General features: G+C 69.4%; 46 protein-coding genes (2 of these 46 only partly in view). 11 read left to right on the forward strand and 35 right to left on the reverse strand.

The genetic code is table 11. The features are described from left to right. From ACFVDI_RS06910 to ACFVDI_RS06925, 4 genes are all read right to left on the reverse strand, one after another. A protein-coding gene (locus ACFVDI_RS06910; RefSeq protein ID WP_378902005.1) for a PQQ-dependent sugar dehydrogenase crosses the window boundary here: on the reverse strand, positions 1-2 show a 2-nt sliver of it. Its footprint begins 2,128 nt before the window's first position; just 2 of its 2,130 coding nucleotides fall inside the window; its start codon straddles the left edge of the window (only 2 of its three bases are visible, at positions 1-2); the stop codon falls past the left edge of the window. Positions 3-159: 157 nt separating this feature from the next. Continuing rightward, entirely contained in the window at positions 160-1,365 is a 1,206-nt protein-coding gene (locus ACFVDI_RS06915; protein WP_378902008.1) for an ROK family transcriptional regulator, read from the reverse strand. Between the two features lie 30 nt (positions 1,366-1,395). Next, entirely contained in the window at positions 1,396-2,541 is a 1,146-nt protein-coding gene (ftsY, locus tag ACFVDI_RS06920) for a signal recognition particle-docking protein FtsY (protein WP_378902011.1), read from the reverse strand. A gap of 17 nt (positions 2,542-2,558) precedes the next feature. Next, positions 2,559-2,858: a hypothetical protein gene (locus tag ACFVDI_RS06925; protein ID WP_378902014.1), complete on the reverse strand. Its 300-nt coding sequence runs from the start codon at positions 2,856-2,858 to the stop codon at positions 2,559-2,561. Between the two features lie 127 nt (positions 2,859-2,985). On the opposite strand from ACFVDI_RS06925, the gene ACFVDI_RS06930 reads away from it, so the two are divergent. Both ACFVDI_RS06930 and ACFVDI_RS06935 read left to right on the forward strand, forming a co-directional pair. Next, on the forward strand, positions 2,986-3,978 hold the full coding sequence (locus ACFVDI_RS06930; RefSeq protein ID WP_378902017.1) for a glycosyltransferase family 2 protein: 993 nt from the start codon (positions 2,986-2,988) through the stop codon (positions 3,976-3,978). A gap of 23 nt (positions 3,979-4,001) precedes the next feature. Further along, complete coding sequence (locus ACFVDI_RS06935; RefSeq protein WP_378902020.1) at positions 4,002-5,048, forward strand: methyltransferase domain-containing protein; 1,047 nt, start codon at positions 4,002-4,004, stop codon at positions 5,046-5,048. A gap of 80 nt (positions 5,049-5,128) precedes the next feature. Here the strand turns inward: ACFVDI_RS06935 and ACFVDI_RS06940 are convergent, their stop codons facing one another. The 23 genes from ACFVDI_RS06940 to ACFVDI_RS07050 form a co-directional block, all read right to left on the reverse strand. Further along, positions 5,129-6,175, reverse strand: a complete 1,047-nt coding sequence (locus tag ACFVDI_RS06940) for an FUSC family protein (protein WP_378902023.1) — start codon at positions 6,173-6,175, stop codon at positions 5,129-5,131. A gap of 107 nt (positions 6,176-6,282) precedes the next feature. Continuing rightward, positions 6,283-6,903: a maleylpyruvate isomerase family mycothiol-dependent enzyme gene (locus ACFVDI_RS06945; protein ID WP_378902026.1), complete on the reverse strand. Its 621-nt coding sequence runs from the start codon at positions 6,901-6,903 to the stop codon at positions 6,283-6,285. A 48-nt stretch (positions 6,904-6,951) separates the two neighbouring features. Further along, positions 6,952-10,098 carry a glycosyltransferase gene (locus ACFVDI_RS06950; RefSeq protein ID WP_378902029.1) on the reverse strand — a complete coding sequence of 1,049 codons (3,147 nt, stop codon included), beginning with the start codon at positions 10,096-10,098 and terminating at the stop codon, positions 6,952-6,954. Positions 10,099-10,216: 118 nt separating this feature from the next. After that, the gene (locus ACFVDI_RS06955) at positions 10,217-10,669 is read right to left on the reverse strand and encodes a thioesterase family protein (protein ID WP_008358262.1); all 453 of its coding nucleotides are present in this window, start codon (positions 10,667-10,669) and stop codon (positions 10,217-10,219) included. An 18-nt stretch (positions 10,670-10,687) separates the two neighbouring features. Beyond that, positions 10,688-12,757, reverse strand: a complete 2,070-nt coding sequence (locus ACFVDI_RS06960; protein WP_378902033.1) for an acyltransferase family protein — start codon at positions 12,755-12,757, stop codon at positions 10,688-10,690. Further along, positions 12,754-14,502 (reverse strand): glycosyltransferase family 2 protein, encoded by a 1,749-nt coding sequence (locus ACFVDI_RS06965; protein ID WP_378902036.1) that lies wholly within the window; start codon positions 14,500-14,502, stop codon positions 12,754-12,756. The genes ACFVDI_RS06960 and ACFVDI_RS06965 overlap by 4 nt, the downstream gene beginning before the upstream one ends. Further along, positions 14,499-15,590, reverse strand: a complete 1,092-nt coding sequence (locus tag ACFVDI_RS06970) for a glycosyltransferase (RefSeq protein ID WP_378902039.1) — start codon at positions 15,588-15,590, stop codon at positions 14,499-14,501. The genes ACFVDI_RS06965 and ACFVDI_RS06970 overlap by 4 nt, the downstream gene beginning before the upstream one ends. Positions 15,591-15,802: 212 nt before the next feature. Next, the gene (locus ACFVDI_RS06975) at positions 15,803-16,924 is read right to left on the reverse strand and encodes an acyltransferase family protein (RefSeq protein ID WP_378902042.1); all 1,122 of its coding nucleotides are present in this window, start codon (positions 16,922-16,924) and stop codon (positions 15,803-15,805) included. Positions 16,925-17,045: 121 nt separating this feature from the next. After that, positions 17,046-20,585: a chromosome segregation protein SMC gene (gene smc, locus ACFVDI_RS06980; RefSeq protein ID WP_378902045.1), complete on the reverse strand. Its 3,540-nt coding sequence runs from the start codon at positions 20,583-20,585 to the stop codon at positions 17,046-17,048. Positions 20,586-20,747: 162 nt separating this feature from the next. Then, complete coding sequence (locus ACFVDI_RS06985; RefSeq protein ID WP_378902048.1) at positions 20,748-21,863, reverse strand: polysaccharide pyruvyl transferase family protein; 1,116 nt, start codon at positions 21,861-21,863, stop codon at positions 20,748-20,750. A 242-nt stretch (positions 21,864-22,105) separates the two neighbouring features. After that, a complete protein-coding gene (locus ACFVDI_RS06990) occupies positions 22,106-22,303 on the reverse strand; it encodes a hypothetical protein (RefSeq protein ID WP_045548398.1) in 198 nt (65 codons plus the stop codon). Positions 22,304-22,485: 182 nt separating this feature from the next. After that, positions 22,486-23,283: a DUF6576 domain-containing protein gene (locus ACFVDI_RS06995; RefSeq protein ID WP_378902051.1), complete on the reverse strand. Its 798-nt coding sequence runs from the start codon at positions 23,281-23,283 to the stop codon at positions 22,486-22,488. Between the two features lie 85 nt (positions 23,284-23,368). Further along, a complete protein-coding gene (locus tag ACFVDI_RS07000; RefSeq protein WP_378902054.1) occupies positions 23,369-24,568 on the reverse strand; it encodes a glycosyltransferase family 2 protein in 1,200 nt (399 codons plus the stop codon). After that, positions 24,565-25,359: an FkbM family methyltransferase gene (locus ACFVDI_RS07005; RefSeq protein WP_378902057.1), complete on the reverse strand. Its 795-nt coding sequence runs from the start codon at positions 25,357-25,359 to the stop codon at positions 24,565-24,567. Before ACFVDI_RS07005 ends, ACFVDI_RS07000 begins: the two co-directional genes overlap by 4 nt. 83 nt (positions 25,360-25,442) lie before the next feature. Continuing rightward, the gene (locus ACFVDI_RS07010) at positions 25,443-27,563 is read right to left on the reverse strand and encodes an acyltransferase family protein (RefSeq protein WP_378902060.1); all 2,121 of its coding nucleotides are present in this window, start codon (positions 27,561-27,563) and stop codon (positions 25,443-25,445) included. A gap of 28 nt (positions 27,564-27,591) precedes the next feature. Next, positions 27,592-31,737: a glycosyltransferase gene (locus ACFVDI_RS07015; RefSeq protein WP_378902063.1), complete on the reverse strand. Its 4,146-nt coding sequence runs from the start codon at positions 31,735-31,737 to the stop codon at positions 27,592-27,594. A 91-nt stretch (positions 31,738-31,828) separates the two neighbouring features. Further along, a complete protein-coding gene (locus ACFVDI_RS07020) occupies positions 31,829-33,025 on the reverse strand; it encodes a glycosyltransferase family 8 protein (RefSeq protein WP_378902066.1) in 1,197 nt (398 codons plus the stop codon). A 316-nt stretch (positions 33,026-33,341) separates the two neighbouring features. After that, a complete protein-coding gene (gene mutM, locus ACFVDI_RS07025; RefSeq protein WP_378902069.1) occupies positions 33,342-34,211 on the reverse strand; it encodes a bifunctional DNA-formamidopyrimidine glycosylase/DNA-(apurinic or apyrimidinic site) lyase in 870 nt (289 codons plus the stop codon). Beyond that, entirely contained in the window at positions 34,212-34,910 is a 699-nt protein-coding gene (gene rnc, locus ACFVDI_RS07030) for a ribonuclease III (RefSeq protein WP_045548395.1), read from the reverse strand. A gap of 20 nt (positions 34,911-34,930) precedes the next feature. Continuing rightward, positions 34,931-35,116, reverse strand: coding sequence for a 50S ribosomal protein L32 (gene rpmF, locus ACFVDI_RS07035; protein WP_008358292.1), 186 nt, complete (start codon positions 35,114-35,116; stop codon positions 34,931-34,933). 68 nt (positions 35,117-35,184) lie between these two features. Beyond that, a complete protein-coding gene (locus ACFVDI_RS07040; RefSeq protein ID WP_378902072.1) occupies positions 35,185-35,739 on the reverse strand; it encodes a YceD family protein in 555 nt (184 codons plus the stop codon). Positions 35,740-35,779: 40 nt separating this feature from the next. Beyond that, positions 35,780-37,150, reverse strand: a complete 1,371-nt coding sequence (locus ACFVDI_RS07045) for a hypothetical protein (RefSeq protein WP_378902075.1) — start codon at positions 37,148-37,150, stop codon at positions 35,780-35,782. Beyond that, a complete protein-coding gene (locus ACFVDI_RS07050) occupies positions 37,114-38,109 on the reverse strand; it encodes a lysylphosphatidylglycerol synthase domain-containing protein (RefSeq protein WP_378902078.1) in 996 nt (331 codons plus the stop codon). Before ACFVDI_RS07050 ends, ACFVDI_RS07045 begins: the two co-directional genes overlap by 37 nt. Before the next feature lie 95 nt (positions 38,110-38,204). Here ACFVDI_RS07050 and ACFVDI_RS07055 point away from each other — a divergent pair, with 95 nt between their 5' ends. The 5 genes from ACFVDI_RS07055 (at position 38,205) to ACFVDI_RS07075 (ending at position 45,099) form a co-directional block, all read left to right on the forward strand. Beyond that, positions 38,205-39,311, forward strand: a complete 1,107-nt coding sequence (locus tag ACFVDI_RS07055) for a glycosyltransferase (protein WP_378902081.1) — start codon at positions 38,205-38,207, stop codon at positions 39,309-39,311. Between the two features lie 23 nt (positions 39,312-39,334). Beyond that, entirely contained in the window at positions 39,335-40,090 is a 756-nt protein-coding gene (locus tag ACFVDI_RS07060) for a class I SAM-dependent methyltransferase (RefSeq protein ID WP_378902084.1), read from the forward strand. Positions 40,091-40,171: 81 nt separating this feature from the next. Beyond that, positions 40,172-42,934: a YfhO family protein gene (locus ACFVDI_RS07065; RefSeq protein WP_378902087.1), complete on the forward strand. Its 2,763-nt coding sequence runs from the start codon at positions 40,172-40,174 to the stop codon at positions 42,932-42,934. Between the two features lie 147 nt (positions 42,935-43,081). Continuing rightward, complete coding sequence (locus ACFVDI_RS07070) at positions 43,082-44,131, forward strand: glycosyltransferase family 2 protein (protein ID WP_378902090.1); 1,050 nt, start codon at positions 43,082-43,084, stop codon at positions 44,129-44,131. Next, the gene (locus tag ACFVDI_RS07075) at positions 44,128-45,099 is read left to right on the forward strand and encodes a lysylphosphatidylglycerol synthase domain-containing protein (protein WP_378902093.1); all 972 of its coding nucleotides are present in this window, start codon (positions 44,128-44,130) and stop codon (positions 45,097-45,099) included. The genes ACFVDI_RS07070 and ACFVDI_RS07075 overlap by 4 nt, the downstream gene beginning before the upstream one ends. Here the strand turns inward: ACFVDI_RS07075 and ACFVDI_RS07080 are convergent. From ACFVDI_RS07080 to ACFVDI_RS07110, 7 genes are all read right to left on the reverse strand, one after another. After that, positions 45,041-46,558, reverse strand: a complete 1,518-nt coding sequence (locus ACFVDI_RS07080; protein WP_378902097.1) for a phospholipid carrier-dependent glycosyltransferase — start codon at positions 46,556-46,558, stop codon at positions 45,041-45,043. The genes ACFVDI_RS07075 and ACFVDI_RS07080 overlap by 59 nt on opposite strands. Before the next feature lie 406 nt (positions 46,559-46,964). Next, positions 46,965-48,683: a hypothetical protein gene (locus ACFVDI_RS07085; protein ID WP_378902100.1), complete on the reverse strand. Its 1,719-nt coding sequence runs from the start codon at positions 48,681-48,683 to the stop codon at positions 46,965-46,967. A gap of 15 nt (positions 48,684-48,698) precedes the next feature. Continuing rightward, complete coding sequence (locus ACFVDI_RS07090) at positions 48,699-49,397, reverse strand: class I SAM-dependent methyltransferase (RefSeq protein WP_378902103.1); 699 nt, start codon at positions 49,395-49,397, stop codon at positions 48,699-48,701. Positions 49,398-49,487: 90 nt separating this feature from the next. Then, on the reverse strand, positions 49,488-49,979 hold the full coding sequence (gene coaD, locus ACFVDI_RS07095) for a pantetheine-phosphate adenylyltransferase (protein ID WP_378902106.1): 492 nt from the start codon (positions 49,977-49,979) through the stop codon (positions 49,488-49,490). A gap of 19 nt (positions 49,980-49,998) precedes the next feature. Then, positions 49,999-50,562, reverse strand: coding sequence for a 16S rRNA (guanine(966)-N(2))-methyltransferase RsmD (gene rsmD, locus ACFVDI_RS07100; protein ID WP_378902109.1), 564 nt, complete (start codon positions 50,560-50,562; stop codon positions 49,999-50,001). A gap of 9 nt (positions 50,563-50,571) precedes the next feature. Further along, positions 50,572-52,833: an ATP-dependent DNA helicase RecG gene (locus ACFVDI_RS07105; RefSeq protein ID WP_378902112.1), complete on the reverse strand. Its 2,262-nt coding sequence runs from the start codon at positions 52,831-52,833 to the stop codon at positions 50,572-50,574. 13 nt (positions 52,834-52,846) lie between these two features. Further along, the gene (locus ACFVDI_RS07110; protein WP_378902115.1) at positions 52,847-54,487 is read right to left on the reverse strand and encodes a DAK2 domain-containing protein; all 1,641 of its coding nucleotides are present in this window, start codon (positions 54,485-54,487) and stop codon (positions 52,847-52,849) included. 236 nt (positions 54,488-54,723) lie between these two features. Here ACFVDI_RS07110 and ACFVDI_RS07115 point away from each other — a divergent pair, with 236 nt between their 5' ends. Then, positions 54,724-55,752: a class I SAM-dependent methyltransferase gene (locus ACFVDI_RS07115; RefSeq protein ID WP_378902118.1), complete on the forward strand. Its 1,029-nt coding sequence runs from the start codon at positions 54,724-54,726 to the stop codon at positions 55,750-55,752. A 125-nt stretch (positions 55,753-55,877) separates the two neighbouring features. Continuing rightward, positions 55,878-56,063 (forward strand): 50S ribosomal protein L28, encoded by a 186-nt coding sequence (rpmB, locus tag ACFVDI_RS07120; RefSeq protein ID WP_183546560.1) that lies wholly within the window; start codon positions 55,878-55,880, stop codon positions 56,061-56,063. 168 nt (positions 56,064-56,231) lie between these two features. Here the strand turns inward: rpmB and ACFVDI_RS07125 are convergent, their stop codons facing one another. Beyond that, a complete protein-coding gene (locus tag ACFVDI_RS07125; RefSeq protein WP_378902121.1) occupies positions 56,232-57,188 on the reverse strand; it encodes a thiamine-phosphate kinase in 957 nt (318 codons plus the stop codon). A gap of 154 nt (positions 57,189-57,342) precedes the next feature. Between ACFVDI_RS07125 and ACFVDI_RS07130 the strand changes: the two genes are divergently transcribed. After that, positions 57,343-57,579: an Lrp/AsnC family transcriptional regulator gene (locus tag ACFVDI_RS07130; RefSeq protein WP_008358330.1), complete on the forward strand. Its 237-nt coding sequence runs from the start codon at positions 57,343-57,345 to the stop codon at positions 57,577-57,579. A 58-nt stretch (positions 57,580-57,637) separates the two neighbouring features. Continuing rightward, a protein-coding gene (locus ACFVDI_RS07135) for a D-alanine--D-alanine ligase (protein ID WP_378902124.1) crosses the window boundary here: on the forward strand, positions 57,638-57,671 show its 5' end (the start). It continues 923 nt past the right edge of the window; 34 of the gene's 957 nt are visible here — the first part of the coding sequence; it begins with the start codon at positions 57,638-57,640; its stop codon lies off the right edge, out of view.

Consider the following 57,671-nt stretch of genomic DNA (forward strand, 5'->3'; position numbering starts at 1 on the left):
ACGGTCCATCTCCTTCTCTCGCTGTCGTGGGAGGGGAAGCGAGATCGTCCGTGAACGTAGCGATGTGACGCCAGTCACGTCAAGCGACTTGCGTTCTTTCGCAAGAAGATTTCGAAAGATGGGACGAAAGAAGGCCCTTGGAGCGGTCTGGCGTCGGGTTTACGCCTCTCCGCTGCTGGGGGCGTACACCGAGGCGCTGATCAGGTGGGCGGCACCGATGACACCGCCCTCGTCTCCGAGCTCGCTGAGCACGATCGGGAGGTTGCCGGTCGCCAGCGGCAGCGAGCGGCGGTAGGTCACGCTGCGGATCTCGGCGAGCAGCCCGTGGCCCAGCTTGCTGACCCGCCCGCCGATCACGATGAGGCCGGGGTTGAAGAACGAGACCAGGCTGGCGAGCACCTGGCCGATGCGGTGACCGCTCTCCCGGATGAGCTGGACCGCCTGGGCGTCGCCGCGTGCCACCGCGATGGCGATGTCCTCGGCGCTCAGCTCACCCTTCTCCGCGAGCAGCTCGGCCAGCACCGGGGAGCGCCCGGACCGGGCCGCGGCCAGCGCCTCGCGAGCGAGCGCCGCGCCTCCGGAGAACGCCTCCAGGCAGCCCGTGTTGCCGCAGGCGCAGGTGGGACCGAAGTCCTCGACCCGAATGTGGCCGATGTCGCCGGCACAGCCGTCGACGCCGCGGTAGAGCTCCCCGTCGACGACGATCCCACATCCGATGCCGGTGCCGATCTTGACGTAGAGGAAGTCACGGGCGGTCCGGGCGACACCGGCGTGCTGCTCCCCCGCCGCGAGCACGTTCACGTCGTTGTCCAGCACGACCGGACAGCCCAGCTCCCGGGCGACCGCGTCCCGCACGGGGTAACCGTCCCAGCCGGGCATGATCGGCGGCGACACGGACACGCCACGGTGGAAGTCGACCGGTCCGGGCACGCCGACGCCGGCACCCATCGGCTCGGAGACACCGTGCTCGTCCAGGAGCGCGCGGACCTCGTCGAGCGCGGTCGCCAGCACCTTCTCCGGGCCGCTGCGGATGTCGCATGCCCGGGTGCGGGTGCCGATCACCGAGAGCCGTCCGTCGGTGAGACCGACCGACATGCTGGTCGCGCCGATGGAGATGCCGACGAACCGGATGTCCGGCGCGAGGTCGACCAGGGTCGAGCGGCGACCGCCGCGAGAGGCCGCCGGCCCCACCTCGTGGGCCATGCCCAGCTCGGTGAGCCGGCCGACCTCGGCCGCGATCGTGGTGCGGGAGACGTTCAGCCGGTCGGCGAGCTGCACTCGCGACAGTGGGCCCTCGTCACGGAGCTGGGCAAGCAGCCGGGCCTGCATGGAGGTCTCGGCCCTGCCGGCGAGTGAATGACGCATACCGGCGATCCTGCCATGCGGGACCCGGTGTCACCCCAGAAGCGCGTCGACGAAGGCCTCGGGGGTGAACGGAGTCAGGTCGTCGGGGCCCTCGCCGAGGCCGACGAGCTTGACCGGAACGCCCAGCTCGCGCTGGACGGCGACGACGATGCCGCCCTTGGCGGAGCCGTCGAGCTTGGTCAGGACGATGCCGGTGACGGCGACCGCCTCACTGAAGACGCGAGCCTGGATGAGGCCGTTCTGCCCGGTGGTGGCGTCGAGGACGAGCAGGACCTCGGTGACCGGGGTCTGCTTCTCGATGACGCGCTTGACCTTGCCGAGCTCGTCCATCAGGCCGGCCTTGTTCTGCAGCCGGCCGGCAGTGTCGACGATGACGGTGTCGACACCGGTGTCGAGGCCCTCCTTGACCGAGTCGAAGGCGACGCTGGCAGGGTCGGTGCCCTCCGGTCCGCGGACGACCTCGACGCCGACGCGCTCGCCCCAGGTGGTGAGCTGCTCGGCGGCCGCGGCACGGAAGGTGTCGGCGGCACCGAGGACGACCTTGCGGTCCTCGGAGACCAGGATCCGGGCGAGCTTGCCGGTCGTGGTGGTCTTGCCGGTGCCGTTGACCCCGACCATCAGGACCACACCGGGAGCGCCATCGGCGCCACTGACCTGGAGCCGGCGGTCCATGCCGGGGTCGACCAGCTTGATCAGCTCGTCACGCAGCGCCGCCTTCGGGTCGGCCTTGCCGCCCTCGACCCGCAGCCGGGTGCGCAGGCCCTCGACCAGCTCCTGGGTCGGCGCGACGCCGATGTCGGCGGTGAGCAGGAGGTCCTCGATGGACTCCCAGGTGTCCTCGTCGAGCTGGTCGGTCGAGAGCAGGTTGAGCAGGCCGCGGCCCAGCGCGTTGGAGCCGGCCAGCCGCTGGCGCAGCCGCACCAGGCGCGAGGCCGTGCTCTCCGGCTTCTCGATGACCGGCGCGGCGGGCTCCGCCGTCGCGGGCTCGGTCTCGGGCTCCTCGACCGTGGGCTCGGCCGTGGGCTCGGCCGGGCGGGTGATGACGTCGGTCCCCGCCTCGGGCGACAGCGAACGGTCCTTGCGGCGCCGGGTGCTGGCGACCAGACCGAGGATGCCGCCGCCGATGATCGCGACAGCGGCGACCGCGATGATGACGATGAGGGTGACCATTTCCATGGCCTCATCCAATCAAATCACGCGTTGTTTTCCGTAGTTCCTGGCTTACGCTCACCGAACAGCTCGGCGAGATGGTCCTCACGGCGGGTCTGCAGGCGCGTGGCCGGGCTGAGCGTGGGGGCCGTGTCGACGGCCCGCTCCATCGCCTCACCGAGCCTGGTGGCGTACGGCATCTTCTGTCCGCGGTGGGGGAAGACCGTGTAGACGATCACGAGTCCGGCCAGCGTGACGATGAGAAGCATCGCCACGAAGATGACGAGGATGGTCAACACTGGCTCGGCCAGCCCCCTTCTGAAATGCGCATGGACGGCGTCCACCCTTGCACACCCGGCACCCGGACCCCACAACGCCACGCGCGCGGGCGCCTGCACGGCCGCCGGGGCGCGTCCCGCCGTACGGCGCGGGATCTCGACAACGTCCACCGGGCCGGTAGTGTTTCACGGCATGAGGATCATCGGGACAATGATGGTCCGGGACGAGGTCGACATCGTCGCCGCGATGATCGAGCACCACCTGGACCAGGGTGTCGACACGTTGATCGTCACGGACAACGCATCGGTCGACGGCACCACCGAGGTCCTCGAGCGCTACGCCGCGACGGGACGGGTCGAGCTCCACCACGACCCCGTCCACGAGAAGCAGCAGGGCAAGGTCGTCACCGCGATGGCCCGGCGGGCGCGCACCCACTTCCGCGCCGACTGGGTGCTCAATCTCGACGCCGACGAGTTCCTGGTGCCCAAGGACAAGGGCCTGACCGTACGCCAGGCGCTCGAGGCCACCCCGCTGTCGCTGAACGCGTTCACCGTCGAGGTGGAGAACCTCATCGGCCCGCCCGCCCTGAAAGGCGGGGGCATCACCCGGCTCCAGTGGCGCGACCGCCGCGCCGACGAGCGTCTCGAGGCGGTCGGGCTGCACGCCCACCCGACGCCCAACGCGATCCATCGCGGCGAGTCCGACATCAAGGTCGTCCAGGGGAACCACTTCGTATCGCTGAGGAGCAACGGCCAACCGGCCGACGAGGTCGCGATGGAGGTCCTCCACCTCCCGTGGCGCTCCTGGTCCCAGCTGGAGCGCAAGGTGATCAACGCCGGCAAGGGCTACGAGGCGAGCCCCGACCTCCGGCCGAGCCCACGCCACCACGGGATGCGTGACTACCAGCGCTACCTCGCCGGGACGCTGCAGGACGCCTATCTCGCGCGCACGCCCACCCGGGCCGAGCTCGCCGCCGGGGCCTTCTCCGGCGACTACTCGTTCGACGACTGGCTCACCAACCACCTGCACATCGTGCTCGGCCGCTCGCTCGTCCCCGACCTGCTCCGAGACGTGCTCGACCCCGACAACGACAAGGCCGTGCCCGACGACGAGCACGCGCTCGGTGCCGAGCGCGGCCGCGCCGCCCTCGCCGCCGAGCCCTACATCCCACCCCGCAACCGCTGAAACTCTTTCCAGGAGGACCTGTCTTGCCCACCTTCAGGGGCGCCGTACGCCGCGGCCTCGCTGCCGCGGGTCTGCAGACCGTCCGTGCCGCCGACGCCGAGGCCGCGCGCCTGCACGACCGGATCGACGAGCTCAAGCAGCGCAACCAGAAGCTGCGTACAAAGGTGGAGGGGTTGCAGGGGGACCGCAACCGCACCACCGCGGTGCCGGCGATCCCGGGCATGGACCGGCTGGAGCTGCGCCGCGAGCAGGTGCTCGCCGGGGTCAAGCCCGACGCCCTGATCCTGGAGATCGGCCCCGCGCACAACGCGATCCTGCCCAAGCGGGACGGCTACGACGTACGCATCGTCGACTATCTCGACCGCGCCGGCCTGGTGCAGCGGTACTCGGGTTTCTCGCAGTACGACCCCGATGACATCGAGGAGGTCGACTACGTCTTCCGGCCGGGAACTCCCTGGTCAGAGGTGATTCCGGAGCGCTTCGACCTGGTCGTCGCCTCGCACGTCATCGAGCACACGACGTCGATGATCGACTTCATCAACGAGTGCGAGAAGCTGCTGCGCCCTGACGGAGTGCTGGCGCTGGTCATCCCCGACCACCGCTACTGCTTCGACCGGTTCCGCGAGCGCGCCTCGCTGTCGCGGGTCATCGACGCCTCGCTCTACCCGGCGTCGGTGCACACCATGGGTGCGGTCATCGAGGAGCGGCTCAACGCGGCCAAGCACGGCGGCATCACCGCCTGGGGACCGCGCCACAAGGGCGACTACTCCTTCGCCAACGGGCTGGACGTGGTGAAGGCCAGCGGCGACGAGGCCCGCCGCGGGGAGCGCTACATCGACACCCACAACTGGGTCTGCACCCCCCACCACCTCCGCCTGCTGCTCCAGGACCTCGCCGACCTCGACTTCATCTCGATGCGCGAGACCTCGTTCCACGACACCGTCAAGCACGAGTTCTTCATCAACCTCTCCCCCTCCGGTGAGGGCACCGGCCTCGCCCGCGAGGATCTCCTCGTCCTCGCCGACGACGAGCGGCGAGTGCTCGACCAGGCGGTCTTCGAGAAGATGTAGCCGAGTCGGCGCAACTGCGCGCCTTGGAGCGAAGCGAAGCGAGCGAGGCGCGCGGTTGCGCCGACTCGGCGCGTGATCCTCTACATCTGCCGACGCCGAACCTCGCGGAGCGCGAGGGCCGCGGCGAGACCCACGGCGACACCGAGAAGCGTCTCCGCGAACCGCGACCACAGCAGAGCATCGACGGGCTGAGGGTGGCCGAGCTGCACCATCAGCAGCGAGAGCGGGGTGATGACGACGAGGGCGAGACCGTAGTGGCACCCGACCAGCAGCTCGGTGACCGCCTGCAGAGCGGCGACGACCACCGCGACGACGAGGGCCGGCAGGGAGACCGAGAGCAGCACGGCCGCCACGACCAGCCCGACCATGGTGCCGACCACCCGCTGCAGTCCGCGGGTCGTCTGTGCCATCAGCCCGGTGACGCCGAACGGCACCGCAGCGGCCACCATCGCCCAGTAGGTGTGGCTGAGCCCGAGCGCGGTCGAGACGGTGCCGGCCACCACGACGGCAACGACGACCGCCGTCATGTGATCGATGCGGACCTCGCCACGGCTCACCTCGACCGCAGCATCGTTGCCGACCAGCCGCTCCTCGAGCAGGCCGAGGACCACCGCGATCAGGGCCGTGGCCGCAGCCACCCCGACCGCGACCGAGACCCCGGGCAGGGACACCGGAAGCGCCGCGCACGTCGCCACCGCGAAGACCGGGAACATCGGCCCGGGCGGTCGCAGCACGAACCGGTCCGAGAGCATCGAGCCGGCTGCGGCCCACGCCGCGGCGACAGGGATGACGAGCCAGGCACGGTGCGAGGAGGTCGCGACGAGCGCGCCGCACAGAACGGCGAGACACATCAGTCCTCCGGCCGCGGCCTGGGTACGCCACCGCCCCCGCAGCGGCTGGCGGCCGCCGTAGATCGAGGCGAAGGTGCCGAAACAGGCGTACGCTGCCAGCTCGATGCGTCCGGCCGCGGCCAGCACCACCAGCCCGATGAGCAGGGTCACGCTCGCGCGCCAGGCGGGCGAATGGCTCCCGGGCGCCGGGGAGATGCGTACGGACTCCTGCATCAACCGTTCGAGCCTGCTCCGGTCGCTGCCCGATCCGTCTCGTCCCTGTTGTGCCGCCGTCATCGCACTCGACACCTTACGGGCACCCGGAACCACCGGGTAGTCCAGGGAGTTTCCGTCCGTTACCGACCGGTAGAGCGACGGAAACTCCCTGGACTACCCGGACGGGTTCAGCTCAGCCGCCCGTGAAGCTCAGCGACACCGTCCCCGTCCAGGTCGGCCATCACCTCACGCCGGCCGGCCATCGCCATGACCAGGTCGAGCAGGCGGCCGCTGACCTCGGGCCCGTCGCCTGCCGTGAAATCCGTGTCCACCGCCCGGAGCCGAAGCCCTGCGACCAGGGACTTGCTGTTGACCGCGAAGTCCTTGGTCGCGAAGAATTTCGCCACGGCCGAGAGCCCCTCGGGATCGGGGTCGTGCTTGATCCCGAGCGGCCGCCGGATGTCCTCGCCATGGACGATCATCTCGCCCAGCCCGCCGACGCTCTCCGTACGCGGCAGCCTGATCGGTCCGATCACGGCGAACCGGGCCAGCGTCTCCTCGGGCGTGGCCCCGCGGAACTCCTCGAGCCGCCGCCGGTTGTGTACGTCCGGATCGAACCGTGCCCCGATCATGCTGCGCAGCCAGCCCGGGAACGAGAGCCGCGAGGCCGCGCCGAGGTGCGCCACGACCTCCTCGGTGTCCCACTCCCCGCAGAGAGTGGCCGACCTCCATTGGTCGGGCGAGAGCGACCTCAGGTCGCCGGCCAGCGCGTCCCGCTCGCGCAGCTGGATCGTCGAGAGCTTCGTCATGCGCACACTCTGGCAGGTTCGGGCACCGCGAAGGGTGACGCCTTCGTCCTAGGCGCGGTCCCGCTTGGCCCGCTCCTCGAGGGCGATGTCGAGGAGGGAGCGGGCACGGGCGTCGAAACCGTGGTCGCGGTGGATGCGGGCGGCCTCGGCGCGGATGTGCTCGTCGGTGCCGAAGACGACCGACGGGTCGGGCATCGAGGACCACTTCACCAGGTCGTCGGGGGTCTCGTAGACCTGCACGGTGTCGCCGAAGACGTCGCGGAGGCCGACGACATCGTCGGAGATGACTCGGGCGCCTGAGGCGACCGCGTCGAAGAGCCGGTTGGAGATGAAGCCGTAGTCGCGCATGTCGGCCCAGTGGTCGTTGAGCACGACCCCGGCGGCCCGGTATTCGGCGCCGAGGCGGGTGTTGGACATGTGCTGGGCCTTGACGTAGTGGCGCGGGATGTAGGGCTCCCAGCCGTGGCCGTAGACCGACAGCGGCAGCCCGGCGGCGACGGCGTCGTGGATGATCGGACGCTCGACGTCGCGCGAGGTGCCGACGAAGAGCACCGCGTGACCGGAGTCGGGAAGCGCCCGGTCCGGATTGAACAGCTCGGGGTCGGTCGCCTGCAGGAGCGGGTCGATGCGGATCCCCCAGCGTGCCGACATCTGCTCGGCCCACCGCGGCCCGGCCGCCAGCAGCCGGTCGAAGCCGGCCGCCTCGGCACGGGTGACCGCGTCGGGATGGGAGATCACCCAGCCGATGTTGATCCGGCCGTCGGGCGCGGGGAAGTAGCGCGAGAGCCCGCGCAGGGTGACCACGACGTCGTCGTCGAGCGAGCTCGGCCGCTCCCACTCGTAGTGGTGGTCGACGACCGCCGACTGACCCAGCTTGCGCAGCGAACGCGCCAGCGCACGGGCGAAGTGCGTGTCACCCCACCGCTCCCCCTCCGGCGCCCCGGGCGCGGAGATCTTGATCGACCAGCGCAGCTGCGGGACACCCTCCACCACCGACACCCGGGGCAGCGGAGCGAGGACCGGGCGGGTGGCGGCGTACGTCTTGGCCGGACCGGTCGGCTCGCCGGCCATCGCCCGGCCGACGACCTGGTAGCCGCAGGCCGCCCAGGCGGCCTCGTCGTCGCGGGGCTCGGTGCGCCCGACCCAGCGGTCGAGGTAGATCAGCCGGTTGCGCGGGGCGCGGGCGAAGCGGCCCTTCGACTTCGACTCGTGGTGGACGACCTCGGAGGAGGTCACCACCCGGAACGACCCGGGTCGCAGCGAAGCGAGCCGATGGCACAGGTCGACGTCTTCCATGCCGTTGGTGAAGATCGGGTCGAATCCCTCACATGCGACGACGTCGCGGTAGCGCAGCACCAGCGCCGCACCGGTCAGCGCCGAGAACCGGTGGCCCTCGAGGCCGGCGGCGTCCTCGGGCGGATACTCGGCGAGCATGTTGTAGGGCAGCCCGCCGTAGGGCGGGAAGACGACCCCGGCCGACTGCACCGAGCCGCTCGGGTAGAGCAGCAGCGGCTGCACCGCGAGCACCTCGGGGTCGGCGAGGGCCGCCACCAGCGGCTCCAGCCAGCCGGCCAGCGCCGTGGTGTCGTTGTTGAGGAAGACCACGGTCTCCCCGGTGACGTACGGGATGGCGAGGTTGTTGCCGAGAGCGAAGTTGTGGTTGACGGTGCTGTGCACCACCTTCACCTCGGGGAACCGCAGCGGCAGCGAGTCGAGCACCGCCGAGACGCCGGCGGAGGAGCCGTTGTCCCAGACCACGATCTCGAGCCGCTTCTCCCCCGCACCGTGCTCCATCACGGCCTCGACGGCGGCCACGGTCAGCAGCGAGTCGTCGTAGGTCGGGATGACCACCGAGACCACGTCCGGGTCAGGGGTGCGCGCAGCGAGCGCGGTCCAGTCGACGAAGGTGCGGTTGCGTACGACGTCCTCCCACGACTCCAGGTCGAAGGGGTCGAGCGGGAGCCGGTCCTGGCGGGGACGGCGCGGGTTGATGCCCTGCCGCCGCTCGACGCCGACCTCCGGCACGACCTGGACCTCCGCCTTCGAGGTCAGTCGCAGCGCGAGGTCGTAGGCCCAGCCGACGCCGATGTCGTCGCGCGGCCCGCCGACCTCTCGCAGCAGTGGCGTGGCGATCAGCAGCCGCGAGAGCAGCGCCCGCATCAACGGACCCGGGACATCGGGTCCCGGCGAAGCAGGAGGTACGTCGACGGCGAACCGCTGCTCCGGCAGCCACGACCGCTCCAGCACGTCGGCGACCAGCGGCCGCCCGGCCGCCTCGGCCACCGAGACCAGCCGCGCGAGACGACCGGGCTTCCAGATCTCTCCCCCGGCGACGTACGCGACGAAGTCGCTGCTCACCTGCGCGAACGCGGCAGCGACGCCGGGCTCACCACGGTCCGGGTCGCCAGGCACGATGCGTGCGCCCGGGACGACGTCGTCGGCCGACTCGGCGACCGACGGGGTCAGGCCACGGTCGATGAGGATGACGTCGGTCTCCACCCCGTGCTGCGCGGCGACGCTGTCCAGGGTCGCCCGGGCGAGCTCGTCGGAGGCACCGAGATCGACGATGACGCTGACGGTGCCGACGGGTTCGCGACCAGCCGGAACCGCACGGACCGGGTCGATCGTCGTCCGCCACGTCCGCGGGACGCCCTGCCGGGCCTGCCATTCCGCGCGCCGGTCCCGGATCCAGTCACGCAGGTCCGGGAACCGGCCGTCGACCTGGACGAGCCAGTCGTTGGCGCGCCGGCCGTTGCGGGCGCCGCGGTCGACGTAGTGCCCGATCGCGCCGCCGTAGAAGCTCTCGGTCTTGCGCCGCTCGGTGTAGCCGTCGGTGTCGAAGAGCGGATGGGTCGGTTGCAGCCACAGCTCGGCGCGCAGCCAGTAGAGAAACGGGTCCTGGTCGCCCATCTGCTTGCGCAGCCGCGGGGTCAGCCGGGCGACGAAGAACTCCGGGTCGAAGAGCGGGCTGGGCTGCGCCAGCTGCTTGCTGCGGTCCTGCTCGAGATAGTGGCGGGCGGCCCGTTTGCGGTCGAGGCGCTGACCGACCTGCTCGGCGTACCACTCGTGGTCGAACAACGGACAGTCGACGAGCAGGCGCACGTCGTCGGCCCGGCTGTAGAGAGGCGAGTCGTTGTAGACCTTGCGAGCAAGGTCTCGCCCTCTGCGCAGGCCGCCACGTGCGATGCGCTTCAACTCTTCGTCCACTAAAGGTCCCCCAAGACGCTCTAGATCGTGCTTCGGCAGTGGGTCAGACTGTCACAGTGCCGAGTGGCGGTGAACGGCGCCACGCACGTTCACCCAACTGTCAAGGTCAATTCTGCCGCCACAGCGGCATGACCGCCTCCCGGATCTCATCGGGCATCGGCGTCACCGGACGTGACGGGTCGGTGTTGTCGACGTAGACGTGCACGAACCGGCCCTCGGCCGCGGCCTCCTCGCCCGGCCCTTGGAAGAGCCCGATCCGGTAGATGACCGACGAGCTCCCGACCTTGTCGACGACCAGCCCGGCCTCGACCGGCTCGGGGAACCCGATCTCGCGCAGGTAGCGGCACGAGGTCTCCGCGACGATCCCGATCTTCGGCAGCTTGCGCACGTTCACGCCGGTCGTCTCGAACAGATAGGCGTTGACCGCGGTGTCGAAGTACTCGTAGTAGGTCGCGTTGTTGAGGTGACCATAGGCGTCGTCGTCGCGCCAGCGGGTCGTGATGGTGCGCCAGTGCACGTAGTCGGCGCGGGTCGGGGCCTTGCGGTCAGGAGTGCTCATCGCGGCTGATCCTAGATCCTAGAGCTCGTCCTCGACCGCACGGACCAGATAGGGCGCCAGCGTCATCGAGAAGGTCGCGGTGATGTGGCTCCGGTCGCGATAGGCCTGGACGTGCCCGACCACCAGGGGACACCGGTCCTCGTCGCAGTAGGCCGCAGAGAGGTCTATCAGGGAAGCGCCCGGCCCCGCCAGGCGGACCGCCTCGGCGAGCGGGTCAGAGGTGGCGTACGCCCCCTGGCGGGTCATCTCGCACGCGCCGGCGTCCGCGAGCGTCTCGATCTCGTCAAGGCAGGTCGCCGCCTCGGGGGTGAGGTACGGGTTGTCGGCGAGCGCGACGATCTTCGTGCCCCGTTCGAGGATCGGCTTCCAGGCCTGGGCGAGCTGGTCGGCGGCCGGGTCCGGCTCGCCGGCAGCGAGGTTCGGATTGCGGCGTTGGGTGACCAGCACCACGTCGTACGCCTCCTGGTCGAGCCGCTCGATCAGCGCCTCGCGGTAGGCGCGGCGCGGGTCACCCGCGGTGGCGGGGAGCAGCCCTCCGCCGTTGGCGACCAACGTGTCGACCGACCATCCTGAGCTCTCGGCGACCCGGGTCAGACCGGGGATCAGCGAAGCGCCGTGGGAGTCACCGACCAGCGCGACCCGGAGTGCATCCGGGTCGTCGGAGCCGAGGTGGCAGACCTTGGGGCGGGCGTCGGCGGCATACGTCTCGACCTCGGGGAGATAGCACCGGTAGGCCCGGCCGGTGTCATCCTTGCGGGCGATCGGCGCAGGGAGAAGTACGCCGTCGAGCTCCGGGTTCCGGCACCCCTCCATCAGGGCGGCGGCGCCGAAGCACTCGGTGTCTCCCGATGCGAGCGCCTCAGCCTGGCCGCGACTCTCCTCGACCAGGTTGCGTCCATGCAGGATCCCGGGGACCGCGGCGGCGACGACCAGGGCCGCTCCGAGCACCCCGAAGAGGAAGGCCCGCGGGGTGGTCCCCAGGATCTGTCCGGTGCGGAACGGCGTCTCCACGTACCGGTAGGTCAGGGCCGCGAGGCCGATGGTGACCAGGAGGATCAGCGGCTCGCGGAGCCAGGTGCCGAGCACGGGGCCGGTCTCGGGGAGCACGACCACGAGCGGCCAGTGCCACAGATAGAGCGAGTAGGAGACCGTCCCGATCCACTGCACGACCGGATGGCCGACGACCCGTAGCCCGAGGCCGCGGGGCGCGCCCGCCCAGATGACCAGCGCGGTGCCGACGACCGGCAGCAGCGCCACCCAGCCCGGGAACGGCAGCGAGTCGTTGAAGAGCAGCAGCGCGCCGAGCACCCCGAGCCAGCCGGCCATCGCTGCGTACGGCGCCCAGCGCCCGGGCACGCGCTCGAGGGAGAGCGGCAGCACAGCGATGAGACCGCCGACCGCGAACTCCCAGGCGCGCGCGTAGGTGACGAAGTAGGAGTCGGCACCTTTCGTCGCGGTGACATAGACCGAGGCCACGAAGCTGACCACGAAGACGGCGAGGAAGACTGCCCGGATCGCCGTCAGCCGCACCTTCGGCCGTCGCCGGGTCAGGAGCGCAACCGCGACGATCAGCAGCGGCCAGATGAAGTAGAACTGCTCCTCGACCGAGAGGGACCAGTAGTGCTGCGCCGGCGAGGGCGGGTCCTCGGCGGCGAGATAGTCGACCGCCGCCCAGGCCAGCTGCCAGTTCTCCACATAGAACGCGGCCGCGACTGCCTCCCGCAGGAACTGCTGCCACAGGGCCTCCGGCACCAGGACGTACGTCGCCCCGATGCCGCACATCAGCACCAGCAGCGCCGCGGGGAGCAGCCGCCGGATCCGGCGGGCCCAGAACGCGCCCAGCCGCACCCCACCGGGCTTGGCGGCCTCGCGCACCAGGTGGGAGGTGATCAGGAAGCCCGAGATCACGAAGAAGACGTCGACGCCGGCGTAGCCGCCCCGGATCGCCCCCGGCCAGAGGTGGAAGAGCACAACTCCCAGCACCGCGGCCGTACGCAGGGCCTGGATCTCCAGCCGCTTGTCCCGCACCGGCTGCCCGGCCTGCCCGGGCTGCCCGTCCGTGGCGGGCGCGACGACGACAGCGGTCACGGGCGCACCCGGCGGACGATCCGGCCCGCCACCCGGCGGGCCTTGCGGACGCCGCGCTCGCCGAAGCTCAGCGGGATCTCGATCCCGTGACGCGGGCGACCGTCGAGCTCGACGATCTGCGCCCCTTCGCCGATCCGCTCGCCGATGACGTCCTCGTGGATGATCACCGGCCCGTCGAACTCGCCCAGCGCGTCACGGCCCTCGAACCGCACCCGCCAGCGACCGCCCGAGAGCGCGGCGGTGGGCAGCGCGACCTCGAGGCTGCCGGAGGCGAGCTCGGTGGCGTCGTAGTCCAGCGTTCGGCGCCGGCGGTCGTGGAGAAACACGACGCGGAGCCTAACGGGCTCGAGCATCGTGTGGGCCAGGTGGAGGTGGGCACGGCCGTCGACGAGCGAGAGCGAGGTCGCGGTCACCGGGTCGGTGGCGCCGGAGACCACCTGGCGCAGCAGCTCGGGCCCATCATCGAGGGCGGCCATGATCCGGCCGAGCCGCCAGCCCGGCTCCTCACCCGCCTCGCCGCCGGCAACCGCCTCGGCGACCGCGGTGAACAGGTCACGGTGCTTGAGCACCAGGTCGGCGAGATCGTCCCCGACCAGCGTCTCGTCGTCCAGCGAGATCGTCGCGACGGCGTTGACCAGCGGCCGCTGGAGCGTACGCAGCGGCACCACGCCGCTGTCGGCGACGAGCTGCAGCGTCTCCAGCAGGTCGGCGACCGGCCGGTCGCCCCAGCGGACGTCGTCACCGATCAGCCGCGCCGCGGTCGCCCACTGGCCCGAGGAGACCAGCCGCCAGCCCCATCGCTTGTCGCGCTCCAGGTCATCGATCAGATCCTCGATGCCGGCGTCGTCGAAGAGGGCGATCAGCTCGGCGATCAGGACCCGCGCCGGCTCGAGCGCCACCGGGTCGATCACGGCCATCCCGCGCAGCGCCCGGACGATCGCCATCCAGCCGTCGGCGTCGAAGACCAGCGAGGCGTACTCGGCGCGCACCTCCGGGTCGCCGAGCTCGATGATCCGGCGGGCGCAGCGCAGCTCCTGCTCGAGGTAGCTGATGATCCCCGCCGGCGAGTGGGACTTCGCCGTCATCGACCCCGGCCCGGGTCGGTCGCGGTAGACGTAGACCGTCTCGGTCACGATGTCGAAGCGGGCCGTGGTCAGGGCGTGCACCATCGGCTCGATGTCGTTGGAGCGCGAGGCGTCGGGGAACTCGATCTGGGCGGAGTCCCAGAAGTCGCGCCGGAAGACCCGGTTCCAGCAGGCCCGGTTGCGCAGGGCGGACGGCGCCTCGGCCAGCCTCACCAGGGTGCGCTCCTCGTCGAAGGCCGGCCACGCCCGCACCGGCCACCAGACCCGGTCGCTGAACAGCTTGAAGAACCGGCCGACCACCATGTCCGAGCCGGTCTCCCGCGTCTTGCGCAGCATCGCGGCGTACGCCCCGGCCGGGACCAGGTCGTCGCCGTCCGCGAAGGCGAGGAAGCGGCCGCGCGCCAGCGAGACGCCGTGGTTGCGTGCCTGTCCCCCGCCCGTTCCGGGCGAACGGACCACCCTCAGGCGCGGGTCGCGGGCTGCGTACGTCTCGGCGATCTCGAACGTGTCGTCGGTGGAGGCGTCGTCGACGAGGATCACCTCGAGGTCCACCGGGTCGGCGACCGAGGACTGGTCCTCGAGGATCGAGGAGAGCAGCTCCCCGACCCACAGGCCGACGTTGTGCGTCGGGACGACGACAGAGAGCTCGGGTGTGGTCATCGGGCTGCTGCCCCCTCCGGATCGCCGGCCAGCTCGTCGAGCAGCCGCAGGTAGTCGCGCGACATGTCGTAGGGCGTGTACGCACGGGTGAACTCGTGCGCGGCCCGGTGTCGCGACTCCTGCCCGTCGAGGGCCTCCAGGATCGCCGCGGCCAGCGCCACCGGCTCGTCCGGCTCCGGCGCGTACGTCACCACCCACGGCTGGTCGGCGAACTGCCGCGCGACCGGGGTGTCCTCCGGGATCAGGGCGGTGCGGCCGAAGGTGCAGGCGGCCAACAGCGAGCCCGAGTTGAGGATCCGCCGGTAGGGCAGCGCGACCACGTCGCTGGCCCGCAGCCAGTCGGAGAAGTCCGCGGTCTCGACGAACCCGAGCCGCTTGACGATGTTGGGTGCCGAGAGCATCTCCTCGACCGTCTCCAGGTCGGAGGCGGGCACCACCTTGCCGGCCACGACGAAGGTCAGGTCGGGCACCTGCTCGGCGGCGATCTCGACCGCCCGGCACAGCACGTCGAGGCCTTTGTAGGCCCGGATCTGACCGATGAAGCCAACCGTCGGCACACCCTGCGGAACCCCGATGCGCTCGCGCGAGGCGGCGTCGTCGCCGCCGTCGGGATAGACGCCGAGATAGGAGGAGTGCGGCAGATCGACGACCTTGTCGGGCGGGAGGGCGTAGTAGGCCGCGGTCTCCTCGACCGTGGCCGGGTTGAGCTGGATGATCCGGGTCGCGTAGCTCGCCAGAGCCTTCGCGACGGCGAGCTCGACGTCGACGTGGTCGGCCTCGTGGGCGATCGAGTTGTGCACGGTCCAGAGCACGTCGGCACCCCGGTCGCGGAGGCTGCTCAGGACGTCCTCGAACCGGGCCGCGTTGGCCCACGCCTCCTCGGCGTTCTCACAGCCGCTGGTCACCGGCGAGGTCCAGTGCACATGGAGCACGTCGCCCCGGCCGAGGTGTGCCGCGCGGGCCTCGAGCCGGTGCAGGCCCTGCACTCCCTCGACGACGTCCCAGCCCGCTGCCCGCGGTGCGACGGTGAGCATCGTGAGGTAGGGGTTGCTCCGGTAGTAGGGGAACGACAGCAGGGTCGAGGGCATGTGGGGGTCCTTGAAGTTCTTAACCGTGACGATCCCCCGAACGTCGAGACGATGTCTCGCCGGTGCCCCGGTCCGGCCGGTGACCGCAGGATTCTAGGCAGGCAAAAGGGCCTACTTTGACCACTCGAACGGCTTCCCCGCATGCCTTCATCACGGATTCATCGACGGTTCATCGAACCCACATCGGGATGTCGCCGCCCAGGTGAGGGCGGCTACACCACGCGCCCCACGCCGGGCAGCCGCGTCACGGCGTACCCGACCGCGAAGCACACCGGGACCGCGACGATCGACACGATGACGAACTTCAGCTGCGCCCCCAGCGGCACCACCCGGAAGGCCAGCATGACCGAGACGAGCACCACCGGGTGCAGCAGGTACGTCGCGTACGAGCCCCTCCCCGCCTTGGCCATCAGCGGGCCGTGCGTCGGCCAGCGGCGCCGCAGCCAAGCCATGCACCACAGCGTGAATGTGACCGACAGGACGCCGTAGAGGACGGCGAACGAGACGCTGGCCCAGTTGAGGCCTCCCAGAGCCATGTCCAGCTGGTCACGGGCTCCGGTGTAGGAGACCACCATCACGGTGAGGCCCATGCCGATCAGCGTCACCCGGCCGAGCCGGCGCTCGACGTGCCGAGGCAGCTGCCCGTCCCAGCCCGACTCCGCCACCATCACCCCGAGTGCGAACAGGACCACGGCCTGCGTCCAAGCGCTGACGCGCACGTTCAGCAGGTGGGTGTCCAGCAGCGTCGTGAACTGCCACACCGCCAGCGATCCGGCGCCGATGACCGATCCCGCGACGATGAGCGATCTCCCACCAGGCCGCGGACGCGGGCCGGTGAGCGGTCGAACCGACCGCAGCACGGCGTAGCCAAGCGAGCACACGAGCAGCGCCGCCACGAACCACATGATCGAGAACTCGGTGACCGCCAGGTATCCGAGGAACGTGGTGGCATCCTCCTCCCACAGGTTGCCCAGGAGGTCGGCCAGCGGGTTCACCAGCAGCACGAAGAGCACCAGCGGCACTCCGAGCCGCAACAGGCGGGTGCCCACGAAGCCGGCCGGCCCGCGCCGCGCCAGCGACCGGACCGAGAACCACCCCGCCACGACGAACAGCGGTCCCAGCCCGAACACACCGCCCATCAGCGCCGGGAGAGCGATGGCAACGGAGACAATGCTGTTCGTCACGCGCTCGTCGTCGTAGTAGTAGCCGGCGAAGTCCGTGACGTACCCGGTTGCAGTGTGAACCACGATCACGCCGGAGATCAGGACCACCCGCAGCGTGTCCACCCACTGCTCGCGCTGCGGGGCCTGTGCCACCTTCTCGGTCGAGGTCATGCAGCACCTCCCCACTCACCGTCAGTGTGCGTCGGCCGCGGCCCGGTGGTGCAGAGACCTAGGACCCGACTTCACGGCGGCCGTGAATCACGTCGGGGCCAAGCGAGGAGCAGGTCCCTCGTCAGGCCGGCTGAGCGTCGCGCAGCCGTTGCGAGATGACGGTGGTGACACCGTCGCCGCGCATGGTGACGCCGTAGAGGGCGTCGCCGACCTCCATGGTGCGCTTCTGGTGGGTGATCACCATCAGCTGGGAGTTCTCGCGCAGCTCCTCGTAGATCTCCAGGAGCCGGCCGAGGTTGGTGTCGTCGAGCGCCGCCTCGACCTCGTCGAGGATGTAGAAGGGCGAGGGACGGGCCTTGAACAGCGAGACCAGGAAGGCGACCGCGACCAGCGACCGCTCGCCGCCGGAGAGCAGCGAGAGCCGCTTGACCTTCTTGCCCGGCGGCCGGGCCTCGACCTCGATGCCGGTGGTGAGCATGTTCTCGGGGTCGGTGAGGACCAGGCGACCCTCACCACCCGGGAAGAGACGCGCGAAGACGTGGTCGAAGGCGACGCGTACGTCCTCCCAGGCCTCGGTGAAGACCTGCTCGACGCGGTTGTCGACCTCCTTGACGATGTCGAGGAGGTCCTTGCGGGTCTGCTTGAGGTCCTCGAGCTGCTCGGTGAGGAACTTGTGGCGCTCCTCCATCGCGGCGAACTCCTCCAGCGCGAGCGGGTTGACCTTGCCCAGGGCGCGCAGGTTCTTCTCGGCGATCTTGAGCCGCTTTGCCTGCTCCGCTCGCACATAAGGGATCGGGTCGACCTCGTTGCCGTCCTCGTCGGGGTGCTGCGGGACGAGCTGGTCGGGGCCGTAGTCCCTCACTATCGCCTCGGCGTCGAGGCCGAGCTCCTCGAGGATCCGCTCCTCGAGCTGCTCGATGCGCATCCGCTGCTGGGCGCGGGCCATCTCGTCGCGGTGCACGGAGTTGACCAGCTCCTCGAGCTCCTTGCCGAGGTTGCGCAGCAGTGAGCGGCACTCGCGCAGCGCCTGCTCCCGCCCGGCACGGGACTCCTCGATCTCGGTGCGCGCCCTGGCGGCCTGCTGCACCGAGACCTCCAGCCGGTCCAGCGCGTACGCCACCGCGGTCCCGACCGCTCGCGCGGCCTCTCCTTCGCGGCGCATCTGCTCACGACGGGCGGCCGCCTTGGCGCGCTGCTCCCGCTCCTGCCGGGCCGCGCGGAGCAGCCCCTCGGCACGGCCGGCCAGCGCGCGGGCGCGCTCCTCGGACGTACGCAGCGCCAGCCGCGCGTCCATCTCGCGCTGTCGCGCGTTGCGGGCCGCCTCGGCCAGACCGTCGCGGGCGCTCAGATCCGGCTCGTCCTCGGGCTCCTCCTCGGCCATGGCGAGGCGCTCCTCGAGCTCGGCGAGGCCGGCGACGGCGTTCTCGCGGGCCTCCTGGGCCTGCTCGACGGCGGCCAGCAGCCGCTCGGCCTCACCGCGCGCAGCGCGCGACTGAGCGCCGAACTGACCGAGCTCCTCGGCGACGGCGGCCAGGGTGGCGTCGGACTCGTGCAGCTTGGCCAGCGCGACGTCGACCCGCTTCTGCGCGGCCAGCCGCTCGGCCTCCAGGCGGGAGGTCTCGAAGGTGGCTCGCTCGGAGACCGCGTGAGCCTCGGCGAGCTGGGCGGCGGCCTCGTCGACCGCGGCCTGCACCTCGATGAGGCTGGGCACGCTGGAGGAGCCGCCGGCGGCGAAGTGCGCGCTGATCAGGTCGCCCTCGCGGGTCACCGCGGTGATCTGGGGCTCAGCATCCACGAGCGCCTTGGCGGCGGCGAGGTCGTCGACCACAGCGACCTTGTCGAGCAGCCGCGCCACCGCGGGGCGCAGCACCGGCTGGCACTCCACCACGTCCAGGGCGTACGCAGCCCCAGCAGGCAACGAAGGCCAGCCACCGGTCTCCTCGGGCGAACCGCCCAGGAGCAGCCCGGCACGGCCGAGGTCCTCGGTCTTGAGATGCTCGATCGCCCCGATGGCCTCCTCGGAGGAGGAGACGACGACAGCGTCCGATGCGGTCCCGAGAGCGGCGGCCACGGCGGCCTCGTAGCCGGAGCGCACCGCCAACAGCGACGCGACCGACCCCAGCACCCCCGGAAGCGAGGAACCGAGCAGCGCGCCGGCGCCGTCCTTCCGGTTCAGACCCATCTCCAGCGCGTCCTTGCGGGCGGCCAACGTCGAGCGGTCCCGGTCGGCCTGCTGCGCCTCGGCCTGCAGCTTCGCGAGCCGCTCCTCGATGTCCTCCAGCGCCGCAGCGGCGGCCTCGTGCTCGGCATCGAGGCCCTCCTCCCCCGCGTCCAGCCCGGCGACCTTGGTCTCCAGGGCGGTGAAGTCCCGCTGGGCCCGCTCCGCACGTGCCAGCGCCTCCTCGCGGGCGGCCGTGAGCCGTCCGACCTCGTCGTCTGCGGCAGCGGCGCGCGACTTGAGCGCGTTGACCTGACCGGTCAGCCGGGCCAGCCCCTCGCGGCGGTCGGCGGCGGCGCGCTCGAGCCCTTTGACCCGGCGCTCCTCCTCGGCGGCAGCATCTTCTGCCGACTTGCGGGCCTCGACCGCCTCCTCGAGGGAGTAGCGCAGCTCCTCGACCTCGGCGTCGGCGGCCTCCTCCTGCTCGTGCGCGATCTCGGCCTGCGCCTCGAGCTCCTCGGGGTCGCGCCCCTGGCGCACCTCCAGGTCTTCGGAGCCGGCCGCGTTGCGCACCCGCTCGGAGGCGAGCGACTGGGTGCCGCGCAGCCGCTCGCGCAGGGAGTTCAGCGCGAACCAGGTCTCCTGCGCGGCCGCCAGCGCCGGCAGGTCCTCGCGCAGCGCGGCCTCGAGCACCGCCTCCTGCTCGCGTCCCTCGGCGATGGTCTCCTCGACCTCGGCGCGGCGGGCCAGCAGGGCACCCTCGTCGGCGAGCTCCTTGTCGAGCTCGGTCTTGGCGGTGACCAGGTCGTCGGCGTAGATGCGCGACTTGGCGTCGCGTACGTCCATCTGCACCGTCTGCGCCTGCCGGGCGACCTCCGCCTGGCGGCCGAGCGGCTTGAGCTGGCGGCGGATCTCGACGAGCAGGTCCTGGAGCCGGTCCAGGTTGACCTGCGTGGAGTCGAGCTTGCGCAGCGCCTTCTCCTTGCGCTTGCGGTGCTTGAGGACACCGGCGGCCTCCTCGATGAAACCGCGGCGGTCCTCGGGGGTGGCACGCAGGATCGTGTCGAGCTGGCCCTGGCCGACGATGACGTGCATCTCGCGGCCGATGCCGGAGTCCGACAGGAGGTCCTGGACGTCGAGCAGCCGGCACGGGCTGCCGTTGATGGCGTACTCCGAGCCGCCGTTGCGGAACATCGTGCGCGAGATGGTGACCTCGGCGTACTCGATCGGCAGCGCGCCGTCGGTGTTGTCGATCGTCAGCGAGACCTCGGCCCGGCCCAGCGGGGCGCGCCCGGACGTACCGGCGAAGATGACGTCCTCCATCTTGCCGCCGCGCAGGCTCTTCGCGCCCTGCTCACCCATGACCCAGGCGAGCGCGTCGACGACGTTGGACTTGCCCGACCCGTTGGGCCCGACGATGCAGGTGATGCCCGGTTCGAGCTCGAGGGTCGTGGCGGAGGCGAACGACTTGAAACCCTTCAGCGTCAGACGCTTGAGGTACATCGACTTCTCCCCCGGCTCAGGACCACGTGGTCGTACACAGTTCGCAACACATCAGCGTGGCTGAGGTGAGCCAGCAAATCTAATCGTCGCTGCTCAGGGGAACCCCAGCGGGTCGAGGATAACCCGCCGGGCGTCGCGATCCGCGGACCTCGAGGGAGAGTCTCAGAGCCCCAGCGTCTGCTTCACCTCGGCCCGCAGCTCCCGCAGGTGGGCGTCGGCGGCCGTACGCAGGCCGGCGACCGACTCGGGATCCGGCTCGACCCGCTCGGTGAACCTCTCGGCCAGGTCGGCGGCGTCGAAGGCGGAGACGTTGGCGTCCAGGCCGATGCGCTTCATGAAGTTGCGGTTCTTGTTGGTCGCGATCATCACGATCGAGGGCACCCCGTACATCGTGGCCACGACCGAGCCGTGGAACTTCATGCTCGCGAACGCGGTGCACTCCCCGATCGCGCGGGTCAGCTCATCGAGCGACTCGGTGTAGACGACCTCCTTGCCCGGGATGTCGAGGTCGTCGGCGTTGGCCACGTCGCGACGGCCGACGTCCATCGTGCCGAGGATGAGGTGGCGTACGCGCCATCCCTCCGCCATCGCCTTGCCCGCCATCTCCTCGACACGTGAGTAGTCGTCGGGCTCCTCCAGGTTGGGCCGGTAGCGGGTGACCACGCCCAGGATCGGCGCGCCCTCGGGCTTCTCGACGGGTGGCAGGTCGAGCGAGCAGACCATGTCGGGGGCGACCTTGATGTCCAGGTCGGCGGAGATGTTGCCCAGGATCCAGTCGGCGGTCTGCTGGTCGCGGACGCCGATGAACTTCACGTTGGGGTGCTCGAGGAACTTCCGGTGCCGCTCGATGATGTGGGGCTTGATCTCGGTGTTGCGGTAGATCGGCACCCCGATGCCGACGACGAAGACGGGCTTGGCCAGCATCTTGTGGTTGAAGTAGCGCGGGTCCGCCTGCCACGGCTGCAGGATGTCCCCGCCGCCGATGAGGATGGCGTCCACCTCGTCGACGATCTCGGGCAGCGGCCGGTCGTAGTAGGGCTTGGTCATGTTGTCGGCGAGCACCCGAAGCTCGAACTCCTCGCCGAAGTACTGCTCATAGACCGACAGGAACAGCTCGTCGCCGTAGTTGCCGGCACCGAAGAACCCGGCCAGCCCGATGACCGGCTTGCGGCCGCCCCGCTCGCGGCGGGCCAGGGCCGCCCTGATCTGCTGCTTGAGCGGGTCCGGCAGGCGGCGTGCTGCGGAGCGGAGGACCGGGTGATGGCGCAACGAGGACAACGGAGGGCTCCTGTGGGGGATCACGAGAACGTACGCCGGTAGCAGCGAACCGCGCGAGCGTAGCGACGCCGGGTTGTTCCGAGCGCCCTTCGGCCGAACCTCAGATGAACACTCGGAGACCAGTGCGTACGCCCCTCCAAAAGGTCGAAACCGACTCTGATATCAGAGTCGGTTCCCCCTGAGCGAGGCCAGCCTTGATCAGGAAATAGCTCTCGCCCGTGGTGTTGCAGAGTGCCCGCAGGTCAGGCGGGCTGCATCTCCTGCATCGAGGTGTCGAGGTCCGCGGTGTGGGCCGCGACCAGTGCGTCGTTCTCAGTCTTCAGGGAGAGAACGAGATCCTCGAGCTCACGCACACGTGCACGCAGCCGAGCATTCTCGGCTGTGAGGTGGGCGGGAGTCCGCAGGTCGCTGCTCATGTAACCGATCAGCGCCTTCGCCATGAATACGTTTCCTTCGTTGGAATCACTAGAAGTTCCCGCGATACCGGGCCGTCTACAAGAGTGACACCGTTATCGACAAGCGTCAACGTCGCGCGTCCAAAGCCGGGACCTCTGACCATGCGGAGGCCGATTTTCGGGCGAAACCTGAGTGCATCGCACTCAACTTTCGTCCAGATCACCGGTCACCCACGGCGACGGCGCTCACGCAGCTGCATGAGCTCCTTCTTCTCCTTGCTGGTCAGCGAGTCGGCACCCTGGGCGTGGATCTTGTCGAGGAGCTCGTCCATCCGCTGGTCGTCCTTGGAGACGGTTGAGGACTCCCACGGGCCGGTGACGACGGTCGGGCCGGACTTGCGCTTCTTGGTCTTGGCCGGCTTGGGCGCCCTCGGCTGGGCCGGACCGGCCACCCGCGGGATCCAGGCGAACTTGTCGAGCAGCCCGAACTGGCGCGCGACGAACGCGTTCACGGCCAGGCCGACGACGAAGACGAGCAGCATCACGAAGCTGCGGTAGCCCAGGTACTGGATCAGCTGGATCCCGACCAGGATCACACCGAAGAGCCAGGCCGGGATGTTGAACATGAACATCCGGTCGGGCCACTGCGCGATCCACAGCAGCACCACCATCATCTCGAGCATGCCGAGGCCGAAGAGGGCGTAGGAGGGGTCCAGCACCGCGCCGAAGAAGACGGCCAGGACCGAGAGCACCGCGGTGAACGCCACCAGCAGCCAGGCGAACCGGACCCGACCGAGCTCGTTGCGCTCGAGGTCGGAACCGAAGTACCAGAAGAAGAAGATCGCGAGTACGTCGAAGATGCCGAACTGCGGATAGGCGAACGGCCAGGTCAGCAGCGTCCACAGCTTGAGCTCGGCGATGTTGGGCTGGACCAGGGCCAGCCCGAGCACGCCCCCACCACCGAGGATGGCGAAGAGCACCAGTCCGACGATGCTCGCGAAGACCACGAGCCATGTCGTGGTCACCCCCAAGGAGCCGATGTGGAACCAAGGCTCGTGGGGGTAACGACCGCCTGGGGACAACCGGAAACGTTCTCGCACGGGGCCGAGCCTATCCACGCATTGGTTGCCGCGTCAGCAGGGCGCTCCCATCGACTTTCTCGATGTCACGCAGTTGGGGCGGTAGCTCCGGATCATCGCGCCACGGATGCTGCCGGAACGCCTTGCCCGCGCCGTACCTGTCGATCATCACGATGAGCGCGGCGAGGTCCTCGGATCGGTCCTGGGCGACCAGCCAGGCCATCAGCCGCTGAACGGGTGGGACGGTCGTGCTCTCGAACGGGACGCCGGCGTCGTACCAGAACTCCAGCACGGCGGCACGAAGCAGCTCCCAGTAGCGCCGCGGATCCTCGGTGTCGGGGTGGACCGCCGCACGGAAGTGCTCCCACATGTCGATCGGCAGGATCTCGGCGAGCAGCGTCTCCATGAGCTTCGCCGACCCGGCCGCGCGGACCAGCTCGATGGTCTGGCGCTTGGTGTCGATCCGCTCGACGAGGTTGGCGGTCTGGGCACGCTTCTGCGTGGCCGAGGACCGGTCGGCGCGAACCTGCCAGTCGTAGACGATCTCGGTCAGGACGTCGAACGACCCGGCGGCGAGGAACGCCTGCGTGAGCGCCACCTGGTCCTGGTAGCGGGTGCGCTCGGGGAAGACGATCGCGTTCTCCGTCCAGAACGACCGTCGGAAGATCTTGTTCCACACGAAGATGTCGGCGAGCATCAACGGCGCTTCCTCGATCCGGCACCTGAGTCGCTCCTCCGCGTGGTTGCGGCGCATCAGGGGCGTCATGAACCTCCGCTCCACCCCGCCCTCGACGCTGACCCTCTCCGCGGCGCCGACCGCGAAGTCCGAGCCCGTACGCCGCAGCGACCGCACCATCGCCGACCATGCGTCCGGCGGAAGGGTGTCGTCGGGATCGACGAACGTCAACAGCTCACCGGTCGCCGCGTCGATCCCGGTGTGCCGCGCCCTCGACACCCCCGAGTTCGGCTGGGTGATGACGGTGACGCCGGGTTCCTCCGCGGCGATCCGCCGCAGGATCTGCGCCGAACCGTCGGTCGAGCCGTCGTCGACGACGATCACCTCGAGCCTCGAGATCTCGTCGCGCGGCTGGTCCAGGACGCTGCGCAGGCTCTTCTCGACGTACTCGGCGACGTTGTAGACCGGCACGACCACGCTGAGTGTCGGCCTGCCCCGCAGAAGGTCCCTCGCCCGACGGACTCCTGCTTCGGTCAGCTGGCGCCAGTCCGTCACGCTGTTCCGCTTCCGACGCCCTGCTCCTCGAGCTGTGCCCGGAGGGCCATCTTGAGCGAGGTCAGGCGGTAGATCTCCTCGGTCGCCGTCACCAGGGCCGCGACCACCTCAGCCTCCTCCGGCGTTCCCGAGGCGGGCCGGAACAGATGGGTCGGAGTGAGGTTGAAGGTGCCCGTCTGGGCGTAGCCCATCCGAATCATCCATGAGGAGACCTTCTGGTATCCCGCCAGCGTTCCGCACTCGACGTACAGGAGAGGTCGGTCCCTCTCGATGAGTGCCGTCGCCCCCTCGAGCACATCGATCTCCGCCCCTTCGACGTCGATCTTGAGCGCCGCCACGCGGGCCGGAAAATGTTCGTCGTCGAGAGCGACGACAGCGAAGTCGCCCTCCTCGTCCGCGACCGCCACCGACTGCGCTCCCAGATTCGTCGCGTCGAGATTGGCCATCGTGCCGCGTGCGGAGCTCGCGTGGACGCCGACGTCACGAATGACGACACGGTCACTGAGGCCGTTCGCCTCCACGCTGGCGGAGATTCCGGCGACCAACTCGGGGTTCGGCTCGTAAGCGACGACGTGAAGCTCTCCGACCACCGCCAGGTACAAGGAGTGGTTGCCGATGTTCGCCCCGACATCGACGACGAGGTCTCCGGGCTCGAGAGCGGCGACCATCGCTTGGAGCATCAGTTCCTCGTACGGGCGGCCGGTCCTCACCAGGTTCGACTGGATGTAATCCGCCTCGGCGTGCGGGACGCAGACCGCATAGCTCCGTCCCCCGACCTCGATCGTGGTCATGGGAGCCGGAGACATCGTGCTGTCAAACATTGGTGATCACTTTCGCATCGCAAGGATGGGACGGAACAGGTGCCTCGACGCCGTCAGCGTTGTCGCAAGGCATCATCGATGGCGCGCCCCAGGTACGGCGCAACAGTTCGCGTGTAGGTGAGCGTCAGGTGTTCACCGTCGTCACGGTAGACGATCACGTGACCGACGACCGGCCGGCAGACCTTCGGTTCGCAGTAGAGGTCCGTCAAGTCCACCAGCACCGCGTTCGGGTCGACGGCAACTGCCTCTGCCAGGCCCGAGGGTGGAAGGACCTTTCTGCGAGGCTGTGCGCACGCTGTGGCTGCGTCCAGCCGCTGCGCCTCCACGCACGCCATCGTCCCCTCTGGCATCGCCGGGTTGTCCTCGATCGCGATCACCGGCACCTGTCGAGGTGCCGGCCGGCGCGCCCACGCACGGGCCAGCCCTTCAGCCGTCACAGCGACCGAGGTCGTCACGTTGTCGTCGGCCAGGATCGGAGACGAGTTCCGCGCCTTGGAGGTGATAACGGCATCCAGGTCATCAGCCTTTTCGACGTACGCACTGATGCTGCGCCGCCACTCCTCGCACATCAGCTGGTCTGCGGTGCTGTTCTTCTGAAGGTCGGCCTCCGTCCAATAACAGCCGACTCGGCCGGCAACATCGATCCGCCAGCCGAACTCCTTCGCTATGTCCTCGTACGCCCCGACCAACTGGTCGTTGTGGGAGTCGCCAACCGCAAGCAGTCGCCTGCTGTAGCCATTCTTCGGGCCGAGCCGGCACATGACGACCTCCCCGGTCTTGGCGGCCGAACTCGACCAGCATTCCGCTCTGTTGGCCTCGTCCGTCGCGAGCTCGGACGGGTCTGGGACGAGGACGCCCTTCAGATCGGGGTTTTCGCAGGTCGGATCCGCGAGCTTGGCTGCGCCCAGACATGACATGTTCTGGGCGAGCAGGGTGTTCACCTTCCGTTCCGACTGGGCTGCGCCGCTCGCCTTGACGGCCAGTCCGGTGGCAACCACGGCCAGCACGACCACCATCGCCCCAGCGCTCCACAGGCCAACCGTGACCGGAGAGCGTCCGCCGAGAAGGCGTCCGGAGAAGCGCACACGGTTCTCCCACTGCGTCGTACTGAGCCATGCGAGGGGGAACGTCACACCGAGGATCACCAGCTTCGTCCCCGCGTTCAGGGGCGCATCGGTGATGAACGGCACCAAGACGATGAGCGGCCAGTGCCAGAGGTAGATGGCATAGGAGGTGTCGCCGACGATGGATACGGGTCGCCATGACCCGACTCGCGCGAGAAACGTCCCACGACCGAGCCAGATGGCGAGTGCGGCGCCGCTCACCGGAACAAGGGCGGCGACCCCCGGGAAGGGAGTGGCGCTGGTGTACTGCGTCGCCGCCGTTGCGATCAGCGCGAGGCCCAGCGCAACCCCGAGAGCGCGCGCCGCTCTCGACCCGATCACCGGAAGCATTCCGATGAGAACTCCGGCGGCGAACTCCCACGCCCGCGTGAAGGTGGAGAAGTACGCCTCCGGGGTGTTCCCGGTGAGCCAGACCCCGTAGGTGAAGGAAGCGCAGACGACGAGGGCGAACAACGACCCGGCGAGTCGTCGGGTGGTGACGTACGACCCGGGACGGATCGACCGGGAAAGCAGCGCCACCGCGAGCAGCAGGAGCGGTGTGAACACGTAGAACTGCTCCTCGACGGAGAGGCTCCAGAAGTGCTGAACCGCGGAAGCCTTGTTGTCGGCTGCCAGGTAGTCCACGCTCGCCCAGGCGAGCCGCCAGTTCTCGACGTACAGGCTCGAGGCGGCGATCTCGGTCAGGAACTGCGACCAGAGGCTTCGCGGCACCCAGACGAAGGTCGCGACGGCGCTCACCAGCAGGACGAGGAGCGAAGCCGGCAGAAGCCGTTTCGCTCGCCGGGCCCAGAACGCACCCAAGCGGATGCGGCCGGTCGTCTCGACCTCCCGGAGCAGGTGACTGCCGATGAGGAAGCCCGAGATGACGAAGAAGACGTCCACCCCGATGTACCCACCACTCAGCCGCCCTGGAGCGAGGTGATAGGCAAACACGGAGAGGACCGCGATCGCCCGCAACGCCTGGATGTCTGGCCGGAACCCTTCCGCCGGGGCCTGCGCGTCGGCAGCCGCAGGCGCATCGGCCGACTGCGTACTCGTCAGGATCGTCATGAAACGCGCCTGTCCACGTGCACCGTCATCATCGTCGGAGAAGCGACGCCATGTCGATGTCGTCCGGGCCGATCACACGACCGTCGTCCGCGACACCTCGGATCCGCTGCAGAAGCGCATCCCGGGGGACCCCCACGCCGTTCTCGACGTGGTCGAAGACTTTCTCCAGCACGAGGTCGTTGTTGCCCTGGAACGCGTTGCGGCGCCAGAGCGCGACAGCCTGTGCCTCTTGGATCTGCTGATAGCCGGCCCGCTCGCGCGGCATCCAGACCGGGTAGCCGTTGGCTGTCGCCATCGCCTTGAGCCACAGATCGTCGGCGTACAGCGAAGTCTTGGAGATCGCGTCGACGTCGAAGGTGGCCGCGGGCAGCGAGTGCGGCGGGTAGAGCACGCCACCGATCCCGGTGGGGAGGAGCTGGTAGCTCGCCTTGCCACGCAGATAGTTGCAGTCATAGACCCACCCGTCGTACGAACGAAGGGTGCCATCGGGGCGGAACAATGCCAGGTTCGCCCGCTGACAGATGATGGCGTGCGGGTTGGCCAGGTGGCCCTCATACAGCGTCTCGACGAGGTTGTCGTCGTAGACGACGTCGTCATCCACGGTGACGATGAGTGCCTCGGGATTCTCCTGAACCGCGTAGAAGTACTTCTTGTGCGGAGCGAGGTCGCCCTCCACCCAGCGGATCTGGAAGCAGGCATCTCGACGTTCGAGAACCTCGGCCGGCACGTCGGCCTCTCGGTTGGGGAAGTTCTCGGTGGAGAGCCACAGGAGCACCTTGTCCGGCCGCCTCGACTGCTCCACGAGGGAGTCGATGCACTGACCGATGCTGAGCATCCTGTGAGGAATCGAGGTGAGCGATACCACCACCTCCCGTGCGCCTGACGAAGCCCGTCCACGTCCTCGCTCGGTCGTCGACCTGGCCGGCTGGAGCCTCCGACCGGTGCCGGCGGCGATCCGCCGCTCGAAGAGGGCTCCGAGGTCCTTGGTGTACGCGTCCATGCTGGCCCGCTCGTCATAGGCCCTGCGGGATGCGCTGCCCATCTTCTCGAGCGCCGCCGCTTCCTTGTCCATCATGGACATGAATGCGTCGCGCAGGGACATCACGTCACCCGTGTCGACCACCAGCCCATTGGCGCTGCTCACCATGTACTTGGCGCCGACGTTCTCGGTCACGATCAGGGGCTTGGACAGCATCGCTCCCTCGAGAGCGACCAGGGAGCATGACTCATCGCGTGACGCGACGACCACGGTGTCCATCTGCGAGAGCAGCTCGATCTTCTTGCGCTCGTCGGAGATCACGCCGTGGTAGTGGATGTTCTCCTCGCCCGCGATCTGAGCGAACACGTAGGACGTGACCGACGTACCACTGTTGATGAACCCACCCGCGAAGTGCAGCTCTGCGCGAGCCCGATACTCCGCCGGCATCGCCTTGAAGGCAGCGACGAAGACGTCGTATCCCTTGCGGTGCTCGATGGTGCCGAGCTGGACGAACTTGAACGTGCCACCGGCCGCGATCTCGTACGGCTGTGCGTACTCGGACACATCCACGACGCTGTTGCGCACGATCTCGACGGGACCGTCTGCGTGCTCCGCGACCGCAGCCGCGGCGTACTCGCTGACCACGCAGATGCTGCGGCTCTGGCGGAGCGTCTCCTGACGTTCGGGAGCTGCAGCGAAGAAGTCCGGCAGGTTGGTCGCCTCGCGCACGTACCAGACGAGCGGGATCCGGCCCTCCAAGACTCGCACGTAGTCGTCTGTCGCCACGGTGTTGCAGACGACGAGCTCGACGCCGCTCTCGATGAGCTTGTTGATCCGCTTCGGGCCCAGCTGACCGGCGCGCACCACCTTCACCGCGATGCCGAGTGTCGCGAACTCCTTCGAGAAGGGACCGGGCTTCGCAGTCCAGACCACCGGCTCGTACCCCAGGGAAATCGCGACCTTGCACATCCGGTGGAGGCTTCGGGGCGTGCCGGTGTACGTCATCTCGGGCGACACGAAGACGATGCGTCGTGACCGCGATACCTGAGCAGTGTCATGCGCTGTGGCCGCAGGCTCGAGCGACTTGATCGGTCCGCTGAGGTCGAACAGGTCACCGAATCGTTCGGTGTGCGTCTCCTCACCGAACAGAGCTGGAGTCGCGTCGTAGAGGAAGTCCTTGTAGACCTCGTGGGAGTACGACTCGTTTTCGATCGCCGCCTTCAGCGGGTTGAACGCGACGTAGGGAGAGATCGGGCGGATGTCCTGATAGTTCTTGGTCCGCTCCAGGTAGGCCTCGACGAAGTCGATGATCCCGCGCTGCATCTCGGTGATCTGCTCGACGTTGCGCGGAGCGTTGTTCCCCCGAAGAGCGACAGGCCGGCCGAGGTCGTCAAACCCATAACCGACGACGCTGGAGGCAACCTGGGTGAACAGGTACTCGAGCGGGTGGTGCAGCAGATCCGTCTTGCGTGCCGCCTTCGGTCCGCCAGGCATCATGAACCTCGCCAGGTCCAGGTTCGCCATCGGCGAGTACGAGTAGGCGCTGATGAAGCCGTCGGACACCATGTCGGTGACCTGTTCGGTGCGGCTCGTACACATGAGCGCACCGGAGACCTCGAGTTCACGGTCAGCCATCGCAGTGCGGAAGAAGTGGCGGAGGGTGGTGATGCAGGTGCCGCTCCAGCCGATGTCGACGATCAGGACCCGCCGGGCATCGCCGACGGCCTCGGTGAAGTACTCCTTCGCCGCATCGACGCTGGTGCGGTTGTGCTCCTCGATGACGTGCTTGTGGTCCCAGAAGAACCGCTCCAGGCGCCGCCTGGTGGCACTCGCCGGGAACAGGAACCGCTCGATGTCCGCCTGGTCCAGATAGGGCAGCAGGTAGTCGAATCCGGTGTCGATCAGCAGTTGCTCGATGGTCTTGGTGTTGTTGGACTCCTTGAACCAGCGGAAGAAGGAACGCCCGACGAAGTCGTCGAAGTTCAGATCGAGAGTGATGCCAGCCGCTGCGTAGCGCGAGACGTCGATGTAGGCACTGTCGGCGCCGCCGTAGAAGCGGTCGTAGACACGCGAGATCACGTCGCAGTCACGCCCGCAGAACAGGATCCGGTCGATGCCCTTCTCACGGACAACCGTCTCGAGGAACTCGCAGAACCCCGCGGCCAAGATGCCGCCGACGCGGAACCCGTGGGTGTAATGCAGACCCTCGGTCCAGGCGCCTGAACCGATCGTGTTGTTGAGGAGCGCCCCGTAGAAACTGCCGGCCAGAACCTCCATGTACGGCTCCCGAACCAGCCGTCGCTGGTCCTCGTTGTACACCGCCGGAAGACCGACTCGCTCGGACTGCTCGACATCCGCCTCGAGATTGTCACCGACGTGCACGATCGACGTCTCGCTGCCGTAGTACTCCAGGAGAACCTGCTGCAGCGTCCCGTCACCCTTGCGACGAAGGTACTCGTTCGACAGGTAGATCTTCTCGTAGCCCGTGTACCCGTTGCGCACGAGCATCTCCTCGATGACCTCCCGGGGGAGGTACATGTCAGAGGTGAACACGATGGTCCTGCCCTTGGCGAGGAGCCGATCGAAGACCTCCTTGATATACGGGTTCGCCTCGGACAGCTCGATCTCGAGGTTCTGCTCGTACACCTCCCATGCAGGATCCGCGCCGTACCGCTCCGCCATCACGGTGTAGATGTCACGCAGTGTGACCTCGCGAGAGCCCTTGTGGTTGTCGTTCTCGCGACGCGCGTGATCCTCGGCCTGCTTGCGGATGCTCGGGAACCTCTCGATACCGAGCCTCGACCCCATGATCCGGAAGACATCCTTCGGGAACTCCACAGCTCGGTACAGCGCCGTGTCGAAGACATCGAACGAGACCACGTCGTACGCGGCCAGCTTGTCGACCATCTCGTCGACGCTGAGCCGCTCGAGGCTGTCTGACTTGAGGTAGTACGGCCCCCCGGTCTCCAGCTCTTCGCCCGGGGTCTCCCCGAGGCGGGCACGGAGCCGCTCGATCTTCGCGTTCAGGCCCGACTGTCGGTCCAGGAGGCGGGTGTAGCGGGACACGACCGGACCGCCGCTGGTCGGACGGCCGAACAGCACAAGCTTGTGCTCCCCATCCACTTCTGCGACGCGCACCATCCGATGACGCAGCCCGAGCTTGTTGGTCGGCTGGTCGCCCATACCGGCAGGCATGGTTCCTCCTTGTGTTGCTGGGGTGACGAAGAATGCGGGTCGTCCCCGCAATTGATCTGGTGGCGATCGAGCTGGCTCGCGACGACGCGGGCTACTTCTCGATGAGGCGGGTCCGTGGCTGCGGGGGACGGACGTCCCGCTTGAGCGAGTCGCGTATGACACGCGGTCCGGACGTCATCAAGGCGCCGATCCGGAAGGACACCGACCTGCGGGTGTCGGCCAGCTCCTGGTCTCGGCCCTGGAGCTCCTGCTCGAGGCTGACCACGCGGCTCCTGAGCCGCTTGCGGACGGCAGAGGTGACGCCGGCTGCCGCCGCGACCGCGTCGGCGAGATAAACAGCGACGATCTCGCCACACATCGGGCTCATCGCCGCGTACTGCCACCACCGATCCGCGAAATCGGCCGAGACGTCCATCCATGGCTTGCGCTTGTCGGCGAAGTGGATGATGACCGGCGAGCTCATCGCCTCGTCGTACTCGTCGCGGGACCAGACCCGCCGAACGGCCGGTCGGCTCCAGAACTCCTCGACGTTCTTGGGGCCGTACTTCGTCATCAGGTTGAAGCGGAGCGGAAGATGACGGATGCGGTCGTAGCAGACGATGTTGATGATGTCTTGATCGTCGGAGTCGAACTCCTTGGACGAGAGCTCGAGAAACTTCGCGACCAGGCCGTGCTCCCGCATCTGCTTCAGGTTCATCAGCATGACGCCGGAGTTGACGTAGCGGTCGAAGGACGGGAGGCCCATCGCCTGCGCGGCCTCGGTCGAGCGAAGGTGGTACGCGGCGGCGGGCACCGCGGCGACGTAGGCGTCGTCCACGTCCTGCGTGTAGAGCTGCCACAGATCGCTCTCGATGATGGTGTCGACGTCGAGGTAGATGATCCTGTCGACGTCCGGGAAGAGGTCCGGAAGCTTGAGCCGGAAGTACGCGGGGGCCGTCAGGTGCGAGGTGCTGACCTTGACGTCGGCGAAGCCGTCCACGACGACGAACGAGATCGTGTTGCCCGGATAGCGGCCCTCGAAGGAGAGGAACTGGTCGCGTACGTCTGCCGGAAATTCCTCCGCCACCAGGATCCTGAGGTCATATCCGGTGTCGGTGCCCGAGTTCTCCAACAGCGACGTGATCGCCACCGACATCGGCTTGGCGTAGTTCAGGTCGGCGGCCATGGCGACCGGGATGGTGCGGGTCTGCTCGGGCTGACCGGCGTCAGCACGGGGTTGCGGTAAGTCCAGATCCTGCGGGCGCTTCGTGGGCGCTTGATCGGATACGGCGAGCTTGTGGGGAGCCACCTGTTGTCCTTGTCGAGCTTTGACCACCCCAACGGCTGGAGTGGTGGTTCACGCCTGTGCCGGTGCTGGAGGGCCTTGGTTTCATCCCGAGATCCGGGTGACCACGTCGCCACTCGGCTTGAACCGCCGGCCCGAACACAGCGGTAGGTGGTCCGCCCTTGCAGCGGCTGCAGACGAACTGCACCCAGGACGAACGAACCGAAGGTTAACTCACCCGAATCCGGAATTCTTAACGAACGATGAGGAGCCCGGGAAGTGTCATCCGCCCGCAACATTTGCGTGGTCCGAAGTGGGCATGAGCAATAGCCCGAATGGGCTATCCCGCCGTGATCCTCGGTACTCGCGGGGCGGGCTGGCACTTCGGGCAGAAGTAGGAGGATCGGTTCATGAAGGCGATGCGGCGCATCGGGGTTCCGCAGCGGTCGCAGGGCTCGCCCTCACGTCCGTACGCAGCCAGCGACCGATCGAAGTAGCCCGACTCGCCGTTCACGTTGACGTAGAGCGCGTCGAAGGAGGTGCCGCCCTGGGCGAGCGCCTCGGTCATCACGTCGTGTACGTGGCCGAGCAGCTCGCGCACCTTCGGGGCGGTCAGCCGCTCCCCCGGCCGTTCGCCGTGGAGCTTCGCGCGCCACAGCGCCTCGTCGGCGTAGATGTTGCCGACGCCGCTGATCACGGTCTGGTTGAGCAGGATGCGCTTGATGCCGCTGGCCGATCTCCGGACCCGTCGGACGACCGCCTCGGCGTCGAACGCGGGCTCGAGCGGGTCGGGGGCGATGTGGGCGATCTCGGGAGGGAGCTCGGCTCCACCGGGGCTGATCGAGAGGCCGCCGAACATGCGCTGGTCGACGAAGCGGAGCTCGCGGCCCTCGGCGGCGCCTTCGAGCCGGATGCGGACGCGCAGGTGCCGCTCGTCGGGCGACTCGGGCGGCTGGACGAGCATCTGGCCGCTCATGCCCAGGTGGGCCATCAGGGCGTCGCCGGAATCGAGTGGCAGCCACAGGTACTTGCCGCGCCGGCGGGCGCCGGTGAGGACGCGGCCCTTCAGGTCGTCGGCGAAGGCCGAGGCGCCGGCGAGGTGGCGGCGCACGGGGCGGGGATGCAAGACATCGACGGCGAGGATCCTCGCGCCGAGTACGTGGCGCTCGAGGCCGGCGCGTACGACCTCGACCTCGGGGAGCTCAGGCATCTAGGCGGAGGAGGAGGCGGAGGCCTGGATCTCGCCGTAGGCGGTCTCCGCGGCGGCCTGCTCGGCCTCCTTCTTGGAGCGGCCGACGCCGTTGCCGTAGAGCTGGTCGCCGACGCGGACCTTCGCGGTGAAGGTCTTCATGTGGTCGGGGCCCTCGTCGGTGATGACGTATTCGGGCACACCCAGCGCCCGCTCGGCGGCGAGCTCCTGCAGGGAGGTCTTCCAGTCGAGACCGGCACCCAGGTCGGAGGCCGCCTCGATGAGCGGGTCGAAGAGTCGGTGGACGAGGACGGTGGAGACCTCGATGCCACCGGAGAGGTGGACCGCTCCGATCACCGCTTCGACGGTGTCGGAGACGATCGACGCCTTCTCACGCCCACCGGTGGCCTCCTCGCCCCGGCCCAGCTTGATGTGCTGGCCCAGGCCGATGGCCTGACCGACCTCGGCCAGGGCACGGGCGTTCACAACCGCCGCCCGCAGCTTGGCCAACTTGCCCTCGGGCAGGTCGGGGTGGGTGCGATAGAGGGTCTCGGTGACCACGACGCCGAGCACCGAGTCGCCCAGGAACTCCAGGCGCTCGTTGGTGGGCAGGCCACCGTTCTCGTAGGCGTAGGACCGGTGAGTCAGCGAACGCTCAAGCAGCTCGGGGTCCAGAATCGGATCCCCGAGCGCTTTGCGTAGCTCGGCGTAGTTGGTCAGGAGACTAACCGCGTGTCAGATCAGAGGACCTGGCGACGCTCGGCGCGAGCGCCGTACTGGCCGCACTCGCCGCACGCGCGGTGCGGGATGTGCTTGGCGCCGCAGGCGGGGTTCGCGCACGTCACCAGGGTCGGCGCGACGGCCTTCCAGGCCGAGCGGCGGTGGCGGGTGTTGCTGCGCGACATCTTCCGCTTCGGAACAGCCACTGTTATCTCCTCATAATTCGACCGGCCGGATCTCGACCGGCTACTGAAGCCTGTTGTGCTGGGTGATCCTAGTTGCTGGAGTCGTCTTTCAACGAAGCCAGCCCCGCCCAGCGCGGGTCGACCTTGTCGCCGTGGTCGTGCCCGGGCTCGTCCGCGAGCCGCGCCCCACACTCGGGGCACAGTCCCGGACAGTCGTCCTGGCACATCGGCTGGAACGGCAGCGCGAGCACCACCGCATCCCTGAGCACCGGCTCGAGGTCGATCAGATCGCCCTCGGTCCGGCTGGTCTCGTCGTCCTCGTCAGGGTCCTGGCCGTCACGAGAGTCGTCGTAGACGTACAGCTCCTGGATGTCGACCTCGACGTCGTCGTCGATCGGCTCCAGGCACCGCACGCACTCGCCCTCGAGGCCGGCGAAAGCCGTCCCCGTGACCAGCACACCCTCCATGACCGCCTCGAGCCGCAGGTCGAGCTCGACCGGCGATCCCTCGGGGACAGAGAGGACTTCGATACCAAGATCTGCCGGCGCCGGCACCGTCAGCTCGACGTGACGCTCGGACCCCGGGCGGCGGCCGAGCTCGCGGGTATCGAGCACGAGCGGCGCTCTCGGGTCCAGGCTGGTCACGTTTCACTTCCGGATGAGGGCACGACAGATCTATGAGATCTTAACGGGACCGGGCGACGGCGACCAAAAGGACGGTCGCCACACCGACCGCGCACGCGACCCCCGCGACGCCCGCCGCCACCCAGGCCGCGGCCTGGAAGACCGGGGCGGTGGCCAGGTCGCCGCCGGCGGGGTTCGGCGGGGCGATGTGGGCGAGGAAGACCGCGTACGTCGCCGCCGCCCAGACCCCGGCCAACGGGCCCGCCAGCCGGGGCGTGGCGGTGAGCCCGAGCGCGGTGACCAGGCTGGTCACGACGGTGAGCGGGAGGAGATAGCGCCAGTACGCTCCCCCGCCCCCGGCCGCGTAGTTCAGCTGGATCGCGACGATGACGGCGGTCAGGGCGAGCAGCAGCAGCGCCGTCGCGACCCGGACCGGCTCCCGCCGTGACGGAGAGAAGGCGCGGAGGCCGACGACCAGGCCGAGCACGAGGGGCCCGATCGTGAGCACGGCGCCGATGACCACGTGCTCCTGCAGCGCCGGCGGGATCAGGAGCTGGTGCCAGATGTCCGGGTCGGTGGCGACGTCGAGCACGCTGCGTACCTCCCGTTCCTGCAGGGGGCCGCCCGCCTTGCCGACCAGGTCGGTCTGCATGCCGGACCAGTTGCCGGTGGCACGGAAGTTGCGGACGTAGAACCACGCGTTGGCGGCGACGGCGAGGAGCACCGCGACGCCCAGGCGCAGCACGCCCGCCCAGTCGCGGCGCGCGCCGGTGAAGAGCCAGACGAGGCCAAGGGTGGTCGCGCACAGACCGATGAAGACGACTCCGGGCAGTCGGGTGCCGAGGGCGGCGGCGGCGTACAGACCGAAGAGCACCACGCCGCGGGTCCTCGGCCCGTGGCGGAGCAGCCAGATGGTCTGCCCGACCAGGAGGGTGACCCACAGGACGAACAGGTTGTCGTTGAAGACGACGCCGCCGAGCCTGGTCAGCGCCGGGTTCAGTGCGGTGACGAGGCCCGCCGCGACGGCGACCTCGGGGCGGCCGGGGACGATCTGCCGCGTCGTCCACATCACCGCCGCCACGACCAGGCAGGTGATCACGAGCGCGATGCCGCGCGCGGCCAGCCCGGCGGCGAGCAGGTGCCCGGCGTCGGTGAGCGGTCCGACCACGGGTGCCAGCAGCAGGTAGAAGAGCGGTGGGTGCTGGCCGGTCCAGTCGAAGGGCAGCGTGTAGCCCCAGATCTGCGGCATCCGCATCGGCTCGCCGATGGCGATCAGGGTGCCGTGCCAGAGCTGGTAGGCGTGGTCGACGTGGGCCACCTCGTCCTTGGTGCCGTAGAGCGGCGAGGAGAGGGCGTAGCCGGCGCACACGCCGGCACAGGTGATGAGATTGGCGATCAGGCCTGCGGTCCAGAGCTGCCGTGCGGTGGGCACAAGGATCTCCCGAGCGTTTCGTTGGCGGCTTGCGAGGACGACGTCCCGACCTCGCCGCTTCGGCGGGTCAGGAACGCCGCTACCAGCGCTACCACGACATCGGCCAGGACGGCGATCCCGCGAGCCAGCAGGGCGACCAGCAGCGCCAGCCCGGGCGAGAGGACGCCGGAGAGGGCGACGACCAGGACCGCCTCACGCAGCCCGGCGCCGGCCGGGAGCCCGATCGCGGCCATGCCCAGGCTGAACCCGAGCGCGTAGCCGCCCACGCTGGCCAGCAACGAGGGCAGCGGGTCGCCTCCCAGGCCGACCACGACCACCCAGATCTGGAGCCCGAGCAGGAGCCACACCAGACCCTGGAGCGCCAGCGCCCTGCCGATCCCCCGCCAGGTCGGCAGCACCTCGAGCGGCTCTCGCCGCAGCAGCCGCAGCCCGGTGTCGACCACCTTCGCGAAGACCGGCGGATGCAGGGCCACCAGGATCAGCGGCAGGAGCAGCACCGCCCACCAGTAGCGCGCGAACGTCTCCTGCCCGAGGAACGGCATCAGCAGCACCGAGACCATCACCCCGGCACCGACGGCGATCGCCAGCACCAGGACGCCCTGCGTCAGGGACGTACGCCGCGGCACCCGCTCCGCGCGGGCGAGCTCCATCTGGCCGACGATCGTCCACACCGAGCCCGGGAGGTACTTCCCCAGCTGGCTGACGTAGAAGATCCGGGCCGCCGGCACCAGCGGCAGCGGCGAGCCGAGATCGGCCAGGACCACCCGCCACATCAGCAGCGCGACGCCCTGGGCGAGCACGGTCAGCACGAAAGCGACCGCCAGCACCCACAGCGGGAGCTCCTGGAAGCCCCGCACGAGCGCGTCCCAGTTGCGGTGGATCGCGTAGGCCGCGACCGCGAGGACGATCGCGACGACCACCGCCTTGAGCGGCACCACCTTCGTCCAGCCTCTGCCCACAGGTCCTCCCAGGCAGCACTTTTTCGGGTGCCGACATCTCAGATGCGGGGTGTGCTGCTCGATCTCTCCTTGACCTCGACCCTAACGTTGAGGTGATGCACATCGTCGCCTTCGGCACCTACGACGTGGCCTCCCATCCGCGGGTCGCGGTACTCATCGAGGGCTTACGCGCCTGCGGTGCCGAGGTCACCGAGGTCAACCGGCCGCTGGGACTGGACACTGCGGCGAGGGTGGCGATCCTGCGACAACCGTGGCGACTGCCGCTGCTCGTGCTCCGGCTGCTGGTGTGCTGGAGCGGACTGGTCGTGGAGTCGTTGCGACGGCGGCGGCGTGGGTGTCCCGACGCGGTCCTGGTGGGCTACCTGGGTCACTTCGACGTGCACCTGGCCCGGCTCCTCCATCCCCGTTCGACCATCCTGCTCGACCACATGGTCTCGGCGGCGGGCGTCGCCACCAATCGCCGGCTGGCCGGCTCGGACGGCCCGAAGCTGCGCCTGATGAAGGCGATCGACGCGATGGCGCTGAAGCGGGCCGACGTGGTCATCGTGGACACGGTCGAGCAGCAGCAGGCACTGCCCGAGGACGTACGCCACCACTCGGTCGTGTGCCCGGTGGGGGCGACCACGGAGTGGTTCGACGCCGGTGCGCGGGCGCTCGATCGGCGGACCGAGGCCCCGCTGCAGGCGGTCTTCGTCGGCCTCTTCTCCCCCACCCACGGCACCCCGGTGATCGCCGACGCGCTCGACCTCCTCGCCGGCGACGATCGGATCGAGGTGACGATGGTCGGCCAGGGCCAGCAGTACGAGGAGGCTCGTCGCCTCGCCGCAAGCAACCCGCGGGTCTCCTGGGTCGACTGGGTCGACGCCGAGGACCTGCCCGACTTCGTCGCCGGGTTCGACGTGAGCCTCGGCATCTTCGGCACCGTCCCGCAGGCTCGCCGGGTCGTGCCCAACAAGGCGTTCCAGGGTGCCGCGGCCGGGGCGGTGGTCGTCACCTCCGACACCGCACCTCAGCGACGGATGCTGGAGAGCTCGGCCATGCTGGTGTCCCCAGGCAGCCCCGAGGAGCTCGCCTCCGCCCTGACCAAGCTCGCCGACGATCCCGGCGAGGCCCAGCGTCTGCGCGAGGCCGCCTACGAGCAGGCCAGAGAGCACTACACCCCGCAAGCCGTCGCCTCGCCCCTCATCGAATGTCTCACCTGACTCCACCTCGACCCAGGAACCAGATGTCGCTCACCGCCACCGACCGCCCGCTGCCTCCGCTCGCACCCCGTGCCTGGTTGCGCTACGACGTCGTCAGCCGCATCATCTACCGGCTGGCGCCGACGACGGCGCTGGAGATCGGCTGCGGCCAGGGAGCCTTCGGGGCGCGCCTGGCCATGCGCGCCGACTACCTCGGCGTCGAGCCCGACGCCGACTCGTTCACGGTGGCCTACGAGCGGATCACCTGCATGGGCGGCCGGGTGCTCAACGCGATGTCCGCCGAGCTCGCGCCGGGAGCGACGTACGACCTGGTCTGTGCCTTCGAGGTCCTCGAGCACATCGAGGACGACAAGGGGGCGCTGGCCGAGTGGGTCACCCACGTCCGCCCGGGTGGTCAGCTCGTGCTCTCCGTGCCGGCGTTCCAGCAGCGGTTCGGTCCGATGGACCGGCACGCCGGGCACTTCCGCCGCTACAGCCCCGCAGAGCTCACCGAACGGCTCGAGGAGGCCGGCCTGAGCGAGATCGACGTCACCGTCTACGGCTGGCCGCTGGGCTACGCCCTGGAGGCGGTCCGCAACCGGATCGACGCCCGGAAGCTGGAGAAGGTGGGCGACCTCACACCCGAGGAGCTCACCCGGGCGACAGGACGTACGTTCCAGCCGAGCGGCCGACTCAAGGGCGCCGCGATCGCCCTCGCGACCAGCCCGTTCATGGCCCTGCAGCGGCTGCGCCCCGACACCGGCACCGGGCTGGTGGCCGTAGCGACCCGGCGTGAGTGATCCGGCCGCCAACGAAGACTTGACCGAACTGCCGCGTGCGCTACCGGCGCCCGGTTCCGACTACTCATAGATTTTCGGCTTGTGTTCTCATCGGATCGGTGGCGCTCGGGCGTCGTGCTGGCGCTTCTCGTCCTCTTCGTCGCGGTGACCTTCGGTCCCGCGCTCGTGGGTCACGGGATGCTGCTGGACACCGGTTGGCTGCACGCGATGATGCCGTACGCCGCCGACGGCCCGATCCCGCAGGGAACGCTGTGGTGTCGCGGCGACACCTGGGACTACTACCTGCCCGGCGTCGAGAACATCGTCGAAGGCGTACGTCACGGCAACTGGCAGACCTGGGCGCCCTACGAGGTGGGCGGCGCGCCGCTGGCCTCGCTGCCGAACCATGCGGTCCTGAGCCCGGTGTCCTGGCCCTACTGGGTGATGCCGATGTGGCTGGCGCCTGCGTGGGTGAAGCTGACCGAGCTGGTCCTGGTGCTGGCCGGGATGGTGCTCTTCCTCGGCCGCCTCGGCGTGCGGCGCAGCATCGCGCTGGTCGCCGGGCTGGTGTTCTTCACCTCCGGGTTCATGATGATGTGGACCAACTGGCCGCACACCAAGGTCGCCTGCCTGGTCCCGCTGCTGCTGTGGGCGCTGGACCGCGCCGTCCACGAGCGCCGTGCGCGCGACCTCGCCGCGGTCGGCCTGGTCGTCGCCTCGATGCTGCTCGGCGGGTTCCCGGCGGTCACGATGTTCGCCCTGACCCTGGGTGGGATCTACGTGGTCGTCCGGGCGCTCGCGCTCCGGGATCCGCGGCGCACCCTGGTCGCCGGCGGCATCGCCGCCGGCGGGGTCGGACTCGGGGTCGCACTCTCCGCGGTCCAGGTGCTGCCGTTCGCGCTCAACATGAGCGCGCTCGGGATCGACGAGCGAGTCCCCAACCAGGTCAAGCCCGCCAGCCTCGTGCTCACCACCGTCGCCCCCGACGTGTACGGCACCTGCGTCGACGGGCTCTGGGCCGGCGAGGACAACCCGATCGAGTCGATCGCGTTCATCGGCGTCGCGGCGCTGGTGCTGGTGCTGTGCGCCCTGGTCGTCCGGCTGCCCGGCGGTCGCCGGCCGTCGACGCCGGCGCTGCTCGCCGTCGTGCTGGCCGCGATCGTCTGGTTGCTGTGGGTCGGCGGTCTTCCTCTCGAGCTGCTCCAGAAGCTGCCGGGCTACAGCTCCAACAGCTTCGGGCGGGCGAACTCGATCTTCGGGTTCCTGTGCGCGGTCCTGGCAGGGATCGGGCTGGAGCGGTTGGTCCAGCGGGCCGAGGAGGCGGGCCCCTCGCGCGAGGAGAGCCGGTCCTGGCGTCCGCGCCTGTTGGTGTCGCTGGTCGTGCTGATGGCGGTCGTCGGGGTGGCTGCGTACTTCCTGTATGCGGCGTACGCCTTCATCGACGGCGCGGAGCGGCCGATCCCGGACGTCGCCGCGAGGCTGAGGGTGCCGGCGCTGCTGCTGGGGATCTCCCTCCTGGCCGTGGCGGCGACCCTGCTGCTGCGGGGCCGGTTGCGGCTGCTGGGCCCGCTGGTGCTCGTGCTGGCCGTGGTCGCACAGAGCACGGTGTTCGCCCGCGAGGTGCTGCCGCTCACCGACCGCGCCGACTTCTACCCGGTCACCCCCGCCCACGCGTTCCTGAAGAAGAACCTCGGCGAGGAGCGCTACGGCGCCTCCGGCTGGGAGCACTCGGCGGTCGCCGACCACTACCGGCTGCGTACGCCGACGGGTCATGAGTTCACCTCGCCGGAGTGGAAGGAGCTGATCGCGGCGGTCAGCCCGGACGCCCAGCTGTCGACGACCTACAGCGACTTCCCTGCCGGCGTGCCCACGCCGGGGCGCCTGGCGGTGCTCGACCAGCTCTCGGTGCGTTACTGGGTGACCCAGCCGCAGGAGGTCATCGGGGCCGCCGAGCCGACGTCTGTGCCGGCTGCGCGGCGCCAGCTTCTGACGGTGATGCCCAGCCAGCAGGCGACGTGCCAGGTCCCGAAGGGCGACCTGCGCGGGATCGAGGTCACCGTGCCCGACGGCCTGAAGCCGCGGGCGCAGCAGCCGACGGTCGTCCGGGTGAGCGTCGGGAGCGGCGCGGAGAAGGTCACCTCCGAGCGGGCCATCGCCGTGAACCGGCCGCTCAGGCGTGGCGAGAGGCTGCGCGTCGCGGTGCCCGAGCATCGCTTCACCACCGGGCCGGTGCCGGTCACCGTCACGTTCTCCGGCAAACGGAGGGCCGTCCACCTGGCCGGCCGCACCGACGGATCCGCGATCTGCGCTGCGGTCCGGCCCGAGAAGGGCGACGGCCTCCGGATCGTGCACGCCTCGGCCGGCGCGGTCGTCTACGAGCGCGCGAGCGCGCTGCCGCGGATCCGCTGGGCCGGCACCAGCGAGGTCGTCGCCGACGGTCCGACCCGGGTGCGCCGGCTGACCGAGGGCGTCGCGCCGGGCACGGTGCTGCTCGACGACTCGTCGACACCGGTCGCGTCCGGTTCGGCCGCCCGGGTCGACGTACGCCGCGACGAGCCCGAGACGATCTCGGCGAAGGTCACCGCGGACGGTGCCGGCTATCTGGTCGTCGCCGACTCGATCGCCCGCCCCGGCTGGTCGGCCACGGTCGACGGCCGCCCGGTGGACCTGGTCGCCGGCAACCACGCCTTCGCCGCCGTGCCCGTTCCCGACGGCACCCACACGGTCACGCTGCGCTACGAGGCTCCGGGGCTGCGTACGGGTGCGGTGGTCTCGCTCCTCGGCGCTCTGGTGACACTGGGGCTGTTGCTCGGTCCGTGGCTGGTGGATCGGCGTCGTGGCAGACGCCGCGTGGACCCGTCCTGAACGCCAGGTTTCCTTAGCACATACGCCGGATGACACCCGCGAGGGGGCGTGGGGCCGCGGAATCCACGCGGTAATGTGGCCGCTCAGAAGCCCCTCACGAAACCCCGAATATCTGTGTTCGGTCCCACTACTTGCCCTGAGGTCCCTGTGAAGCTTGTCGTTCAAGTCCCCTGCCTCAACGAGGAGGAGACGCTCCCGTCCGTCCTGGAGTCGATCCCGAAGCAGATCCCCGGCATCGACGAGATCGTGATCCTGATCGTCGACGACGGGTGCACCGACCGGACGGTCGAGGTGGCCAAGGAGCACGGCGTGCGCGAGTTCGTGCACCACTCCCGCAACCAGGGTCTCGGCCGGAGCTTCCACGACGGCGTGGTCCGCGCGCTCGAGCTGGGTGCCGACATCGTGGTCAACACCGACGGCGACAACCAGTACCCGCAGGACCGCATCGCCGACCTGGTCCAGCCGATCATCGACGGCCAGGCCGACATCGTCATCGGCGACCGCCAGGTCGACCAGATCGAGCACTTCTCCGGCCTGAAGAAGAAGCTGCAGAAGGTCGGGTCGAAGGTGGTCAACATGGCCGCCGAGACGGACCTGCCCGACGCGGCCAGCGGCTTCCGCGCCTACTCGCGCGAGTCGCTGATGCTGCTCAACACCGTGACCCGCTTCTCCTACTGCATGGAGACGATCATCCAGGCGGGCAACAAGCGGATGAAGATCGCCTCGGTGCCGATCGAGACCAACGCCAAGACGCGTGAGTCGCGGCTGTTCAAGTCGATGCCCGAGCACATCATGAAGTCCGGCGCGGCGATCGTGCGCAGCTACATGATGTACAAGCCGTACGCCATCTTCGTCTGGCTCACCGCCTTCTTCTTCATCCTCGGCGCGATCCCGTTCGTGCGCTACCTCGTGCTGTGGCTCAGCGGCGACAACGGCAACCACATCCAGTCGCTGCTGCTCGGCGGCGTGCTGATCAACCTGGCCTTCATGTCCGCGATGCTCGGCGTCATCTCCGACCTGATCCGCACCAACCGGGTGCTCATCGAGGACGACCTGGAGCACACCAAGAAGGCGCGCTTCGGCAAGTCCGGCACCGAGATGCTCCGCGACCAGACCTCGGTCGCCGAGTTCGACCTGCCGCACACCAAGGCGCGTGCGACTGCCCAGTCCGGCGAGACGTGGACGACCAGCCTGTGACAGCGACCCACTCCGACCCGGTCTCCGCTTCCGGGGCCGGGTCGTCTGCTACGCCCGGCCCCGCGAAGCCCAGCACTGCGAAGCGGCTGGTCAAGATCGCGCTCGCCCTCGTGGTCGTGCTCGGCGGCGCCTATCTGGTCTGGCGCCAGCGCGACGACCTGGCCACCGCGGTCCAGGAGCTGAGCGTGGGCCGCTTCGCGATCGCGGGGGTCCTGGCGATCGTCGGCACCATGCTGATCGGCCAGATCTGGGTGGCCCTGCTGCACGGTATGGGCATCCGGCCGTCGCTTCGCGACGCCCACTCGGTCTTCTACGTCTCCCAGCTGGGCAAGTACCTGCCCGGCTCGGTGTGGCCGGTCGTCGCCCAGATGCAGTTCGGGCTGCGCTGGGGCGTCGCTCGCCGGACGATGCTCGGCGCCAACATCCTCTTCATGGGCATCGTCGTCGCCAGCGGCATCGGCGTGGGCGCCCTCCTGCTCCCCTGGTCCTCCTCCGAGGGCCTCAGCCGCTACTGGTGGCTGCTGCTCCTGCTCGTACCGCTGGCGGTGTGCCTGCACCCGCGCGTCGTCCCGGGCATGCTCGACTGGCTGTTCGCCCGGCTCGGCCGGGAACCCCTCGGCGTACGTCTCACCGCGCGGGGCCTCTTCACCGCCATCGGCTGGGCAGTGCTCGCCTGGGTCGCCTTCGGCCTCCACCTGGCGGTGATGATGCAGTCGTACGCTTCGGTGGGGCTGCTCGAGGTCGCGGCCGCCACCGGCGGGATGGCGCTGGCCTGGGCCGCCGGGATCGCATTCATCCCCGCGCCTGCCGGTGCCGGGATCCGCGAGGCGCTGCTCGCGCTCACCCTCGGCCCGATCATCGGAGTCCCCGAGGCGCTGACCGTCGCGCTCGCCTCGCGAGTCCTCCTGCTCATCGCCGACGTGGTGCTGGCTGGTCTCGGAGCGGTTGCCGGGCGGCGTACGTCCTGACGGTGCCGGGCGGCCGGGCTGCCAGGCAGACGGCGACCAGACCGCAGACCAGCCCGGCGGCGACCACGAGCTCCGCGTTCCGTGACTCGGAGTTCGGGAGACGGCCCACATACGTCGCCGAGTCGACGAACCACCTGAAGATCAGGAACGCGTAGAGACCCAGCGCGAGGGTGGTCGCGGCTGCCGCCAGGTGGGCCCGCGACTCCCGCGCGCCTACCGGGACCAGATCGACGAGCGCCGTGACACCGACCGCGAGCACCGTGGCCAGGAGCGGCATCAGCGGCAGCAGGTAGCGGTCGTTCGGGTTCCCGCCGCCCGCGACGAAACCGACCAGGTTCGCCAGGATCACCGCTGCGTGGACCATGAGCAGCAGCCATCCGGCACGTGACGCGGGATGGTCAGGCCCGGCGCTCCACCGGCGGACCAGCAGCACGATCAGCCCGATCACCGCGACGACCGCGAGCACGTCGGCAGCCACCGCGTACCCCTCGGCCAGCAGCGGCGCCCACAGCCGCTCGTACCAGTCCAGCCAGAGCGAGCCGTCGGTCAGCACCTGCCACCAGGTCCCGTTGGGCTCCCGGTCGAACTTCTCCAGCAGCGCCGTGGAGGCGGTCGGGTCGTCGTAGAGAACGATGTTGCGTACGTAGAACCAGCCGGTGGCGAGCCCCGGAACCCCGGTCGCCGCGGCCGCGGCCGCCAGCGCGCGGACCACGCCGCGACGTGAGCGGTCCTGGATGAGCAGCCCCACCGCGATGGCGGCGCCGCACAGGACGACGGTCAGCACACCGGGCGCCTTCGCGCCGGCCGCGGCGGTCCCGGCCAGGGCGACCAGCACCAGGCGCCCCGGCGACAGGCCGCGGTTCAGGATCCGGATCGTGGCCAGCAGGGTCAGCGAGGAGGCCGCGACCGCGACCCCGTCGTTGGCGATGTGACCGCCCGCGGTCACCAGCACGGCGCAGGAGGCGCTGATCCCCGTGGCCAGGAACGCGGTCGCCGCCCTCCGGGTCACCTCGAAGGCGATCAGGCCCACCAGCAGCACGCACAGCGCGGACCCGACGGCATTGATCATCCGCATCCCGACGACCATCACCTGAGGTGCGTCGAGCGCCTCGGCAGCGGCCACGAACGGCAGTGACATCAGGTAGTAGAGCGGAGGGTGGTTGGCGGTCCAGATGTGGCGGTGCGGCTCGTCCGCCATGGTCGCCAGCCCCTCGACGACCTGGGGATAGCGACGCGCATCCGTCGTCACGGGTGTGTCGATCGTCGGCAGCCGGCCCGAGGCGAGCTCCACCGCGTAGCCGGCGTTCGGTCCCTCGTCGCGGGTCTGGTACTGCAGTGACCGGGTCAGCGCGACGTAGCTGCTCAGGCTCAGCGCGAAGAACGCCACCAGCACCATCGCCGCCAGGATCCGTCTCGGGAGACGTACGCCGGCACCGTCCTCGTGTGTGGATCGGGGCATTCGCGACCTTCGGGCTGGGCTCAGGGGGCTTGGGTGGCGAGCCTATGACGGCTACGCGCGCCTGCGCTGCTTGGCTCAGCGTGTCCAACGACTGTTGTTTTCGGGGCGGGTCTGGGCCGCCGGCCAGTCGCTCCACGGGAGGCGGACGCACCACGGTGAAGGAAAATTCATTCCCCCAGAACAAGTAGGCGCTCCCCCGGTGAAAGAAAAATTTCTTTCACCGCCTCAACCACCCCCCGGTCGGCGGCAACCGTAGTGAACGAAACTTCGTTCACCCCAGATCCCAAGCCCCCGCCCAACCCGCATCGCCGCGCCAAACCCCTGCCGCCGACCCGATAACCAGCCAAAATTCTCACCCTCCCCAAAAGGGTCGGCGGCAAAACACCCACCACAAAGAACAGCCGAATCAGCGCGTCGGAACGACCTCCCCACCCCGAACACTGAGATCCCGCCGCTCCACCCTCCCCCGAGACTTGTGGGTCCAGATGGTGACGGTGGTGACCTGCTTCTCGATCCTCACGATCGAGCACGGGACATAGTTGGCGCGGATGGCATCGGTGAGCCAGGGCTGCGGCGTGTGCAGCGGCATCGTCTCGATGATGACCGGGATCGACCCGTCCTCGAGCTGAGGCACCAGCACGTCCTCGTACTGGGCGAAGTCGTAGTGGAACAGGTAGTAGGGCGTCGGGTTGGTGAGGTCGAGGGTGTCGTAGAGCTCGAGATAGTTGGGCATGACCAGCGCCTCGCGGATGCCCCCGCTGCAGCGCTCGTACTCCGGGCCCGCCCAGCGGGTGATCGCGTCGGTCACCTGGAACGACTTCGCGTCGCGACGCATGTCGTCGAGGTGGTCGACCGAGGCAAGCGCGGGTACGCCGCCGAGGACGACCAGGGCGCCGGCCGAGACGGCTGCAGTGGCACCGCGCAGGAACGTCGCCCCGAGAACCGCACCGGCTACGGCCAGGGCCACGAGCAGCACCCCGCCCGCCATGCTCTGCAGGCCGAACCCGATCCAGAGGGTCGCGGCCGCCCATGCGGCGCCGCCTGCAGCCAGAGGTAGGGCGATCGCCGGCGCCCTCACCCCGGCCGGCAGGGACGTACGGCGCTCGTAGAGCTCGGCTACGGCGAGGACGACGGCAAGGAGGACGAGAGCCGAGACGGTGGTGGTGTGGGGGTTGTCGACGCGACGGATCGGGACGACGACGAGGACCAGCCCGGACAGCGCGATCAGCCGGGTGGAGTCGGAGATCCGTTGCCACACCAGTGGCACGAAGGGCAGCAGCAGCGCGAACGGGTAGAGCGCGAGGATGAAGAACCGCCCGGACTCGGTCGGCAGGTCGAAGAAGTTCCAGACGGCGTACTGCGAACCTTCGTGCGTCTCGGTCTGGCCGAGGATCACCTGCCGGTTGAAGTCGGCGAAGGAGAGCCCCCACAGGACCTTGTACGCCACGGCCTGGAGGACCAGCCCGAGCACGAACCCGCCGGCGAGCTGGACGCAGTTGACGATCCGGGTGCGCCAGGCGACGTCCCGGCGGGCGAAGAGCTCGAAGAGCCCCGAGGCGCCGGTGAGGAGCACCGCCAGCTCGACGTACTGCCAGAAGACGAAGGCGGGGAGCAGCACCCGCGCGACCGCGGCCAGGCGCGGGTGCGACTCGAGCCGACCGGTCGGCAGGAGGACGAAGACCCAGAGCAGGCAGATCGTGTACTTGATGTGCAGCGGGGTCGCCAGCAGGAGCACGCCGAGCGCGACCGCGACCATCACGGCCGGGTGCAGCCGCAGCCGCAGCCCGATGGCGGCGGCGAGGACCGCGCCGAGACCGGCGCCGAGGAGGCGGCCCCAGAGGAAGTACCAGATCGTCGGGGACCCGGAGGCGACCGCGTAGAGCACCGAGGAGACCCAGAAGGAGCCGGCGTTCCAGCCGTGCTCGAAGTCGACCAGCGGGATCGCACCGTGGGCGGTCATCTTCGCCAGGTGGTACTGCGCACCGAAGTCCTGGGTCAGGAAGGTGCCGTTCTGGGCGCCGACCGAGTAGGCCGACCAGAGCAGCGCCAGCACGCACACGCCGGCGAAAGTCGCCCAGCGCACGATCCCCACACCTTCGGTCTGCTCCCCCGATGTCGCCGCCATGAGGAGGACCCTAGATCACCCCTTGGTCAGGACCGACGTGCGCTCGGGGTACGGCAGGGTCGGGGTGAGGCCGGCGTGGATGGTCTCCTTCAGCCCCGAGGCGGCGATCGCCTCGACGTAGCGCTTGCGGCGGCTGTTGTCGAAGACGATGATCCCGCCGGGAGCGAGCCGGTCCTTGGCCTTCTCCAGGCACGCCTCGCGGGCGCGCCCGTCGATCACCACGAGGTCGAACTCGCCGTCGACGTCGTCGATGGAGTTGACGTACGTCTCGAAGTCGAGGCCGGCGTGGCCCTCCTTCTGCGAGGGGATCACGGGGTTGTCGTTGGGGACCGGCTCGATGACCCGGAGCGAGATCTTCTCCTCGCCGGCGAGCTCGGCCTGCATCATCTCGCCGAAGCCCTTGTGGTGCTCGACGGAGTGGATCTCGTCGGCGCGGCGGGAGAGCCAGATGGTGGAGGCGCCGGAGCCGTACTCGTAGACCCGGATCGGGCGCTCGCGCTCGCTCAGCCAGGCGTCGACGGCGGTGATCGCGTCGTAGGTCCACCACGGCACGTCCAGCTTGGCCATCGCCAGGGAGTCGTAGACCTTGGTGAGCGAGTGGGTCCAGTGACGCCAGCGCTGCTCGACCGGCGGAGCGGTCTCCTTCGCGAGTCCCGTCTTCGTCAGCCCGCGACCGAGAGCCTTGAGGGAAGCGGCGTAGGACTGCTTGGCCAAGGAAAGAGGTGAACGGCCTGAGGTGGACATTGATCTCCAGAGAAAGAATGACGGGCAGCGCTGATAAACGATACCGGCGAACCGTGCCCCTTACTCGGAACGTTCTGCCAAACGCTTGGTGAGTCGTGCAAGAACATCCGGCGGCAGGAAAGCCGACACATCCCCACCGAAAGTGGCCATCTCCTTGATCAGGCTGGAGGAGACCGCGGCCCAGCGCGGGTCGTTGAGCAGGAAGACCGTCTCGACCCGGGTCATGTGGGCGTTCATCTGCGCCATCGGCGCCTCGTACTCCAGGTCGGGCGCGCCGCGCAGCCCCTTCACGATCGCCTGGGCATCGATCTCGACGCAGAAGTCGGTGACCAGTCCGGTGAACGCCTGGACCCGGACGTTGCCCAGCGGGGCGGTGATCTCGGTGATCATCTCCATCCGCTCCTCGGGCGTGAACAGGCGCTTCGACTTCGACGGGTTGACCCCGACGGCGACGACGACCTCGTCGAAGATCGCCGCGGCGCGGGTGAAGATGTCGAGGTGGCCGAAGGTGGGCGGGTCGAACGACCCCGGGCACACCGCGCGACGCGTCATGTCTTCGATTCTCCTTCGATCATTCCGGCGCAGTGCCGTACCAGAGCGTGGTCTCGCCGTACTTCTTCGACTTCTGTCCGGTGAACCCGTCGGGCCAGACCGGCTCGGGGCTACGCGCGGACCGTTCGACGACGACCAGCGCACCCGGCACCAGCCAGCCGTGCTTGACCAGCAGCGCGATGTCCTCGGCGACCGCGTCGTCCGAGAGCGGGTAGGGCGGGTCGAGGAAGACCATGTCGTACGGAGCCGCCGGCGGCGTCACTAGGGTGCTCGCCACGCTCGCCGCGACCACGTTGGCCCGCGGGAAGCCGAGCTCCTTGGCGTTCGAGCGGATCACCCCGGCCGTACGCCGGTCCGACTCGACCAGGGTCACGACCCCGGCGCCGCGGGACCATGCCTCCAGCCCGACCGCGCCGGTGCCGGCGTAGAGGTCGAGGAAGCGCAGCCCGGCCAGGGAACCGTAGGAGGACTCGATCGCCGAGAAGAGCGCTTCGCGGACCCGGTCGGTGGTGGGACGGGTCCGCACCCCTTTGGGAGCGAGTAGGCGCCGCCCTCCCGCGACGCCTCCGATGATCCGAGTCATTGGGACACCTTAGGACTTCTCGAGGTAGTCGGCGGAGGCGGACTCCTCGATCTCGCTGACCCGCTCGGCCAGCAGCGGCGCACTGGTGAGCTCGACGTCCTTCTCCAGGAGCGACTCGGCCGCCTCGCGGGCCTGCAGGATCGTCTCCTCGTCGCGGAGCACCCGCAGGCTCTCCAGGCTCGATCGCCGGCCCGACTGGGAGGCGCCGAGCACGTCTCCCTCGCGGCGCTGGTCGAGGTCGACCCGGGAGAGTGCGAACCCGTCGGTGGTCTCGGCGACCGCGTCCAGGCGGGTCCGGGCCGGGGTGCCGGCCTCGGCGTGAGAGACCAGCAGGCAGAGCCCGTGCAGTCCGCCACGGCCGACCCGGCCGCGTAGCTGGTGGAGCTGGGAGACGCCGAATCGGTCGGCGTCGAGGATGACCATGGTGGTGGCGTTGGGTACGTCCACGCCGACCTCGATCACCGTGGTCGCGATCAGCACGTCGATGTCGCCGGCGGCGAAGGCGCTCATGGTGCGCTCCTTCTCCTCGGCGGGCAGCTTGCCGTGGAGCTTGGCGACGTTCAGCCCGCGCAGCGGGCCGGTGGTCAGCTCCTCGGTGACCTCGTCGACGGCGGAGAGCTGGCCCTTGGCGGAGGCGACCTCGTTGCCGTCAGCGTCGAAGTCGCGCTGGTCGCTCTCCCCCTGCTCGGGCTCGTCGCCGCTGATCCGCGGTGCGACCACGTAGACCTGGTGGCCCTTGTCGACCTCCTCCTTGACGCGTTCCCACACCCGGGCGATCCACGCGGGGTGGTCCACCAGGGAGACCAGGTTGGTCTGGATCTCGGCCCGTCCGGCCGGGAGCTCGGTCAGCGTCGAGACCTCGAGGTCGCCGAAGACGGTCATCGCGACCGTGCGCGGGATCGGCGTCGCGGTCATGACCAGCAGGTGCGGCGGGGTGCCGGCCTTGTCGGTCAGAGCGGCGCGCTGCTCGACGCCGAAGCGGTGCTGCTCGTCGACGACGACCAGACCCAGGTCGTCGAACATCACCTGGTCCTGCAGCAGTGCGTGGGTGCCGACGACGATCCCGGCCTCGCCGGTGGCGATGCGGCTCAGCGGTCCCTTGCGCTGGGTCTTGGTCATCGAGCCGGTGAGCAGCTCGACATGGGTCTGCTCCTGGTCGCCGGCGAAGAGCCCTCCGGCCAGGCCGCTGGCGGCCAGGTCACCGAGCATCGCGGTGATCGAGCGGTGGTGCTGCTGGGCGAGCACCTCGGTCGGCGCCAGCAGCGCGGCCTGGCCACCCGAGTCGACGACCCGCAGCATCGCGCGCAGCGCGACCAGCGTCTTGCCGGAGCCGACCTCGCCCTGGAGCAGGCGGTTCATCGGGTGGGGCTGGGCCAGCGCGGTCTCGAGCTCCTCGCCGATCGTCTCCTGCCCCTTGGTGAGGGTGAACGGCAGCCGCTCGTCGAAGGCCTCGAGCAGATGGTGCACCCCGCCGGTGCGGGCAGTGGTGCCGAGCGCCTGGAGCGCCCTCCTCCTCCGGCCCAGAACCAGCTGCAGCCCGAGCGCCTCCTCGAACCGGAACCGGTGTTGGGCGCGCTGGACGTCCTTGAGCTCATGCGGCGCGTGGATCAGGTCCAGCGCGTCGCGCAGCCCCGGCACGTCGTACGTCTCCCGCAGCTGCTCCGGGAGCACGTCGGTGACGTCTTCGACGACCTGCCGGGCGAACCGCACCGCGCGCATCACGTCCCAGTGCTGGAGCCCCGCGGTGAGGGGATAGATCGGGAAGAGCTCGGTCAGCTCCTCGACGGCCATCTGGTTGTCGGCCGCCTCGGCGGCGTTCTCGGCGTCGTCGTCGCCGAAGACGACCATCTGCGGGTTGGCCAGCTGCCACTCGCCGCGGAACGACCCCGCCTTGCCGACGAAGACGCCGCGGACACCTGGGGCGAGCACGCCGCGCCGCCACTCGGCGATCCGCTGGGACTTGGAGAAGAAGGTCAGCTGCAGGTCGGCGGTGCCGGCCTTGAGCTGGGTCTCGACGCGGTAGGCGGGGCGGCCGGTGCGGCGGTCGGTGTGCTGGCGGACGACGCTGCGGACCACCTCGCCGAGCACGGTGAGCATCTCGCCCTCGTGCAGCTGCGGGGTCTGGCTGAGGTCGGCGGTGCGCAGGTAGCGCCGCGGGAAGTGGTAGAGCAGGTCGCCCACGGTGCGCAGGCCGAGACCCTTGGTGAACTTCGTGGCGTGCTTGCTGTTGCCCAGCACGGCCTCGATCGGCGACTCGAGGGTGATCGCCACCGTCTCTTCTCCTCTACTCGACCGACATCAGGAGGGGGTAACGCTCCTGGCCTCCGTCGTACACCATCACATCAACGGCCGGATGGTTGGCAGCCAGCCACGCCGCGACGCCTTGGGCGAGCTCGCCGGTGGGGTCCTCCAGGCCGGAGACCAGCGTGACCAGCTCGCCACCACCGCCGATGAGCCGGGCGAGGACGTAGGTCGCGCATGTCTCCAGGTCCTGACCGACCTTGACGAAGTCTCCGTCGAGCACCCCGAGCGCGTCGCCCGGCATACATGGCCCGGCCATGGTAATCGCTCGGGTGTTCGAGATCGTGACGGCGCCGTGCCGTGCGTGTCGCGCGGTGGCGGTCATCTCCAGCACGTCCTTGTCGAACTTCCGGCCGGGCTCGTGGACCGCGATCGCTGCCAGTCCCTGCACCTGACTGCGGGTCGGGATCACCGCGACGCTGATGTCGAGGTCGTCCTCGGCGGTGCGCGCGGCGGCCTCGGCGGACTGCCGGGTGGGCGCGTCATTGGGAAGCACGATCACCTCGGACGCCCCGGAGGCGGTGATCGCCTCGAGCAGCTCCGAGGTCGTCGGGCGCCGATGCGGGCCACCCTCGATCACGATCGCGCCGGCACCACGGAAGAGCTCGGCCAGACCCGGCCCGGCCGCGAACGCGATCACCGCCCGGCCGCTGCGGGTGGCGTGGCCGTAGGCCTGGCCCGCGATCTGCTCGGCGAAGTGGGTCACGTGGATCCGGTGCGGCCGTCCTGCGCCGATCCCGGCCTCGATGGCGGCGCCGACGTCGTCGACGTGGACGTGCACGTTCCAGATGCCCTCGCCGCCGACGACGACCAGCGAGTCGCCGAGCGGCTGGAGCCGCTTGCGGAGATCCGGGATCGCGGCGTCCTCGGCGTCGAGCAGGTACATCACCTCGTAGGCCGGACCACCCGGCTCCAACGCATGACCGTCCGCCGCGCCCAGACCGGCCGTGATCGGGATGGGGATGGGGATGTGCGGGGTCGGGGCCTGGGGGCTCGGGCGGCGTCCGGTCAGGGCGGTGTCGAAGGCGTCGAGGAGCACGCAGATCCCGCGGCCACCGGCATCGACCACCCCGGCGGCGGCGAGCGTCGGCAGCTGCTCCTGCGTACGGGCTAGGGCGGCGCGGGCCGCACTGGCGGCGACCGACATCACGTCGCGGGTGCGCGCGGAGTCGTCGATCTCGACGCACGCCTCGGCCGCGTCCGCGGCGGCGCGGAGCACGCTGAGCATGGTGCCCTCCTGCGGCTCCCCCACCGCGGCGTAGGCAGCGTTGGCGGCGTTACGCAGCGCGTCGGCGAAGACGACGGCGGTGCGCTCGTCAGCGGTGGCCTGGATCAGGCGGCGCAGCAGCGCGCCGATCATCTCGGCCAGGATCACACCGGAGTTGCCACGGGCGTCCAGCAGCGCGCCCCGCGAGAAGGCGCGCAGCCCCTCCCGCCAGTCGGATCCGGTGAACTCACGCAGCCGGTCGCGGGCCGCGGCGATGGTCAGGTAGAGGTTGGTCCCGGTGTCGCTGTCGGGAACCGGAAAGACGTTGAGCGCGTCGATCTCCTCGCGGTGCGACGCGAGCGCGTCTGTCGCCAGGTCGCCGAACCGGCGGAACAGATCGAGCTTGACCTCGGCCACTCTGCCTCCCTACTCCTCGACACCCTGCATGCAGCCAGAACCTGTGACGCCGGACACACTTCCCGGCGTCGCGGCCCCAAGGTTAGGCCGTGCCTGGGTACGGGGTAAACGACGGGTGAACAAATCCGAGGCTGCAGCAAAGACACGAGCGAGTAACAAGTTCTGCCGGGTCGCGCCCCGCACGGGTGACGATTCATCCCTAGTGTGGAGACTTCCCTACGCCGAAGGACTTCCGGATGTCGATCCCGACCCCGTCCCCACGTGCTCGTCGCGTCGCCGAAATCTTCGACTTCTCCACCGGCCACGGCCTGGAGATCGGGCCGCTGCACAAGCCGCTCGTCCCCCGCGGCGCCGCAGACGTGTCCTATCTCGACCTCTACGACCGCGACCGGCTCTACGAGACCAACACCGACAACCCCAACGTGACCCTCGAGGCCATCCCCGAGATCGACTATCCGATGTGGGACGGCACCCGGATGCGTACGCTCGAAGAGGCCGCGAAGCAGGGCGCACCCTTCGACTGGGCGCTGGCCAGCCACGTCGTCGAGCACGTGCCCGACCTGGTCGGATGGCTGGCACAGGTCGAGGCCGTCGTCGCCCCCGACGGGGCCCTGGTGCTGGTCGTCCCCGACCGGCGCTACACCTTCGACGCCCACCGCCCACCCACGACGATGGGCCAGATCCTGCAGGCGCACGAGGCGGGCGACACCATCCCGTCCGTACGTGCCGTCTTCGACCACCACCGCGCCGCGGTCGACCACGACCCCAAGCGGCTCCACCACCGCGGTCCGAGCGAGGCCGAGACCTGCATCCACGACCTCGGCTACACGTTGGCCCAGGTCGAGCGCGCCCGCCGTGGTGAGTACGTCGACTGCCACGTGTGGACCTATACCGACCGCTCGTTCCCCGAGATCATCACCGAGCTGCGCCGTCTCGGGCTGACCGGCTGGTCGGTCGAGAAGATCCTGCCGACCCCGGCGAACGACATCGAGTTCTACATCGTCCTGCGCCGCGGCTTCTCCCCCGACCTTCCGCAGACCCCCGGACTGCCCGACTGGGTCGAGCACGGCCTCGAGCTGCGCGACGAGGTCGCCCGGCTCCGCGAGGTCGTCGCTGACCAGCGCCGCAGGCTCGAGTCGCAGCGCAAGCAGCTGGCCGGTCAACGCACCGAGATCGACGATCTGCGCGGGTCGAAGCGGTGGAAGCTGGCCACCGCGCTGGCCGCTCCACTGGACCGATGGCGGGATCGCCGCTCCGGCGACTGACGATTTCGTTCGTCACAGCCGGACGGGCTACGCTTGTTCGGTTGTCTCGGCTGGGCAGCCGTTCATCGCGCTCGCCGGCAATATCTATTCGACCTCGATCATCTATTCAACCTCAGGAGTTCACGGTGGCTGCCGTCTGCGACATCTGCGACAAGAAGCCGGGCTTCGGCAACAACCGGCCGTGGTCCAAGAAGGCGACCAAGCGCCGCTTCGACCCCAACATCCAGCGCGTCCGTGCCGTCATCGGCGGCACCCCGAAGCGTATGAATGTCTGCACGACCTGCATCAAGGCCGGCAAGGTCGCTCGCTGAGCTGATTCTTCGTCGAAGGCCGCTACCCCTCGGGGTGGCGGCCTTTGTCGTCGGCGGGTCGTGGTGTTGGTTCGTCTAGGTATGCAGAGAAACCGTCACTTCCCAGCCGGAGTTCCACGCGGGAAGTGACGGTTCGGCTGCATACCTAGACGAACCGTCGCCCGATTCTCAGAAGTGCGTCCACCCCGCCGGCCCCTCGTAGACCTCGCCGTCGACCGTGACCGGCTCACCACCGGGCTCGCCGATCGTCCCGATCACGGCCCACCCCTGCGGCAGCTCGACCTCCGGCGGGAACGCGGCGAGCAGCGAGTGATCCTCTCCCCCGCCGAGCACGAACGCGAGCGCGTCCGCGCCGGTCGCCGAGGCGACCGCCTTGAGCTCGTCGGGGACGGTCAGCGCAGAGGTGTGCACGTCGATGGAGACCTCCGAGGCCTCGGCGATGTGCCTGGCCTCGGCCAGGAGCCCGTCGGAGACGTCGATCAGCGCCGAGGCACCGGCCGCCGCGGCGGCGGGGCCGGCTGCGTACGGCGGTTGCGGGCGGCGGTAGGCGTCGACCAGCACCCGAGGTGACCGGAAGCCCCGCTTGAGGATCGCCAGGCCGGCAGCGGCCCATCCCTGGCGACCGCACAGCGCGAGTACGTCGCCGGGCTCCGCGCCCGAACGGAGGACCGGCGCCTGGGCGACCGCACCGATGGCGGTCACCGAGATGACGATCTGATCGGCACCGGTGACGTCACCGCCGACGACCGAGGCGCCCACCAGCGAGCACTCGGCGGCGAACCCCTCCGCGAAGTCCACCGCCCACTCGGCGGGGAGGTCGGAGGGCACGGCGAGACCGAGGGTCATCGAGTGCGCCACCCCGCCCATCGCGGCGATGTCGGCGAGATTCTGGCCGGCTGCCCGGTGGCCGATGTGGGACGCCTCGGCCCAGTCCCTGCGGAAGTGACGACCCTCGACGAGCAGGTCGGTCGAGACCACGACGTGACCCTGCTTGACCCGCAGCAGCGCGGCGTCGTCGCCGGGGCCGACCAGCACGTGCTCCCCTTGTGCGAAGTGCTTGGTCATCTCGGTGATCAGCCCGAACTCACCGACGTCGGCGAGTGTCGTGTCCCTCGGAAAAGCCATACCTGTATCCAACCCTCCTCGCCATGCGCGGAGATACCGGGACACGCATGACCTGTCTTATCCCCAGGGTCGGTGTAGGTCGAGCGACAGATAACGCGATAGGTTACTTGCCTGACGTTGTGCCAAGGAAGGCACGGAGAACAGGAGCAGCACCATGGTCGTACAGGCGTACATCCTCATCCAGACCGACGTCGGCAAGGCCGCAGAGGTCGCCACCGAGATCGGCAAGATCCAGGGCGTGACCCTGGCTGAGGACGTCACCGGTCCGTACGACGTGATCGTCCGCGCCGAGGCCCGCAATGTCGACGAGCTCGGCAAGATGGTCGTGGCTCGCGTCCAGAGCCTCGAAGGCATCACCCGCACCCTGACCTGCCCGGTCGTCCACATCTGAGCTGGTCGTCCACACCTGAGATTGACGGCTCGTCCCGGCCGTCTGTTAGAACGAAGCCATGAGCAAACCTCCTCTTCCCGGGCCCGTCGCCG

The organism is Nocardioides sp. NPDC057767, assembly GCF_042798275.1.
In the GTDB taxonomy this organism is placed as follows: domain Bacteria; phylum Actinomycetota; class Actinomycetes; order Propionibacteriales; family Nocardioidaceae; genus Nocardioides.

Coding starts and splice junctions, on each gene's coding strand:
- ACFVDI_RS06915 (WP_378902008.1), bottom strand. CDS start 1,365: ATGCGTCATTCACTCGCCGGCAGGGCCGAGACCTCCATGCAGGCCCGG.
- ftsY (WP_378902011.1), bottom strand. CDS start 2,541: ATGGAAATGGTCACCCTCATCGTCATCATCGCGGTCGCCGCTGTCGCG.
- ACFVDI_RS06930 (WP_378902017.1), top strand. CDS start 2,986: ATGAGGATCATCGGGACAATGATGGTCCGGGACGAGGTCGACATCGTC.
- ACFVDI_RS06940 (WP_378902023.1), bottom strand. CDS start 6,175: ATGACGGCGGCACAACAGGGACGAGACGGATCGGGCAGCGACCGGAGC.
- ACFVDI_RS06945 (WP_378902026.1), bottom strand. CDS start 6,903: ATGACGAAGCTCTCGACGATCCAGCTGCGCGAGCGGGACGCGCTGGCC.
- ACFVDI_RS06955 (WP_008358262.1), bottom strand. CDS start 10,669: ATGAGCACTCCTGACCGCAAGGCCCCGACCCGCGCCGACTACGTGCAC.
- ACFVDI_RS06965 (WP_378902036.1), bottom strand. CDS start 14,502: ATGACCACACCCGAGCTCTCTGTCGTCGTCCCGACGCACAACGTCGGC.
- ACFVDI_RS06970 (WP_378902039.1), bottom strand. CDS start 15,590: ATGCCCTCGACCCTGCTGTCGTTCCCCTACTACCGGAGCAACCCCTAC.
- ACFVDI_RS06975 (WP_378902042.1), bottom strand. CDS start 16,924: ATGACCTCGACCGAGAAGGTGGCACAGGCCCCGCAGCGCGAGCAGTGG.
- smc (WP_378902045.1), bottom strand. CDS start 20,585: ATGTACCTCAAGCGTCTGACGCTGAAGGGTTTCAAGTCGTTCGCCTCC.
- ACFVDI_RS06990 (WP_045548398.1), bottom strand. CDS start 22,303: ATGGCGAAGGCGCTGATCGGTTACATGAGCAGCGACCTGCGGACTCCC.
- ACFVDI_RS07005 (WP_378902057.1), bottom strand. CDS start 25,359: ATGACCACGATCGAGGTCGGGGGACGGAGCTATGCGGTCTGCGTCCCG.
- ACFVDI_RS07010 (WP_378902060.1), bottom strand. CDS start 27,563: ATGACGATCCTGACGAGTACGCAGTCGGCCGATGCGCCTGCGGCTGCC.
- ACFVDI_RS07015 (WP_378902063.1), bottom strand. CDS start 31,737: ATGCCTGCCGGTATGGGCGACCAGCCGACCAACAAGCTCGGGCTGCGT.
- mutM (WP_378902069.1), bottom strand. CDS start 34,211: ATGCCTGAGCTCCCCGAGGTCGAGGTCGTACGCGCCGGCCTCGAGCGC.
- ACFVDI_RS07055 (WP_378902081.1), top strand. CDS start 38,205: ATGCACATCGTCGCCTTCGGCACCTACGACGTGGCCTCCCATCCGCGG.
- ACFVDI_RS07060 (WP_378902084.1), top strand. CDS start 39,335: ATGTCGCTCACCGCCACCGACCGCCCGCTGCCTCCGCTCGCACCCCGT.
- ACFVDI_RS07080 (WP_378902097.1), bottom strand. CDS start 46,558: ATGCCCCGATCCACACACGAGGACGGTGCCGGCGTACGTCTCCCGAGA.
- ACFVDI_RS07085 (WP_378902100.1), bottom strand. CDS start 48,683: ATGGCGGCGACATCGGGGGAGCAGACCGAAGGTGTGGGGATCGTGCGC.
- coaD (WP_378902106.1), bottom strand. CDS start 49,979: ATGACGCGTCGCGCGGTGTGCCCGGGGTCGTTCGACCCGCCCACCTTC.
- rsmD (WP_378902109.1), bottom strand. CDS start 50,562: ATGACTCGGATCATCGGAGGCGTCGCGGGAGGGCGGCGCCTACTCGCT.
- ACFVDI_RS07115 (WP_378902118.1), top strand. CDS start 54,724: ATGTCGATCCCGACCCCGTCCCCACGTGCTCGTCGCGTCGCCGAAATC.
- ACFVDI_RS07125 (WP_378902121.1), bottom strand. CDS start 57,188: ATGGCTTTTCCGAGGGACACGACACTCGCCGACGTCGGTGAGTTCGGG.
- ACFVDI_RS07130 (WP_008358330.1), top strand. CDS start 57,343: ATGGTCGTACAGGCGTACATCCTCATCCAGACCGACGTCGGCAAGGCC.